This is a genomic window from Bacteroidota bacterium (assembly GCA_036522515.1).
In the GTDB taxonomy this organism is placed as follows: domain Bacteria; phylum Bacteroidota; class Ignavibacteria; order UBA10030; family SZUA-254; genus VBOC01.
In genome coordinates, this window is record DATDFQ010000056.1 from 288358 (window position 1) to 346028 (window position 57671).

Annotated in this window: 54 protein-coding genes and 1 pseudogene (2 of these 55 only partly in view); 34 read left to right on the forward strand and 21 right to left on the reverse strand. The window is 59.8% G+C overall.

The annotated features are described in order from the left end of the window. The 14 genes from atpE to cysS form a co-directional block, all read left to right on the forward strand. Positions 1 to 164: the 3' portion of an ATP synthase F0 subunit C gene (gene atpE / locus VI215_11785; GenBank protein HEY6192993.1), read on the forward strand. Its footprint begins 64 nt before the window's first position; only the last 164 of its 228 coding nucleotides appear in the window; its start codon lies off the left edge, out of view; the stop codon is at positions 162 to 164. Between the two features lie 45 nt (positions 165 to 209). After that, positions 210 to 695, forward strand: coding sequence for a F0F1 ATP synthase subunit B (gene atpF / locus VI215_11790; protein ID HEY6192994.1), 486 nt, complete (start codon positions 210 to 212; stop codon positions 693 to 695). A 5-nt stretch (positions 696 to 700) separates the two neighbouring features. Further along, a complete protein-coding gene (gene atpH / locus VI215_11795) occupies positions 701 to 1246 on the forward strand; it encodes an ATP synthase F1 subunit delta (GenBank protein HEY6192995.1) in 546 nt (181 codons plus the stop codon). 44 nt (positions 1247 to 1290) lie between these two features. After that, positions 1291 to 2838: a F0F1 ATP synthase subunit alpha gene (atpA, locus tag VI215_11800; protein ID HEY6192996.1), complete on the forward strand. Its 1548-nt coding sequence runs from the start codon at positions 1291 to 1293 to the stop codon at positions 2836 to 2838. Between the two features lie 21 nt (positions 2839 to 2859). Beyond that, positions 2860 to 3789, forward strand: a complete 930-nt coding sequence (gene atpG, locus VI215_11805) for an ATP synthase F1 subunit gamma (GenBank protein ID HEY6192997.1) — start codon at positions 2860 to 2862, stop codon at positions 3787 to 3789. Positions 3790 to 4018: 229 nt separating this feature from the next. Continuing rightward, entirely contained in the window at positions 4019 to 5350 is a 1332-nt protein-coding gene (ffh, locus tag VI215_11810) for a signal recognition particle protein (protein ID HEY6192998.1), read from the forward strand. 40 nt (positions 5351 to 5390) lie between these two features. Next, entirely contained in the window at positions 5391 to 5849 is a 459-nt protein-coding gene (gene rpsP, locus VI215_11815) for a 30S ribosomal protein S16 (GenBank protein ID HEY6192999.1), read from the forward strand. A 163-nt stretch (positions 5850 to 6012) separates the two neighbouring features. Next, the gene (locus VI215_11820; protein HEY6193000.1) at positions 6013 to 6243 is read left to right on the forward strand and encodes a KH domain-containing protein; all 231 of its coding nucleotides are present in this window, start codon (positions 6013 to 6015) and stop codon (positions 6241 to 6243) included. A gap of 19 nt (positions 6244 to 6262) precedes the next feature. Next, the gene (gene rimM, locus VI215_11825) at positions 6263 to 6793 is read left to right on the forward strand and encodes a ribosome maturation factor RimM (protein HEY6193001.1); all 531 of its coding nucleotides are present in this window, start codon (positions 6263 to 6265) and stop codon (positions 6791 to 6793) included. A gap of 3 nt (positions 6794 to 6796) precedes the next feature. After that, a complete protein-coding gene (gene trmD / locus VI215_11830; protein HEY6193002.1) occupies positions 6797 to 7483 on the forward strand; it encodes a tRNA (guanosine(37)-N1)-methyltransferase TrmD in 687 nt (228 codons plus the stop codon). 18 nt (positions 7484 to 7501) lie between these two features. After that, positions 7502 to 7846, forward strand: coding sequence for a 50S ribosomal protein L19 (rplS, locus tag VI215_11835; GenBank protein ID HEY6193003.1), 345 nt, complete (start codon positions 7502 to 7504; stop codon positions 7844 to 7846). Positions 7847 to 7861: 15 nt separating this feature from the next. Then, complete coding sequence (locus VI215_11840) at positions 7862 to 8656, forward strand: MqnA/MqnD/SBP family protein (GenBank protein HEY6193004.1); 795 nt, start codon at positions 7862 to 7864, stop codon at positions 8654 to 8656. Between the two features lie 9 nt (positions 8657 to 8665). After that, positions 8666 to 10375 carry a DNA repair protein RecN gene (gene recN / locus VI215_11845; protein ID HEY6193005.1) on the forward strand — a complete coding sequence of 570 codons (1710 nt, stop codon included), beginning with the start codon at positions 8666 to 8668 and terminating at the stop codon, positions 10373 to 10375. Continuing rightward, positions 10372 to 11835, forward strand: a complete 1464-nt coding sequence (gene cysS / locus VI215_11850; GenBank protein HEY6193006.1) for a cysteine--tRNA ligase — start codon at positions 10372 to 10374, stop codon at positions 11833 to 11835. The genes recN and cysS overlap by 4 nt, the downstream gene beginning before the upstream one ends. Here the strand turns inward: cysS and VI215_11855 are convergent, their stop codons facing one another. From VI215_11855 to VI215_11865, 3 genes are all read right to left on the reverse strand, one after another. Beyond that, positions 11836 to 12816 (reverse strand): guanylate cyclase, encoded by a 981-nt coding sequence (locus VI215_11855; GenBank protein HEY6193007.1) that lies wholly within the window; start codon positions 12814 to 12816, stop codon positions 11836 to 11838. Positions 12817 to 13040: 224 nt separating this feature from the next. Continuing rightward, positions 13041 to 13982 carry a histone deacetylase gene (locus tag VI215_11860; GenBank protein HEY6193008.1) on the reverse strand — a complete coding sequence of 314 codons (942 nt, stop codon included), beginning with the start codon at positions 13980 to 13982 and terminating at the stop codon, positions 13041 to 13043. Between the two features lie 25 nt (positions 13983 to 14007). After that, a complete protein-coding gene (locus tag VI215_11865; protein ID HEY6193009.1) occupies positions 14008 to 14433 on the reverse strand; it encodes a vitamin K epoxide reductase family protein in 426 nt (141 codons plus the stop codon). Between the two features lie 430 nt (positions 14434 to 14863). Between VI215_11865 and VI215_11870 the strand changes: the two genes are divergently transcribed. Then, positions 14864 to 15271 (forward strand): hypothetical protein, encoded by a 408-nt coding sequence (locus tag VI215_11870; GenBank protein HEY6193010.1) that lies wholly within the window; start codon positions 14864 to 14866, stop codon positions 15269 to 15271. Between the two features lie 19 nt (positions 15272 to 15290). Here VI215_11870 and VI215_11875 read toward each other — a convergent pair whose 3' ends face one another. After that, a complete protein-coding gene (locus VI215_11875) occupies positions 15291 to 15761 on the reverse strand; it encodes a DoxX family membrane protein (GenBank protein ID HEY6193011.1) in 471 nt (156 codons plus the stop codon). Positions 15762 to 15816: 55 nt separating this feature from the next. Here VI215_11875 and rho point away from each other — a divergent pair, with 55 nt between their 5' ends. The 5 genes from rho to VI215_11900 are packed head-to-tail and all read left to right on the forward strand — an operon-like array spanning position 15817 to position 20900. Next, positions 15817 to 16926, forward strand: coding sequence for a transcription termination factor Rho (gene rho / locus VI215_11880; protein HEY6193012.1), 1110 nt, complete (start codon positions 15817 to 15819; stop codon positions 16924 to 16926). Beyond that, positions 16923 to 17822 (forward strand): Fe-S cluster assembly protein HesB, encoded by a 900-nt coding sequence (locus tag VI215_11885; GenBank protein HEY6193013.1) that lies wholly within the window; start codon positions 16923 to 16925, stop codon positions 17820 to 17822. The genes rho and VI215_11885 overlap by 4 nt, the downstream gene beginning before the upstream one ends. A 41-nt stretch (positions 17823 to 17863) precedes the next feature. Next, positions 17864 to 19123: a PP2C family protein-serine/threonine phosphatase gene (locus VI215_11890; GenBank protein ID HEY6193014.1), complete on the forward strand. Its 1260-nt coding sequence runs from the start codon at positions 17864 to 17866 to the stop codon at positions 19121 to 19123. A 17-nt stretch (positions 19124 to 19140) separates the two neighbouring features. Continuing rightward, on the forward strand, positions 19141 to 20010 hold the full coding sequence (locus VI215_11895; protein HEY6193015.1) for a CDP-alcohol phosphatidyltransferase family protein: 870 nt from the start codon (positions 19141 to 19143) through the stop codon (positions 20008 to 20010). Positions 20011 to 20015: 5 nt separating this feature from the next. Next, positions 20016 to 20900, forward strand: coding sequence for a CDP-alcohol phosphatidyltransferase family protein (locus VI215_11900; GenBank protein HEY6193016.1), 885 nt, complete (start codon positions 20016 to 20018; stop codon positions 20898 to 20900). A gap of 65 nt (positions 20901 to 20965) precedes the next feature. Here the strand turns inward: VI215_11900 and VI215_11905 are convergent, their stop codons facing one another. Genes VI215_11905 through VI215_11915 form a run of 3 tightly spaced genes read right to left on the reverse strand, consistent with a single transcriptional unit; the run spans position 20966 to position 23276 of the window. Next, entirely contained in the window at positions 20966 to 21235 is a 270-nt protein-coding gene (locus VI215_11905) for a zinc ribbon domain-containing protein (GenBank protein HEY6193017.1), read from the reverse strand. Between the two features lie 33 nt (positions 21236 to 21268). Then, positions 21269 to 22285 (reverse strand): ATP-dependent helicase, encoded by a 1017-nt coding sequence (locus VI215_11910; protein ID HEY6193018.1) that lies wholly within the window; start codon positions 22283 to 22285, stop codon positions 21269 to 21271. 7 nt (positions 22286 to 22292) lie between these two features. Further along, complete coding sequence (locus VI215_11915) at positions 22293 to 23276, reverse strand: ATP-dependent helicase (GenBank protein HEY6193019.1); 984 nt, start codon at positions 23274 to 23276, stop codon at positions 22293 to 22295. Between the two features lie 86 nt (positions 23277 to 23362). Here VI215_11915 and VI215_11920 point away from each other — a divergent pair, with 86 nt between their 5' ends. Both VI215_11920 and sulP read left to right on the forward strand, forming a co-directional pair. After that, positions 23363 to 24526, forward strand: a complete 1164-nt coding sequence (locus VI215_11920) for an NAD(P)/FAD-dependent oxidoreductase (GenBank protein HEY6193020.1) — start codon at positions 23363 to 23365, stop codon at positions 24524 to 24526. A gap of 242 nt (positions 24527 to 24768) precedes the next feature. Next, a complete protein-coding gene (sulP, locus tag VI215_11925; GenBank protein ID HEY6193021.1) occupies positions 24769 to 26475 on the forward strand; it encodes a sulfate permease in 1707 nt (568 codons plus the stop codon). Positions 26476 to 26604: 129 nt separating this feature from the next. On the opposite strand, the gene VI215_11930 is transcribed toward sulP, so the two are convergent. Continuing rightward, the gene (locus VI215_11930) at positions 26605 to 27159 is read right to left on the reverse strand and encodes a lipid-binding SYLF domain-containing protein (protein ID HEY6193022.1); all 555 of its coding nucleotides are present in this window, start codon (positions 27157 to 27159) and stop codon (positions 26605 to 26607) included. 409 nt (positions 27160 to 27568) lie between these two features. Between VI215_11930 and VI215_11935 the strand changes: the two are divergent. Next, positions 27569 to 27673, forward strand: a pseudogene (locus VI215_11935) (NAD(P)/FAD-dependent oxidoreductase). Between the two features lie 85 nt (positions 27674 to 27758). Here the strand turns inward: VI215_11935 and VI215_11940 are convergent. The 7 genes from VI215_11940 to ispE form a co-directional block, all read right to left on the reverse strand. Continuing rightward, positions 27759 to 28304 (reverse strand): YSC84-related protein, encoded by a 546-nt coding sequence (locus VI215_11940; protein HEY6193023.1) that lies wholly within the window; start codon positions 28302 to 28304, stop codon positions 27759 to 27761. 12 nt (positions 28305 to 28316) lie between these two features. After that, positions 28317 to 30524, reverse strand: coding sequence for a bifunctional alpha,alpha-trehalose-phosphate synthase (UDP-forming)/trehalose-phosphatase (locus VI215_11945; protein ID HEY6193024.1), 2208 nt, complete (start codon positions 30522 to 30524; stop codon positions 28317 to 28319). A 60-nt stretch (positions 30525 to 30584) separates the two neighbouring features. Then, positions 30585 to 31805, reverse strand: a complete 1221-nt coding sequence (locus tag VI215_11950) for a glycosyltransferase (protein ID HEY6193025.1) — start codon at positions 31803 to 31805, stop codon at positions 30585 to 30587. Then, the gene (locus VI215_11955) at positions 31792 to 32445 is read right to left on the reverse strand and encodes a DUF5752 family protein (GenBank protein ID HEY6193026.1); all 654 of its coding nucleotides are present in this window, start codon (positions 32443 to 32445) and stop codon (positions 31792 to 31794) included. Before VI215_11955 ends, VI215_11950 begins: the two co-directional genes overlap by 14 nt. A 63-nt stretch (positions 32446 to 32508) precedes the next feature. Continuing rightward, entirely contained in the window at positions 32509 to 33027 is a 519-nt protein-coding gene (locus VI215_11960) for an RDD family protein (GenBank protein ID HEY6193027.1), read from the reverse strand. A 153-nt stretch (positions 33028 to 33180) separates the two neighbouring features. Further along, positions 33181 to 35247 carry a TonB-dependent receptor gene (locus VI215_11965; protein ID HEY6193028.1) on the reverse strand — a complete coding sequence of 689 codons (2067 nt, stop codon included), beginning with the start codon at positions 35245 to 35247 and terminating at the stop codon, positions 33181 to 33183. Between the two features lie 8 nt (positions 35248 to 35255). Further along, entirely contained in the window at positions 35256 to 36143 is an 888-nt protein-coding gene (ispE, locus tag VI215_11970; protein ID HEY6193029.1) for a 4-(cytidine 5'-diphospho)-2-C-methyl-D-erythritol kinase, read from the reverse strand. Between the two features lie 105 nt (positions 36144 to 36248). Between ispE and kdsA the strand changes: the two genes are divergently transcribed. Genes kdsA through lptB form a run of 7 tightly spaced genes read left to right on the forward strand, consistent with a single transcriptional unit; the run spans position 36249 to position 41916 of the window. Next, the gene (gene kdsA, locus VI215_11975) at positions 36249 to 37070 is read left to right on the forward strand and encodes a 3-deoxy-8-phosphooctulonate synthase (GenBank protein HEY6193030.1); all 822 of its coding nucleotides are present in this window, start codon (positions 36249 to 36251) and stop codon (positions 37068 to 37070) included. Beyond that, complete coding sequence (locus VI215_11980) at positions 37060 to 37578, forward strand: HAD hydrolase family protein (protein ID HEY6193031.1); 519 nt, start codon at positions 37060 to 37062, stop codon at positions 37576 to 37578. Before kdsA ends, VI215_11980 begins: the two co-directional genes overlap by 11 nt. Before the next feature lie 8 nt (positions 37579 to 37586). Continuing rightward, on the forward strand, positions 37587 to 38363 hold the full coding sequence (locus VI215_11985; protein ID HEY6193032.1) for a hypothetical protein: 777 nt from the start codon (positions 37587 to 37589) through the stop codon (positions 38361 to 38363). Beyond that, complete coding sequence (locus VI215_11990; GenBank protein HEY6193033.1) at positions 38360 to 39346, forward strand: KpsF/GutQ family sugar-phosphate isomerase; 987 nt, start codon at positions 38360 to 38362, stop codon at positions 39344 to 39346. The genes VI215_11985 and VI215_11990 overlap by 4 nt, the downstream gene beginning before the upstream one ends. Next, entirely contained in the window at positions 39343 to 39888 is a 546-nt protein-coding gene (lptC, locus tag VI215_11995) for an LPS export ABC transporter periplasmic protein LptC (GenBank protein ID HEY6193034.1), read from the forward strand. The genes VI215_11990 and lptC overlap by 4 nt, the downstream gene beginning before the upstream one ends. Beyond that, on the forward strand, positions 39881 to 41170 hold the full coding sequence (locus tag VI215_12000) for an OstA-like protein (protein ID HEY6193035.1): 1290 nt from the start codon (positions 39881 to 39883) through the stop codon (positions 41168 to 41170). The genes lptC and VI215_12000 overlap by 8 nt, the downstream gene beginning before the upstream one ends. Then, positions 41167 to 41916, forward strand: a complete 750-nt coding sequence (gene lptB / locus VI215_12005; protein ID HEY6193036.1) for an LPS export ABC transporter ATP-binding protein — start codon at positions 41167 to 41169, stop codon at positions 41914 to 41916. The genes VI215_12000 and lptB overlap by 4 nt, the downstream gene beginning before the upstream one ends. Positions 41917 to 42034: 118 nt before the next feature. On the opposite strand, the gene VI215_12010 is transcribed toward lptB, so the two are convergent. The 6 genes from VI215_12010 to VI215_12035 form a co-directional block, all read right to left on the reverse strand. Then, on the reverse strand, positions 42035 to 43132 hold the full coding sequence (locus tag VI215_12010) for a hypothetical protein (GenBank protein HEY6193037.1): 1098 nt from the start codon (positions 43130 to 43132) through the stop codon (positions 42035 to 42037). Continuing rightward, positions 43129 to 43647 (reverse strand): putative metal-dependent hydrolase, encoded by a 519-nt coding sequence (locus VI215_12015; protein ID HEY6193038.1) that lies wholly within the window; start codon positions 43645 to 43647, stop codon positions 43129 to 43131. The genes VI215_12010 and VI215_12015 overlap by 4 nt, the downstream gene beginning before the upstream one ends. Positions 43648 to 43671: 24 nt before the next feature. After that, positions 43672 to 44913 (reverse strand): ABC transporter permease, encoded by a 1242-nt coding sequence (locus VI215_12020; protein ID HEY6193039.1) that lies wholly within the window; start codon positions 44911 to 44913, stop codon positions 43672 to 43674. 51 nt (positions 44914 to 44964) lie between these two features. Beyond that, on the reverse strand, positions 44965 to 46197 hold the full coding sequence (locus tag VI215_12025; protein HEY6193040.1) for an ABC transporter permease: 1233 nt from the start codon (positions 46195 to 46197) through the stop codon (positions 44965 to 44967). 12 nt (positions 46198 to 46209) lie between these two features. After that, complete coding sequence (locus tag VI215_12030) at positions 46210 to 47301, reverse strand: efflux RND transporter periplasmic adaptor subunit (protein ID HEY6193041.1); 1092 nt, start codon at positions 47299 to 47301, stop codon at positions 46210 to 46212. A 223-nt stretch (positions 47302 to 47524) separates the two neighbouring features. Further along, positions 47525 to 51877, reverse strand: a complete 4353-nt coding sequence (locus VI215_12035; protein ID HEY6193042.1) for a YCF48-related protein — start codon at positions 51875 to 51877, stop codon at positions 47525 to 47527. A 332-nt stretch (positions 51878 to 52209) separates the two neighbouring features. On the opposite strand from VI215_12035, the gene VI215_12040 reads away from it, so the two are divergent. The 4 genes from VI215_12040 to VI215_12055 form a co-directional block, all read left to right on the forward strand. Continuing rightward, positions 52210 to 53079: an alpha/beta fold hydrolase gene (locus VI215_12040; GenBank protein HEY6193043.1), complete on the forward strand. Its 870-nt coding sequence runs from the start codon at positions 52210 to 52212 to the stop codon at positions 53077 to 53079. A gap of 8 nt (positions 53080 to 53087) precedes the next feature. Then, on the forward strand, positions 53088 to 53669 hold the full coding sequence (locus tag VI215_12045) for a biotin transporter BioY (protein HEY6193044.1): 582 nt from the start codon (positions 53088 to 53090) through the stop codon (positions 53667 to 53669). Positions 53670 to 53774: 105 nt separating this feature from the next. Next, on the forward strand, positions 53775 to 54401 hold the full coding sequence (locus VI215_12050; GenBank protein ID HEY6193045.1) for a response regulator transcription factor: 627 nt from the start codon (positions 53775 to 53777) through the stop codon (positions 54399 to 54401). A gap of 56 nt (positions 54402 to 54457) precedes the next feature. After that, on the forward strand, positions 54458 to 57671 hold the 5' portion of the coding sequence (locus VI215_12055; protein ID HEY6193046.1) for a PAS domain S-box protein. It continues 680 nt past the right edge of the window; the window shows 3214 of its 3894 coding nt (coding positions 1-3214); the start codon lies at positions 54458 to 54460; the stop codon falls past the right edge of the window.

Genomic DNA, 57671 nt, shown 5'->3' on the forward strand with positions numbered 1-57671 from the left:
CCGGCCTCGGCATCGGTAAACTCGCCGCCGCCGCCATGGAAGCAAGCGGACGGCAGCCGGAGGCCGCCGGGGCGGTCCGGACGTCGATGCTGATTGCAGCGGCGCTGATTGAAGGCGTGACGTTCTTCTCGCTGGTCATCTGCCTGATCCTTGCGTTGAAATAAGATCACTTCTTCCCATAACCGGCCACACCCTGGAGAATAGCAACGATGCTTGAAGTCAACACGGGATTGATATCCTGGACGATCGTCACTTTTGTTCTCCTGCTGATCGTCCTGCGCAAGTTTGCCTGGAAACCCCTTCTTGAAGGCCTTCAGCGGAGGGAAGAAAGGGTGCGCACCTCGATCGAACGAGCCGAGCAGGCGCAGAAGGACGCGGAGCGATTGATGGAGGAGAACCGCCAGCGGCTTGCCCAGGCGGATCAGGAGAGCCACCGCCTGCTGAGCGAAGGGCGCGTGCTCGCGGAAAAGTTGAAAGCCGACATCGTCGAACAGGCGAACAAGCAATCGCGGAAGATGATCGAGCAGGCGCATCAGGAGATCGAGCGGGAGAAGGAAGCGGCGCTGGCGCAGTTGCGCGACGAGGTCGCAACCCTCGCGATCAAGGCCGCGGAGAAGATCCTCGACGAAACGCTGGACGAAAAGCGGCAGCGCAAACTGCTCGATACCTACCTCGATTCCATCAAGGGGAACTGACCGGGATGGCTGAATACCGGGCCTCGCACCGATACGCGCTCGCCCTCATCGGTGTGGCCGAAGAGAGGAACAGCATCGACGAGATCGGCCGCGATTGCCAGATGCTCGAGCGGCTGGTTTCCGGCCACCGGGACGTCCGCTTGTTTCTCGAGAGCCCCGTCATCAATGCGCACAAGAAACGCCAGATCCTCGAGGAGCTCCTCCGGGGGCGGATCGGGGAGACGATGCTGACGTTTGTATTCTTCCTCGCTTCCAGAAACCGCGAGGGCCTTCTCCCCCAGATCATCGCCGAGTTTTTCCGTCTTCGGGACGACCGGATGGGAATCCTCAATGTGGCCGCCACGGTGGCGGTGGCGCTGACGCCCGCGCAGGAAACGCGCCTGGTCGCGCGTCTCGAAGCGGCGACGAAGAAAACGGTTCGTATGACATATACCCTGGATCCCTCCCTCAAGGCGGGGTTCACCGTCCGGCTCGAAGATACCGTCTGGGACGCGAGTGTCCGTCACGACCTCGAGAATCTTCGGCGGCGATTCCTCGAGGGGGCCGCATAATGGAGCGGAGCACGAGTACAACCAAGAGAAAAAAGGACTAAACCATGGCGGAAGTAAGACCTGATGAAGTATCGGCCATCCTGCGCAAGCAGCTGGCCGGATTTGAAAAAGAGATGGATGTCTACGACGTCGGCACCGTGCTGCAGGTCGGCGACGGGATTGCCCGCGTCTACGGGCTCTCGAAAGTGATGGCAAGCGAGCTGGTGGAGCTTCCGAACGACGTGTTCGGGATGGTCCTGAACCTCGAAGAAGACAACGTCGGCTGCGTGCTCTTCGGCGAGAGCGGGCTCATCAAAGAGGGGGACATCGTCAAACGAACGGGACGTCTCGCATCGATGCCTGTCGGGGAAGGGATGCTTGGCCGCGTGATCAACCCGCTGGGCCAGCCGATCGACGGGCGCGGGCCCATCAAGACCGACAAATTTCTCCCCCTGGAACGGAAAGCCCTCGGTGTCATTCAGCGACAGCCGGTCAAGGAGCCCCTTCAGACCGGGATCAAGGCGGTGGATGCGATGATCCCGATCGGCCGCGGACAACGCGAGTTGATTATCGGCGATCGCCAGACGGGAAAGACGGCCGTCGCCCTCGATACGATCGTCAATCAGAAATATACGCACACCGAGCAGGCGAAGCAGCGGGGAATCAAGCCGATGTATTGCATCTATGTCGCCATCGGGCAGAAGGGTTCGACGGTCGCCTCCGTCGTCGCCAAGCTCGAAGAGTCCGGCGCGATGGAATATACGACCGTCATTTGCGCCACGGCGAGCGATCCCGCCCCGATGCAGTTCATCGCACCCTACGCGGGGGCGACTCTCGGCGAGTTTTTCAGGGATAACGGCAGGCACGCCCTTGCGGTTTACGACGACCTCTCCAAGCACGCCCAGGCCTACAGGCAGGTTTCGCTCCTCCTCCGGCGTCCGCCGGGAAGGGAAGCGTACCCGGGCGATGTGTTCTACCTTCACTCACGCCTTCTGGAGCGTGCATCCAAACTCAACGAGGAGCTCGGCGGCGGCAGCCTGACGGCGTTGCCGATAATTGAAACCCAGGCGGGCGACGTCTCGGCCTATATCCCGACAAACGTCATCTCCATCACCGACGGGCAGATTTACCTCGAGCCGGGCCTCTTCAACTCCGGCGTTCGCCCGGCCATCAACGTCGGGATCTCGGTTTCCCGCGTGGGAGGGAATGCCCAGATCAAGGCCATGAAGCGGGTCGCCGGGCGCATGCGTCTCGACCTTGCCCAGTACCGCGAGCTCGAGGCCTTTGCAAAATTCGGATCCGACCTCGACAAGGCGACACAGGCGCAGCTCCGGCGCGGCGCGCACCTGGTCGAACTCCTCAAGCAGGGCCAGTATGTGCCGATGCCCGTCGAAGAGCAGGTGGTCAGCATGTTCGCCGGGACAAACGGCTACCTGGATGAGTTTCCGCTCGAACAGGTCGGCCGGTTTGAACGGGAATTCCTGGACGTGCTGCGGCTGAAACATGCGGCGCTGCTGGAGGAGATCCTCGTCAAACGGGATCTCTCCGACGAGCTGCAGAAAAAACTTCATACGGTCGTCAAGGAATTTGTCGAAGGGTTCAAGGTCTCCTGACGCACAACCCAGCCTAGAACCATGGCCACACTCAGGGAAATACGGCGCCGGATCGGCGGGGTCAAGAGCACCCAGAAGATCACGAAGGCGATGAAAATGGTGGCGGCGGCCAAGCTGCGGAGGGCGCAGGATGCCGTCATCGCCGCCCGCCCGTATGCGCGGAAGATGAAGGAGCTCCTTACCCATCTCGCTTCGGAAGTCGACCTGACCGCCAACCCCCATTTCGCCGCCAGAGCGGTGAAGAATGTGGCGGTGGTCGTGGTGACGGCCGACCGCGGCCTGTGCGGCGCGTTCAATTCTAACCTGGTCCGCGCCGCCGCGCAGCATTGCCGGGAGCAGTACGGAGCCCAGGCTGCGGCGGGAGGATTGAAGGTCATCTGCGTCGGAAGGAAGGGGTTTGAGTTTTTTGCAAAACATGACTACCGGGTCGCCGGCAAGTATATCGGTGTCTATGCAGGTCTGCAATTCAGCACCGCCCAGGAGATCGTTTCAACCCTCGTGAAATCATTCCTCGCCGGGGAGGTGGACCGGGTGGATATCGTATCGAATGAATTCAAATCCATCGTGCAGCACCGTATCGTCATCGATCAGTTTCTTCCGATACCTGCGGCAAAGATCGATGCTCCGGCCTCTGCAGGCGGACATGCGCCGGCTCCGGGTTCCCCCCGGCCCGCGCCACCCCGTCTCGACTACATTTACGAACCGTCAGGGGAGGCAATCATCTCCGCACTGGTGCCGAAACACCTCAATTTTCAGTTCTGGCGCATTCTCCTGGAGTCGAACGCGGCGGAGCAGGGCGCCCGGATGGCGGCAATGGACAACGCCACTACCAACGCGTCGGAGCTGATCCGCAGCCTTCAACTCTCCTATAACAAGGCCCGCCAGGCGTCGATCACCAAGGAATTACTCGAAATCGTCAGCGGCGCGGAGGCGCTTAAACAAAGCCTTTGAGGTCCGCCGAAATTTACCGGGAATCCTCCGGAATCGGTAGCCGCAAGCTTTAGCTTGCGCGCCCTCCAACCCCAAGGCATCGGTGCTACGACCTTTAGGTCGCGCGCTTGCTTCCCTTTTATTTTTTGAGTAAATTTAAGCCTATTTTGGCGAAGAACCGCCCGGAATATCATTCCGCCGGTGCGGATTGGGCACCAATCCATGGAGCTTATCAGGATCATCTCATCAAGTGTTTGAGGATCTCAGTCAAAAACTAGAACTTGTCTTCAAGAAACTCCGCGGCCAGGGAAAGATCACGGAGTCGAACATCGCGGAATCGATGCGGGAGGTTCGCCGGGTCCTTCTCGACGCCGACGTGAACTATAAGGTCGTCAAGACCTTTGTCGAAGATGTGCAGAAGCGGGCTCTCGGCCAGGAGGTTCTTCGAAGCATCACTCCCGGCCAGCTCATCGTCAAGATCATGTATGACGAGCTGGTAAAGATGATGGGGACGTCGACCGCGGAGCTTAATTTCTCGGCGATGCCGCCCACTGTGATCATGGTTGCCGGCCTGCAAGGCTCCGGGAAAACAACGTTTTGTGCGAAACTTTCGTTATATTTAAAGACGAAGGGGCGTTTTCCGCTGCTGGCAGCCGCGGACGTCCAGAGGCCCGCGGCGATCGACCAGCTTGAGATGCTCGCCGGCCAGATCCAGGTGCCGGTCCTCGCGGAACGGGGCGTGAGCGCGCTCGAGATCGCCCGCCGCTCCGTGGAGCACGCCCGAACGGGGGCGCGCGACGTCGTGATTCTCGATACCGCCGGGCGGCTGCATGTGGATGAAGAAATGATGCAGGAGCTCGAAGCCATCAAGGCGGCAGTCAAGCCGTCCGAAATTCTTTTCGTGGTCGATTCGATGACCGGCCAGGATGCGGTCAACACCGCAAAGGCGTTCCACGACCGGCTCGATTTCCACGGCGTCGTGCTGACGAAGCTCGACGGCGACACGCGGGGCGGAGCCGCTCTTTCGATCCGGGCCGTCGTCGACAGGCCGATCAAATTTGTCGGTGTGGGCGAGAAGCTCGACGCGCTCGAGGTGTTCCATCCGGACCGCATGGCGTCGAGAATCCTCGGGATGGGCGATATCGTCACGCTCGTCGAGAAGGCCCAGGAACGGTTCGACGAGCAGCAGGCGCAGAAGCTCGACGAGAAAATCCGAAAGGCGCAATTCACCTTCGACGATTTCCTCGACCAGCTGCACGAGATCAAGAAAATGGGGTCGCTCCAGCAGGTGTTGAGCATGATCCCCGGCATGAACCGGATCCCCGCCGGAGCCGCGCTCGACGAAAAGGGCCTGGTCTATGTGGAAGCGATCATACGCTCCATGACGAGGGAGGAACGCCACAAGCCGCACATCATCAACGGCGAGCGGCGAAGGCGGATCGCCTCCGGCAGCGGCACCTCGGTGCAGCAGGTCAACAAAGTCCTCAAGCAGTTCGCAGAGATGCAGAAAATGATGAAGACAATTTCGAAAGGCAAGATGCCCCGGATGCTCCAGGGGATGCAGACGCCCCGAATGGGTTGAGGATTACAGAAAGATTCATTAATCATAAGGAGTGCTGAGAGTGGTAAAAATACGTTTGCGCAGGACCGGCAAGAAGAAACAACCGTTCTACAAGATCATTGTGGCGGATTCCCGCGCGTCGCGGATGGGAAAATACATCGAAGCGATCGGGCACTATAACCCGCGCGCGAATCCGATGACCGTCGATGTCGACGAATCCCGTCTTTACCTCTGGCTGAAACAGGGAGCGCAGCCGACGGACACGCTCCGGAGCCTCCTGCAGCGGAAGGGACTCTGGCTGAAGTGGGGGTTGATGAAACGCGGCGCCGATGAGGCCAAGATCGCGTCCGAATTCGAGAAGTGGCAGGGACTGCAGTCCGAGAAACTGCAGAGAGACGAAGAGAGAAAGGCACGCAGGAAAGTGGCACGGAAGAAGAAAAACGCGGTAGAAGCACCTCCTGCTCCGGCGGCATCCGCGCCGGAAGCTGCGCCTGAACCGGCACCCGCACCCGCGGCCTAATTGTGATCTCCGGGGAACACCCGGGATGACTGAGGATTTCGTTGAGCCTCGATTCAATCATATGAGGTGCTTGTGAGCCCGAGAATGCCTGACGATCACTGGAAACTCCGTTCTCATCGAAGGGTATCCCGGGTGGGCACGCGTATAGATCGACGGAGGATCTATGAAAGAATTCGTGGAATATATCGCCAAGCAGCTCGTCGATCAACCGGATCTGGTAGCGATTGAAGAAGAGAGCCGCGAAGAAAGATTGATTCTGAAGGTGAAGGTTGCCCAGCCCGATATCGGCAAGATCATAGGGAAGAGAGGGAGGACCGCCTTCGCGCTTCGCACGCTGGTGGCCGCGGTCGGCAAGAAAGCCGGCAAGCGTGTTTCTGTCGAAGTGTTGGATTGAACGTCCTGACAGGCGCACCGTGAGCCGCCGGGAGAACCGGGGGTTGACTGCCCTGGCAAGAATAACGGGTTGTTTCGGTCTCAAGGGGCATCTGAAGCTTCGTTTGAGCACCGGATCGCCCGGCAGACTGAAAGGTTTGAAAGAGGTGTTCCTCGGGGAGTCCGCGGCGGATTGCGAACCGCTCGAAATCGAGGAAGTGACTGCGGGACTCCGCAACACGCTCGTGAAGTTTCGCGGTGTGAACGACCGGACCTCGGCCGAGCCGCTTGTCGGCCGCTACCTGTTCGTCGAAGAGAGCCGGACGGTAAAGCTGAAGAAGGGATCGTATTTTGTCCATGATATCATCGGATGTTCCGTCGTCACCGCAGACGGGACTCTCATCGGAGAGGTTGAGAACGTGTATAAGTTTCCCGGACAGGATGTGTGGGCGATTCGCAGGGGGGCCGCCTCGGACATGATCCCCGCCGTGAAGGAATTCATCAAGGAAGTCGATCTCGCCCACCGGAGGATCGTCGTGCAGCTCATCGATGGCTTGCTCGAGAGGCCGTGACGCATGGATCAACGGCTTCGCGTGGATATCGTCACCGGATTCCCGGCTCTCGCCGCAGGCCCTCTCCGGACCAGCATCATCCGCCGGGCGAGAATGAAAAAGCTCGCGCAGATCAGGGTGCACGATCTGCGGAAGTACACGCACGACCGGCATCGCACGATTGACGACACTCCCTACGGGGGCGGGGCCGGGATGGTTCTCAAACCCGGTCCGATTTTCGAATGCATCGAGAAGCTCCAGTCTGCCCGCAGCTACGACGAGGTGATCTATATGAGCGCCGACGGGGAGCCGTTCAACCAGAAGACGGCAAACGAGTTGTCGTTGAAGAAAAACATCATCCTGCTCTGCGGCCACTACAAGGGGATCGACGAACGTGTCCGCATGAAACTGGTCACCAGGGAGATTTCGATCGGCGACTACGTCCTGACGGGGGGCGAACTCGCAGCCCTGGTCGTCGTCGATGCCGTGGTCAGATTGATTCCGGGCGTGCTGGGGGACGGACAATCGATGCTCACGGATTCGTTCCAGGATCCCCTGCTCGACGGACCGGCCTATACCAGGCCCCCCGAATTCCGGGGGATGCCCGTGCCGGGCGTTCTTCTCTCGGGCGATCATGATGCCATTGGACGCTGGCGCCAGACGCAGCGTGTCGAACGGACGAAGATCCGTCGCAAAGACCTTTTATCATAACCTGAAGGAATAGCAGCCATGGAGAAACTCAAGCTTGTAGAAGCCACACAAATGAAGACCGACCTTCCGCCCTTCAAGCCCGGAGACACGGTGAACGTGCATGTCCGCGTCATCGAAGGAGACAAGGAGCGAATCCAGCAATTTCTCGGGGTCGTGATCGGAAGGCGCGGGGGCGGCCTCGGAACCACGTTTACCGTCCGGAAAGTCTCGAACGGAGTCGGCGTCGAGCGCATCTTCCTCCTTCATTCTCCGCGCATCGCCAAGATCGAGGTGACGAAGCAGGGGAACGTCCGCCGCGCAAAGATGTATTACCTGCGCGCGCTTGCGGCGAAGCAGATCCGGCAGAAAACCTCGCTCTCGTAGGTTCGCCGGGGCAGGATGAAACGGATCGGCGTCGTTCCTCATCTCTTCGCGCAGCCGCTCTTCTACGGCCTGAAAAGACAGGAAGATCCTCCGGCGTTTGAATTGGTCGAATCCCGTCAGGCCGGGACCGCCGAGCTGGCGATCAAGCTCCGTCAGGCGCAGCTCGACGGAGCTTTCTTGTCTCCGATCGATTATGCGCGGGAGTCCTCCCGTTACAGGATCCTTCCTTCCGTCGGCGCGCGCTCCGAAGGCGAAAGTTCCGCCGTCACGCTCCTCTTCCGTGAGAATCTCCGCCGCGTGGGTTCCATCGCCGTCGACCCGAGCGCCGGCTCGGAGGTCGTTCTCGCCCATCTTATTTTCGCGGAAAAGTATGACAACGTGCCGCGCATCATCCCGACCCCGGCCTCCGGCGAGGAGGCGTTGGCGGGAGCCGATGCGGTTCTGCTTCTCGGCGATTCCGCGCTCCGGGCCGAGGGAAGAAGAAACAAGCTCGACCTGGTCGCCGAGTGGGGCGACCTGACAGGACTCCCGTACATCCATGGCTTCTGGGCCGTTCCCGCCGGGGGGTTGTCGTCCCCCGAGGCGCGAACCGTCATCGAGAGCGGGAAGAAGGGAGCGTCCAACCTGGAGGCCTTCGGGCAGGACAGCGCGTACCTCCGCCGATTCTCCTACGACCTGGACGAGGAATCCCTCGCCGCCCTGGCGGAGTTTTTCAGGATGGCATTCTACCACGGAATCCTGAAGGAAATCCCCGAATTGAACCAGTTCGACCTCGATGGCGAGCCGTCGCCCTCTCTCCGGCTCAATTAGACTCCCCCGATGCTGAATACCCTCACGATCAAGAACTACGCGTTGATCGACGATTTGAATGTCGCCTTCGAGCCCGGCCTGAACATCATCACGGGCGAGACCGGCGCGGGCAAGTCGATCGTCATCGGCGCGCTCGGGCTTGTCCTCGGTGAGCGGGGGGACGCCGATGCGGTCCGCGGAGGCGCCGAGAAGGCGATCGTGGAAGCGTCGCTCTCGGTGGGAGGGAACAAGGGCCTCAAGGAACTCCTCGAGACGCATGAGATCGAGTTCTCGGGCGAACTGCTCCTCCGGCGGGAAATTTCCGTCAGGGGTCAGTCGCGCTCTTTTATGAACGACACGCCGGCCACGACGGGGCTTCTCAAGCAGGCCGGAGACCTTCTCGTCGATCTCCACGGGCAGCACGAGCATCAATCCCTGCTTCGTGCCGGGACCCACATCGGCCTTCTGGACGACTTCGGCGGGTTGGAGGGCCTGGCGGGCGAGTTCCGGGAAGCGTACGGGCACGCGCAAGAGATCCTGAAGAATCTCCGGGATCTTCGCGCGAAAGAACTGACGCTCAAGGACCGGCGGGTTCTGTACGACTTCCAGGTGAGGGAAATCGACGCGGTGGGCCCCCGGCCCGGCGAGGAGGGGGACCTCGAATCGGAGTTGAACATTCTTGAGCACGCCGAGCGGTTGTTCAGCGCGACGGAGCGCCTCTACCAGATGATCTACGAGGGCGACAATGCCGTGCACGACCAGCTCGTGCTCGCGCGGAACGAGCTGCAGAATCTCGCCTCCATCGACAAATCCCTGGAGGAACCCGCCAACGAGGCGGCCGCCGCCGCGGCGATCGTCGATGAGCTCGCGAAATTCATCCAGCGCTATACGTCGCGGATCGAATTCAACCCCGACCGGCTCGAGGAGATCCGAAACCGGCTCGGGCAGCTTGCCCTGTTAAAAAAGAAATATGGCGGATCGCTTGAGACGATCGTCGAGCACAGGGGGACGATCGGAAGAGAGCTCGAGCTGGCCGATAATTTCGAGGCGGAAATTGCGGCGCTCCGGAAACAGCTCGACCGGCAAAAAAACGCCTGCTCGGAAATCGCGCAGCGGCTCTCCCTGAAGCGCCACGAGCTGGCGAAGAAGCTCAACCGTTCGGTCCAGGCGGCTCTTGTCGCGCTCGGAATCCCGCACGCCTCGTTCGAGACCCGGATCGTGCACAGGCCTGCGCCCCCGGGCGACGAGGCGATCGTCACGCTGGGCCGCGAGTGCTTCGACGCGACCCCGAAGGGGATCGACGAGGTCGAATTCCATGTGTCGACCAATGCCGGCGAGGAACCCAAACCTCTGGCGAAGGTGGCCTCCGGCGGCGAGATCTCGCGCATCATGTTGGCCCTCAAGATGATCCTCGCGAAATCCGACCGGCTTCCCCTCCTGGTGTTCGACGAGATCGACGTGGGAGTGAGCGGCCGCATCGCGCAGGCGGTCGGCCGGAACCTGAAGAACCTCTCCCGGTTCCATCAGGTCATCGCGATTACCCATCTTCCCCAGATCGCCGGCTTCGCGGACACGCACTATGTGGTCGAGAAGGTTGAACTCGACGGGCGGTCGTCTTCCCGGATGCGCAAGCTGGAGCTCGGGGAACGGATCAACGAAGTCGCAAAATTGCTCAGCGGGTCGGAGGTCACCCAGAGCGGCCTGGAGAGCGCGCGGGAACTGATGGGGCTCCTGCCGTGACCCTCAGGATCACGAATACGCTCACGCGCCGGAAGGAAGAGTTTACCCCGCTCGTCAAGGGTCAGGTGGGCATGTATGTCTGCGGGCCGACGGTCTACGGGCATTCCCACATCGGTCACGCCAAGAGCTATGTGTCGTTCGACGTCATCCTCCGCTACCTCCGGTTCCTCGGGTACAAGGTCCTTTATGTCCAGAACATCACCGACGTCGGGCATTTAACCGACGACGCGGACGAGGGAGAGGATAAGATCGAGCGGCGCTCGAAGATCGACCGGATCCACCCGATGCAGCTTGTCGAGACGTACACCCGCAGCTATTTCGAGGATATGGATGCCTTGAATGTGCTGCGCCCCGACATCTCTCCCCGAGCCACCGGGCATATCATCGAACAAATCGAGCTCGTCAGGGAGCTGATAGCGAAGGGTTTTGCCTACGAGGTGAACGGCTCCGTCTACTTCGACGTCTCCCGTGACAAGGAGTACGGCAAACTTTCGGGCCGAAGGCTGGATGAACTCGAATCCGGCACCCGCGTCGAGGTGAGCCCGGAAAAGCGGCACCCGAACGACTTCGCCCTCTGGAAAAACGCCGGGACGGGCCATATCATGCAGTGGCCGAGCCCCTGGGGCTCCGGTTTCCCCGGATGGCACGCCGAGTGCTCCGCGATGGCGATGAAATACCTCGGCGAAACGTTCGATATTCACGGAGGCGGGCTGGACAATCAGTTTCCCCATCATGAGTGCGAGATCGCCCAGAGCGAGTGCGCCACCGGGAAGCCGTTCGTCCGGTACTGGATTCACAACAACCTGGTGACCGTCGGCGGGCAGAAGATGGGAAAGTCGCTGGGGAACGTCATCTCCCTCAAGGACGCCTTCCGGAGGCACTCGCCGTATGTCGTCAGGTTCTTCATCCTTCAGAGTCATTACAGAAGCACTCTCGATTTTTCGGATGAAGCCCTCGACGGCGCCGCGAGGGGCCTGGAAAAACTGGTGAACACGGTGCGAAACGTCCGCGCCGAACTCGGGAAGAATGGCTCGGGCGCTTCACAAGCGTCCGCAGCCACGGAAATCGATCCCGCGGGCGTCCGGACCAGGTTTCTCGAGGCGATGGACGACGATTTCAATGCACCGCAGGCGATCGCGGTGCTCTTTGACCTGAGCCGCCAGGTGAACAACGCCCTCTCGGGCGGGACGCTCCCGGCTCAGGCGCTCGAGGCGGTCCTCCGTTTGTACGAGGAACTGGGCGGAACGATCCTGGGGATTCTCCCGGGCGACGGCACCGCGGGCTCCCAGGGCGACCGCTCTCTCGAGCCGGAGCTGATTCAAGAGATGATCGATCTCCGCAAGGAGGTGCGGGCTCAGAGGCTCTTCCCCCTGTCAGACCGGATCAGAGACGGGCTCGCGCGCCTGGGGATCGTGCTGGAAGATAAAAAAGACGGGACGGTCTGGAAGCGTACGCCCTGACTAGGGCGTGCGCCACTCGTAGACCTCGTAGCCGTCGACGACCGTGCCCGCCGGCTCGAATCCGGAACGCTCGTTGAGAGGTTCGATCGCCGGCTTCGCGACGCTGACGGTGTTCGGTTTCGCTTTCTTCTGGATGTGAGCGGCGATATCGATCACGCGGTCGCTGACTTCCTCGAGAGGGAGGGTGTCGTCAAAGTAGACGAACCCCGCGTTCACTCCGCATCTTACCCTGAAATTTCCCCGGATCGTTTTGACGTTTCTGTTAAAGGGGTCGAGTCCGTTGATGACCTCCCGGGCCGCGCGTACGGCCGCATCGACCGTCGTAAAGCAGCTCATGACGCCGTCCGGCGTCCAGGTCGCCTTCAGGCATCCGGACTGCGAGAGCTTCCCCTCTACGAACCGTTTATATTCCTTGAAATCGTGCTCAACGGACGCCCGCTCTTCCGCCATCTTGAGGCCGGTGGAATCGACGACGTCGATCGAGAGGAACGCGAGATCTTTCCCCATCTCATCGAGCCGTTTCTTCGTCTCGGCGAAATCCCTCAGGAGCTCCTCCCGTTCCTTCCGCCGGGCGGTCTTGAGCGCCTCCAGCTTCCGGTTGAGCGGCGAGAGAATGATCGCATTGTCCGAAAGATTCATTTGCGTCTTCCAGACGTCCAGGTTCGCCTTATATTTGAGGTATTCGGCCTTGTTGTGAAGCCGTTCCCCCGCGCGGCTGATGGTGCCGCTCAGGATGAACATGCCGACCATGATGATCCAGCGCGTCATATCCTTCCCCGCGATCCTGGTCGGAATCCAGTTCTTCACGGCCCCCTCGATGATCCGCTCCGCCGCAAGCGCCGAACGAATATAGGAAAACGATTGGGCGTCCTCGAGGACCGGAACCACGAATGTGAGGATCACCAGCAGAATCACGGCGATCATCATCCCGCTCAGGACCCGCGCGCCGAGGGCTGTGAGACCGAGAACAAACGGTCTCACGGATCCGCCGGTCTCACCGTTGTTGAAGGGATTCGCCATGGCAATGTATGGTACTTAACCATCGTTTGAGAGTCAAGAAAGCGTCCGGATCGGTTGCGTCTTACCTTGCCATTGTCATCCTGAGCACATTCGCTTCGCTCAGTGTAAACTCCGCAAAGGATCTCTGTCCGCTCGGAACCCAAGAAGCTAGATCCTTCGGTCGCCACGCTCCCTCAGGATGACAACTAAGTGGAAACTGCGACCTTACCCCCGATCAGACTCCGGAGGTGCGCCTCGACGCTTTCTGAAAGAGCGGTGAGATGGTACCCGCCTTCGAGGACGGAGACGATTCTTCCGTTGCAGACCTTCTCTGCCGTCTCCATCACGAGCGAGGTGAGCCGTCCGAACGAGCCGGCCGAGAGATTCATGTTGGCGAGCGGGTCGTCGCGGTGCGCGTCGAAACCCGCGGAGATGACGATCAGGTCCGGACGGTACCGCTCGATGGCCGGGAGGATCTCCCCCCGGAATGCGGCGACATACTCCTTCTCCCCCGTGCCCGCCGGCATCGGAACGTTGAGCGTGAAGCCCGAACCCTCGCCCTCCCCGCGCTCCGGGCGGCTCCCGGTGCCGGGGTAAAATGGAAATTGGTGCGTGCTGATATAAAACACCGACGGGTCTTCATAAAAGATATTCTGCGTGCCGTTGCCGTGGTGCACGTCCCAGTCGATGACCGCCACGCGTCCGGCTCCATGCTTGTTCTGCGCATAGCGTGCGCCGATCGCCGCATTATTGAAGAGGCAGAACCCCATGACCTTGTCCCGCTCCGCATGGTGCCCCGGCGGCCTGACGGCGCAGAACACGTTCCGGAGAACCCCCTGCATGACGGCATCGATCCCGGCGATGACGCCCCCCGCGGCAAGGAGCGCGACGTCACACGACTCCTTTGAGACGTGGGTATCTCCCTCGTCGAGAACGGTCAATCCCTGTGCGCAGGATTCCCGAACGTACCGGATATGATCCGGCGTGTGGACTTCAGCAACCAGCTCTTCCGGCGCCCGGTCGATCGGGAGCGGATGGAGCGACGTCCAGAGAGAACTCGTCCGGAGGTGAGCCGAAAGGGAGCGGAGGCGTTCGGCGCGCTCGGGATGGCCCGGCCCGGTATCGTGGTCGAGAAAGCGGTCGTTCAAGACCAATCCGGTGCGCGAAGACATGTCAGTCAAAGAGCCGGGCAACGAGAAAGCCGAAAATGAGCGCGTTGAGGAGGTGGCTCGTCAGGCAGAGCACGCAAGACACCCTGAGAATGGAGATGAGCGAATAGACGAGGTAAATGCCCATGACGACCGTCAGGGCGGAGAGGGCGATCAACACCTCGTGGAAGAGCGTCGAAGACCCGGACGGGGCGACCGCGAAATAGAAGACTCCCGCATAGTAACCGAGGCCGAGGAGAGAGTTCGGCACTCCCAGCAGGCGTGCCTGCCGGGTGTCCACGATTGCGGCGCATTCATTGCCGGTCATACGACAGAATTTCGGTATGTACCGCTGGTCCGGACTGACCAGCCGGTAGGTCACCAGCGTAAAGTAGAGGGAAATGAGAAAGCCCGCGCCGGAGAACAGCAGCAATCCTGCCGGGATAAGCATTGCAACAAGATACCAATTGTTCGGATGGGCTTCAAGCCCGCGACCTAAAGGTCGCGCCTACCGATCGCTCGGGCTTGGTAGGCGCAGGCTTTAGCCTGCGTTAAACGGCACGCGACCTAAAGGTTGCGCCTACCGATCGCTCACTCGTTCCCACGCTCTGCGTGGGAACGCATACCGCGGCGCTCCGCGCCGCAACCCGGCGCCGACCCGAAACCGCCTTTGTAGGGGCGAGGCATGCCTCGCCCGTCCTGAAACGGCCGGCAAACTTGCAATTGAACGCGGAGATCGGTACGTTTAACCCTGAGGTGTGCAACAGAACCCATCCTCGGTCTTTCTCTTCCGTTGTGAATCCCACGATGGTCGGAACGGGGGCACCATCCCCCCAGCGCAGCATCTCGTCAAACCATGCGGGTGATCGTCTGATTGCCGCATGAGCCTTCCGCTCGAAGAGCGCTTGCGGGAAGCATTGAGCGAGGTCATCGACGGCCGGAGCGTCAAGCGCGGAAGGCACGAACTCGTCTATGAGGGGGAAGACCTTACACCCGTTTTTGTGAGCGAGCTCGTCCGGCACGGCTACGTGCCGGCAACGGTGGAAGCGGTGAAGGTGGAGCCGGGCGAACGCGTCCCTGCATTTTTCATCGACCGCCGCGTCGCTTATTTCGGATGGGTGTTCTGGGAGCAATTCACGAGCTGGAAACTCCGGAAGCTCTGGGGCTCGGTCATCAAGAACGAACTCGGGGATTGGGAGATTCAGATTCCGGCCACGCGCAGCACCGTCATCTACTCCAACGAATCGTTAAAGCTGGAAATGGACATCGATCACCCGCCCGAATTCTGAGCCCGGCGGCAAACCTCCGTTACCAGAGCAAGCCTTTCGGGTTCGAAGCCGCAAGCATCGCGTCGACGCCTCCCCAGCGGCCGCCGCGCGCCAGGAAGACAACCAGCAGGCCGGCGAGGAGCAGACACGCCCACGGAGAACCGAAGAAATTCAGGGAGAAGAGATTCCCGGTGGCAGCGTGGAAATTCAGCACCATGAAGATCGCAATCAGTGAGGAAAGTCTCGCGAGGAGCCCGAGAATGAGCGAGACCCCCACCGCCGTTTCCCCGACGGCCATGAGTGTCGACCAGATGCGCTCATACGGCATCGCGACATGTTCGAGATAATATAACTGGGGGCCGGTGGCGCGCTGGTGATAATTATTCAGCGAGGACGTCAAAGGCTCCGGATTGTTCAGCCAACCGTCGTGGACTTTCCCGAGGCCGAGGTTGAGAAACAACCCTCCGATCGCCAGCCGGAGGATGAAAATTTGGATCGTGTGCAATTTCACAAGCAGCTCCTGATGTGGGTGTAAAATATATGAAAATTTCGGGGTATAAAGAAGCATGATTGAAAGTACGTGTAGCGGCCTTTTGGAATTGGACGGCCGCAGGGGCGGCCACCTCCGCCGTCTCTCCATCGAACTCGACAGATCTCCCGCCGATCCCTATGTCTCCCCCTCCATGATCAGTCGATTCGTCCTGAGAAGCGCCTGTTTCATTGAATGTACGACCAAGCGCGGCGACCAGGGGAAACAGGACGTGGCCGGAATCAAGTCGATCAACGGCTTGGAGCCGGAAGAATGGAAATATGTCGAGGATTTTGCCCGGCGCACTGCGGTCGACCCGAGCGAGCGAATCAGGCTTACCACCACACCGGCCGGGGTCTCCATGCGGGTTGTCGATCTCCTCTGTCCCGTCGGTAAAGGACAGCGGGCGCTCATCGTGGCGCCGCCCCGGTCGGGGAAGACCGTCCTGATGCAGCAATTTGCGGCGTCGATTTCCTCGAATCATCCGGAAATCCATCTCATGGTGCTGCTCGTCGACGAACGGCCCGAAGAAGTGACTGATATGAGCCGCACCATCAAGGGGGAAGTGTTCGCCAGCTCCAGCGACAGCGACAAGGAAAGCCATGTCCGCATCGCCCAGCTCGTCCTCGAATACGCGAAGCGCTATGTCGAGACGGGGAAGGATGTCGTGTTGCTGCTCGATTCGCTGACGAAGATGGGACGGGCGTTCAACGCCGCTCAGCGGAGCAGCGGAAGGACGATGTCGGGCGGGGTCGACATCCGGGCCCTCGAAATTCCGAAGCGCATATTCGGTTCCGCCCGCGCCCTCGAGGGGGCGGGATCGCTGACGATCGTCGCCACGGCGCTCGTCGAGACCAACTCGCGTATGGATGAGTTGATCTTCCAGGAGTTCAAGGGGACCGGCAACATGGAACTCGTTCTCGACCGGGACCTCTCCAACGAACGGATCTATCCCGCCATCAACATACCGGAATCGGGGACGCGCAGGGAAGAGCTCCTCTTCGGAAACGACACCGGAAAGCATCATGCGCTCAGGCGGGCCCTGAACAGGATGAAACCGAAGGAAGCAATGCTCACGCTGCAAAAAGCGATCCAGCAGTATCCGACAAATGAAAAACTGCTCGACTACCTTGCAAAGAGCCTTTGAAACTTTCAATACACGTCGGTCCGGATTTTAACTTCTGGACGACCGTCTGCAGCCACGGTTGGTGCACCCTTCCCCCGTTCAACGCCGATAAAGAAGCGCGCGCGCTCGAACGGCCGTTCGAACTCTCCGGCGGCCGCGTGCTCAACGTCAGAATCAGGCACGCTTCGCGACGCCTCACCCTCGATCTTCCCTCGGTGCGAAGTCTTCCCCCCGGCGCGACGCGGGAACTCCTCTCCCAGGTCAAAAGCTGTTTGCGCATCGATGAGGATTACGCCGACTTTTACAGGATCGCGACGCATCACAAGGAATACCGGTGGGTCACCCGGGCCGGCGCCGGTCGATTGCTCCGGTCCCCGACTGTCTTTGAGGATCTGGTCAAGATGATCTGCACGACGAACTGCAGCTGGGCGCTGACCGAGATCATGGTCGGCAACCTCTGCCGGAAACTCGGGACGCCGGACGGAGACGGGTGGTTCACATTTCCGCGGCCGGAGGCTCTCGCCGGCTGCACGGAGAAGTACCTGAGATCACAAATCCGCGTGGGGTATCGCGCCCCCTACCTCCTGGAGGCTGCGCGGCGCGCGGCGTCGGGGGAACTCGATCTTGAATCCTGGCGCACGCCGGGCCTTCCGGCATCCGAGCTCTACGACCGGCTCCGAACGGTCAAGGGGGTCGGGCCCTACGCCGCCGGCAATATCCTCAAACTCCTGGGACACTACGACCATCTCGGCATCGACAGCTGGTGCAGGAAGAAGTTCTTCGAGATTCATCGAAAAGGGCGGAAGACGAGCGACAGGGTCATCGAACGGCACTACGAACCGCTCGGGAAATGGAAGGGGCTCTTTTTCTGGATGGACCTTACGAAACACTGGTACGAGAAAGAATTTCCGTTCTGACCGGCAAGTGTCAGTCCTCCCGAACAACATGAGAACCTCAGATGGCGCATAAGAAGGGACCCATCAACATTTGGAGGGAAATGAAGCCCGCCTCGCTGCGCAGATTCGGTCTCGCTGCGTTTCTCCTCTTTAGCGTGCTGGGATTGCTCTCCATTCTGATGGAGTCGGAGCTGCGGCCCCACCGGTGGGTCTTCGTAGTGGTCCAGTGCGCGGCGTACGGCGGTCTCGCTGCAAGTCTCGTCCTCTCTCCCATCAGGCGCTGGTGGATCACCGTGTTTCTCCTCGCTCTCTGGTCCGCGGTCCTTGTCTTGAATTCCGGCGGGATCTCGTTCGTGTTCAACGAACAGGGCTTCCGGGTCCATCTCGGGAGTGCAATCGGAAGCTCCGACATCAAGGCGGCGGTCAAACAACCCGGGGAACCTCTCGTGTTGACCCCCGAGGAACTCAGCGCGATCTACACGCAGCGAGCCATCATCGGAACCGCGGCGATCTTCCTCCTTGTCCTCGGATATGTGACGTTTATCCGGGTTGTCCGCCTGGAGGTCAGGGAGCGCGCCCGGCTCGAGACCGAAGTCACCATCGCCCGCGATATTCAGCAGTCGCTCTTGCCCCAGGCGCCGCTGAAGACTGCATGGTGCGAGATCGCCGGTCTTACCGTCCCGATGACCGAGGTGGGAGGAGACTACTTCGACTGCGTGGAGCTGCCGGGGGAGATGATCGCAATCGCGATCGCGGATGTGACGGGTCATGGGGTCGGTGCGGGGATTCTCTCCGCGATGACCAAGAGCGCATTCCATTCGGAGCTCGAGCACGACACATCTCCCGATCTGGTCCTGCGGAACGTGAACCGGACCGTGCGCACGTTGTCGGATGAGAAGACCTTCGTGACATTCGCGTACCTCCGGTTGGAGAGGAAAAACGGGAGAGGTCTCTTATCGACAGCCGGACATCCCCCCATATTCCACCGGGATGGACGGACCGGGACGATCACGCAGCTCCGCACGGCGGCGCTCGGGCTCGGCATGCGGGACGACGCCCGTTTCAGCAACCTCGAGCTCCCCTGCGCGCCGGGTGACCGCCTGCTGCTCTACACCGACGGGGCGCTCGAACTTACCAACCGCAAGGGAGAGCAGTTCGGAAGCGACCGGCTGGCGGAAACCTTCAGGGCGCAGGACGGAGGGCCGGAGAAGATCTGCGCGGGGATTGTTTCGGAACTCCGCTCGTTCTCAGGCGATGAAGAGTTTCGCGACGATGTCACTCTGGTTTGCATCGGGCTGTCTGCCGGGATGTCTGGCGCGTAGAGTGTCTGCCGATGGCGATGAGCGAGAGCGAATACAAACGGTCTTTAAAATTTCCCCCCTCGGAGGAGATTCTCGATCTTCTCTTCTACAGGCCTGTCGCCTTTGTGGTGGTCAAGGCGGTGGCGCGATTACCGGTCACGCCCAACCAGGTTACGCTCGCTTCGCTTGCGGCCGGGCTGGCGGCCGCAGCCGAATTTGCTTCGGGATCCCGCTCCGGCCTCATCGAGGGCGCCCTCCTCTACGCTTTAGCCAACGTGCTTGATTGTGCCGACGGGCAGCTTGCCAGACTCCAGAAAAGCGGCACGCTCCTCGGAAGGGTTGTGGACGGGGCGGCCGATTATCTTTCAGGTGTCGCCATCTTCCTCGGCCTGGGCATCGGGCTCGCATCGTCGGGTGCAGCGGCCTGGTGGTTGATCGCCATTGCGGGGGTGAGCAGCGCTCTCCAGGCAATGTTCTTCGACCGCCACCAGAGCGAGTTTATTTCCTTTGCAGCCGGGGAGCCGGATTTTGCCGCCCGGGAGATCACCCGGTTTCAAACGGAGCTTCGACGCATCCGGCTCGATGGGAAAGAGTTCTTCAGGCCCGTGTTATTGCAGCTCTACATCAGATATCTGGCGGTGCAACAGCGTTTTCGCGGGAAAGAAGGGGTGCAGAGACGATCCTCCGGCGGGGAGGGCCTTAACCGGACGCTTATGATCCGCCTCTGGAGCGTTCTCGGTCCGACGACCAACCGTACGTTACTCATCGTTTGCGCTCTGGCGGGACGAATCGACATCTATCTCTGGTCGATCGCCGTCGGCGGGAATGCATGGCTGCTCGCGATCTCCGCGCTGCAGGCACTTGGAGCGTCCGCCAACCCGCCAGCATCCGCACGGGGAACCCCGTAGCCGCCATGGCCCGCCCAGGTGCGTTCACGCTCTACCGCCGGACGCTCAAATCGGATGAGTTCTACGCCGACGAGCTGATCAATATTTTTCTCCTCCGGCCCCTCGCCGCACTGGTCGTCTGGCTCGTCTATCCGCTGCGGGTGACACCGAACGATGTGACGATCGCAGCGATCGCGGTTGGGTTCGCTTCGGCGTATGACTATTGGCTCGGCACTTCGGGCGCGATTGCCCTCGCCGGAGTACTTATCGTCCTGAAGGACATCCTGGACGACGCGGACGGACAGCTCGCGCGGGCGAAAGAGCTTTATTCCCGTCGGGGGAGATTCCTCGATTCGGTGGGCGACTTTGCGGTAAACCTGGCCCTGTTTGCCGGGATTACTTCTGCGGTCCACAGGGTCCATCCGAACGGTTTGACGCTCCTCCTCGGAGCGCTTTCGCTCCTCGGGATCACGCTCCGGGTTTCCTACCATGTGTTCTACCAGGTTTCATTCCTGCACCGGGAGAACCGGTACAAGCTGAACCGGATCAGCGAGGAAATAACGGACGAGGACCGCACAGGCGACCCCGTCGCCCTCCGGTTGCAACGGGCTTTCGTCCTGATCTACGGCTGGCAGGACCGGCTGATGGCGGGGATTGACCGGTGGAGCATGGGGGAGCGGTTCGACGAGACGCACACGGACCTCTGGTACTCCGACCGGTTCGGGCTCCGTCTCTCAGGGCTGATGGGATTCGGCACCGAGTATATCCTGCTCGCGGCGTTTTCGTGGTGGAACATGCTCGACGCGTACCTCCTGTTCAACGTGTTCATCCTGAACGGAGTCTGGCTTTCGAGCGTCCTCTACCGGAGGATTGTCCTTGCGAAGAACCTGGCGCAGGAATTGTCATCCTGAGCGAAGCGAAGGATCCCGTCCCACACTGGACGAGATCCTTCGGTCGCTACGCTCCCTCAGGATGACTATGCGTTCGTCTCCCACCGTTTGAGCGTGGGAATCTTCTTCACGAAGAAGTAGCCGAGGAAACCGGGAATCCGCATTTCCTTCATCTTGCCCCTCACCCGGTCCTGCATTTGCCCGAGGGTCATTTCCGGCATGGTGAACTTGCCCCCCTGATAACAATGGCTGCAATAGGTCGAACTCTTTGCCCCATTCGCTTCCGTTCCGCCCCCCTGTTCGTCCCTGGAGAGCGGCATTCCGCAACTTTGACAATTCTTGTACCGTTCCGACATTTCGTTCTCCTCTCTATGAGTGTAAAGGAATCCTCAGGCCGGTAACCCGCCGACAACCCACGGTTCGATCAGCTTTTCATCCAATCCTTCGAGAAATCTCGACGGTTTTGTCAGGATCATGCCGGTCTCCCTGTCGTAGATATTGATCGGGTAGGTGATAAACAGGTGTTCCTGCGCCCGCGTGCAGGCCACGTACATGAGCCGGCGTTCCTCCTCCATCTGTTCGATGTCGTCCACGGCCCGCGAGGTGGGGAACCGGCCGTCGAGCGCGTAGATGAGAAAGACGCTGTTCCATTCAAGCCCTTTCGCGCTGTGGATCGTCGAGAGGACCAGGTATTCCTGCTCTTTCCCCGGAGAAGTCACGTCGGCGATGCTCTCGGTCGGCGGCTCGAGGGCGAGGTCGGTCAGAAGCGAGCCGATATCGTCGTAGCGGGCGGCGATGTTCTCAAACGCTTCGAGGTCCTTTTTTCGTTTCGTGTGATCGTCGTACTGCTTCCTGAACATCGGATGATAGTAGGTGATGAGGCGCGAGACCTTGTCGGCGGGCGAGGACCGGTCCGCGCTCATCGAGCGCAAGAGCTCAAAGAGTTCTTTCACGCTCGCCGGATACGAGGTGTATTCGGCCCAGAAGGCCGACGACTGTCCGGAGCGCCGCTCGAGGATATCGTCGATGATCTTCTCCGCGCTCCTCGGACCGATCCCGTCGATCAGGAGCAGGATCCGGTTCCACGCGACGACGTCCCTCGGGTTCTCGATGACGCGAAGATACGCGATCATATCCTTCACGTGGGCGGTTTCGATGAACTTGTACCCCCCGAACTTCACGAACGGGATATTCGCCTTCGTGAGCTCGATCTCGAGATCGAAGGAATGGAAGGAGGAGCGGAAGAGCACCGCGATCTCCTCCAGCGGGACGCCCTCCTCGCGCAGGTCCAGGATCTTTTGGACGACGAATTTCGACTGGTTGTTTTCGTCTTCCGCCACCACCAGCTGCGGAAGCGAGCCGCCGGATTTGTTCGTGAAGAGTTTCTTGGTGTACTTGTGGCGCACGGGCATCCTAGTCGAGCGCCCGCCTTAAGATCTCGTTCGCAACATCGAGGATCGCCTGCGTGCTCCGGTAATTCTCCTCCAGCGTAATGACCTTGCACTCCGGGAAGTCTTCCGGAAACTCCAGGATGTTGCGGATCGTGGCGCCCCTGAAGGAATAGATCGACTGTGAGTCGTCCCCCACGACCATCAGGTTCTGGTGGCGGTAGGCGAGCAGTTTCACGATCTCCGACTGCAATTTGTTCGTATCCTGATACTCGTCCACCATGATATACCGGTACTTTCCGGAGATCTCGGCTCTGACCGGCTCATGTTCCTTCAAAAGCCGCACGAGGTTCAAAAGGAGATCGTCGTAATCCATCAGGTTGTGGGCCGACTTGTAATCGGCGTAGGAGTGAAAGACCGAGCAGATGTCGTCGAGCTGCTCGAGGTAATGCGGATAATCCGCCGCGAGGATGTTCTCGACGGGGGTGATGGTATTGATCGACCGGCTGTAGAGATCGTACAACGTCTCTTTCCGGGGAAACCTTCGCTCCTTGGTGTCGAGTTTGAGGCGCGTCCGGATCAGGCTGACGACATCCTCCGCGTCGCGCTGGTCGAGTATCGTAAAGGCCCGGTCGTAGCCGAGAAGGGATGCGTGCCTGCGCAGGACGTAATTTGCGAACGAATGGAACGTTCCTCCGGAGACCTTTTCACACCGGTGGTCGAGGAGGATGGATGCCCGCCGGAGCATCTCCTGGGCGGCTCTCCGGGTAAAGGTCAGGAGGAGAATGTGTTCGGGCCTGGCTCCGAGCTCGACGAGGTAGGCGACCCGGTAGACGATCGTCCGCGTCTTCCCGGTCCCCGCTCCGGCGATGATCAGATGGGGCCCGTCGATCGAGGTGACGGCGTCGTGCTGGGCGGAATTCAGCTGATTCTTGTAATCGATCAGAAAACGCTGCGGGTGAACGAGGTGAAGCTCATCCGGGCGCTTCTTCAGTTCGTATCGTTTCATTCAGAATAAATATATGAAAAAGGAAATGGGAATGCGAGAACTCTTGATTTGCAATTGATGGCCCGAATCGATATTTCTATACACCAATGACTGACGTGATCATACTCGGCGCAGGGGCGGCGGGCCTCATGTGCGCGATCGAGGCGGGCAAGAGGGGAAGATCGGTCCTCGTGCTCGAGCGGAATAAGAGGATCGGTGAGAAGATACGGATCTCGGGGGGCGGGAGGTGCAATTTTACCAACAGGGTGACCGAACACGAGCATTATATTTCGGAAAACCCCCATTTCTGCAAGTCGGCCCTTGCCCGGTTCACCCCCGATGATTTCATCTCCCTCGTCAACAAACACCGGATCGCGTATCACGAAAAGACTCTCGGCCAGCTCTTCTGCGACGGGTCGTCGCTCGAAATCATCAAAATGCTCGAAAAAGAATGCGGCGATTCAGGCGTTCGCATTGTTTCCGATTGCCGGATATCGGACGTGCGCAAGCGGGACCGGTTCGTGGTCACGACGGGCGCAGGGGAGTTCGAGTCCGGTTCGCTGGTCATCGCAACGGGCGGATTGTCCATCCCGAAGCTCGGAGCGACGGACTTCGGATACAGGATCGCCCGACAGTTCGGTTTGAAGACTACGCAAACGGCCCCGGGGCTCGTCCCGATCACGTTCGGCAAGGAAGATCTCCCGTTTTTCAAGTCGCTCAGCGGCGTCTCCCACGAAGCAGTCGTCCGCTCCGACGGGGAGGAGTTCCGGGAGAATATCCTCTTTACGCATCGCGGTCTCAGCGGCCCGGCGATACTTCAAATATCCTCGTACTGGAAGGGAGGGGATGCGATTACGATCGATCTGTCTCCGGATGCCGGAGTTCAGGAATTCCTTTCCGGGAAACGCAAAGCCGGAGGGGAGCTTTCGACGGCCCTCTCAGAAATACTCCCGAGACGACTGGCGAAACAGTTGTGCGAACTGTACGGATGGTCGAAGCCCGTTCAAGGATACACAAACGAGGAACTCCTGTCGATTGCAGCCCGGCTCCACGACTGGAAGCTGAAACCGGATGGCACCGAAGGCTATGGGAAGGCGGAAGTCACACGGGGCGGCGTCGACACGAACGAGCTCTCCTCCAAGACCATGGAAGCAAGAGAAGTCCCCGGGTTGTACGTAGTCGGGGAGGTGGTGGACGTTACCGGGCACCTGGGTGGGTACAATTTCCAGTGGGCGTGGGCATCGGGGTTTGTGGCAGGGCAGTATGCCTGATCTTTGAACCTGCAGAGCACCTGCTTCAAATTACCAGTAGTGCCTCAGTTTGGCCGTCTGACTCTCCAGCTCGTCATGCTGACATGCTTTAGGTCAGCATCTTCCAACTCTTTTGGTAAGATCCCGACCTGAAACATGTCGGGATGACGGCAAAAGATGAAAATGCGACACTACCAAATTGCCCGGTCCTGCTTACATTATGAAACTATTTTCTTATATTTCCAGACTTTGAATTCATACTCGTGCTGAAACCTAAACTCTTTACAACACTCGAGCACTACTCCCGGGAACAATTTGTCGCTGATCTCACGGCAGGGCTGATCGTCGGCATCGTCGCCTTGCCGCTTGCGATAGCGTTCGCAATCGCTTCCGGTGTTTCGCCGGAGAAAGGGCTCTTCACTGCCATTGTCGCCGGCTTCATTGTGTCCGCACTGGGAGGGAGCAAAGTCCAGATTGGCGGCCCAACCGGCGCCTTCGTTGTCATTGTCTATGGCGTTATTCAATCCTATGGGATGAACGGATTGATCATCGCCACAATCATGGCCGGCATCATCCTCATGATTATGGGTTTCGCCCGATTTGGCTCCGCAATCAAATTCATTCCATATCCCGTCATCGTCGGGTTCACAAGCGGTATAGCGCTCATCATTTTCTCGTCGCAGGTCAAGGACTTTCTCGGATTGCAGATGGGCGCGGTTCCGGCGGATTTTATCGAGAAGTGGGCCTCCTTTGGCCGGCATCTTGATCTGGTAAATCCGTTTTCTATCGCGATCGCAATCGGCTCCCTTTTGATCATCATGCTCTGGCCACATGTTTCACACAAAATCCCCGGACCTCTCGTCGCGCTCGTTCTTTCCACGCTTGTCGTGCAATTGTTCCATCTTCCCGTAGAGACAATCGGTACCCGGTTTGGCGAAATTCACTCGATGTTGCCGGCACCTTCGATCCCATCCGTGGATTTCGCCACTATGAAGCATCTCATCGCGCCCGCGACGACCATAGCGCTCCTTGCGGCGATCGAGTCGCTCCTCTCCGCCGTTGTCGCCGACGGGATGATCGGAAGCAAACATCGGTCAAATATGGAGCTAGTCGCGCAGGGCGTGGCGAATGTTGTCGCGCCGTTGTTCGGAGGTATCCCGGCTACCGGCGCAATCGCGCGCACGGCAACGAATATCAAAAATGGCGGGCGTACTCCGGTCGCCGGAATGACTCATGCGGTCGTTCTCCTTGTTATCATGGTGTTTTTCGGCCGGTGGGCGACTCTCATTCCGCTTTCGTGCCTGGCCGCGATTCTCGTTGTGGTCTCGTATAACATGAGTGAATGGCGCTCATTCAAAGCCCTCCTCAACAGCCCGCGCAGCGATGTTGTTGTCCTTCTCACGACGTTCGGCCTCACGGTGATCTTCGATCTGACTGTTGCAATCGAAATCGGCGTAGTGCTTTCGGTCTTCCTGTTTATGAGGAGGATGGCGCTGGTGACAAACGTGGGAGTTGTGACGCGCGAGTTACAGGATGAAGACGAGAGTGATGATCCAAATGCCATTGACAAGAGGATCATTCCCGACGGCGTCGAGGTCTACGAAATCAACGGTCCGTTCTTTTTCGGCGCAGCGTATAAATTTGAGGAAGCGATGAACCTCATTGAAAAAGCCCCCAAAGTCCGGATCATCCGCATGCGAAACGTCCCATCGATCGATTCAACCGGCATGAATACTCTGAGCAGAGTGCATCAGAATTGTGAAAAGCGCCACATCGCGTTTCTGATATCCGATATCCATACCCAGCCGCTCTACGCTCTGGAACAATCGAAATTGTTTGATAAAATCGGAGAGGATAATATATTCGGCAATATCGACGACGCCCTCAATCGCGCGCGGGAAATGCTCGGCGTCGCCAGGGTTGAAAGACCTTCCTCTGCCACGCCGACGGTTAAAAGAGAGATGAAGTAGAAGGCGTGACCGGGTTTGATAATGGAAAGCCCACATTTCCGGGAACTTCCCGGGCATGTGGGCTTTGTAGTTTGAAGTAATTCTCTTATTCGAACTTACCGGCCGAGCTTGAACTGACAACCAGTCCGATCACCGGGGCGACATGGCCTGGTAGCTGAACTTCTGCCCGCCGACCGAGGCTTCGTACATCAGGCCGGCTTCGTCGAGAGTGAACACGGCTACGCCGTTGGTATATTTGGCGTTGGCGCTGGCACCCGATTTGAGCGCCACAACCGTGACCTGGGCGTCAAAGGCAAAATTACCGGTCTTGAAGTTGTCGAAGGCTTCCTTGGTTGTGAAGGCGATAATCTCCGCATATTTCTGGCCGCCGAGCGACAAGCCGATCGAAGCCTGCGTCATCGCGCAATATCCTCTGGCTGTGCCCTTCCCATAGAGAACGCCCTTCCCATATGCCCCGCCGACTCCGATGGCGCCCTTGCCGATCGATGGGAACACAGCATATCCATAGGCGTCGTTTAAGACCTTGGTAAAAGTCGGGTCATTAGTTTGGGCCGTGGCCAGAACCGCGGCGGATTCATCCTGAATGGCGGACCTTCCTTCAGCGGACGTGGGGGCAGTCGAGCAGCCGTTGAGCGCCAGGAAGCATATGATCGACACCGCGAGGAAACAAATTGATCTTTTCATGGGGACTCTACCTTTTGTGGTAAGTGTGGTTGAGCAAATGAATTGGGTAAATATAGTGATGATTCTTTCAGGAGGACATAGCCCTTAGGAACGAAAGATGGGTTAATACCGGCGGCCAGATTTTTCGCCCATACTTCTTCTATTCGAAGAATTAGTATGAATCGCAGGAGAAAAGGGGGTTGAAGCGAGAGGGGGGCCTTATTACAGACGAGTTGTAAAACCGCTTGAGAAGAAGATTGCCGCGGTTACTAGGTTCCTTGTTCCCGGGCCAGCTGCCCAAGCAGATTGACAACGTCCTTCGGGGTGCGGAGGCTTGATCGGGCCTGTGTGCGGCCGATTCCCACCCGGATCGATAAGGCGTCAGGGGGCGTCGCGGCCTTTGCGGGCCGGCGATACTCCAAATGTCTCCGGGTTATATGTAATCGGGGAGGTTGTGAATGTCACCGGGCATTTGGCTGGCTACAATTTCCAATGGGCATGGTCATTAGGGTTTGTCACAGGACAATATGTGTGATTTCAGGATTCGACGAACTCCGTGAGAATGAAGAAAGCCCGCACGACCAGCAATTCACCGTCATGCGGGCTCTGCCATTTGCATGTCACTTGGCCTGGTAGCTGAACTTCTGCCCGCCGACTGAGGCCTCGTACATCAGGCCGGCTTCGTCCATGGTGAAGACGGCCACGCCGCTCGAATACTTAGCGTTGGCGCCGGCGCCCGATTTGAGCGCCACAGCCGTTGCTTGAGCGTCGAAGGCAAAATTACCGGTCTTGAAGTTGTCGATCGCTTCCTTTGTCGTGAACGCAATAATCTCCGCATACTTCTGCCCGCCGAGCTGCAACCCGATCGAAGCCTGTTTCATATCGCAGTATCCTATGGCAGTGCCGTTTTCATAGAGAACCCCTCTTCCATACGCCCCGCCGATCCCTATGGCGCCCTTGCCGATCGAGGGGAACACCGCATACCCACGAGCATCGTTCAAGACCCTGGTGAGGGTCTGGTCATTGGATTGAGCCTTCGCAAGGACCGAGGCGGATTCATTCTGGATCTCTGACCTTCCCTCTGATGATGTGGGTGCGGTCGCGCAGCCCGTCAATGCCGACAGGCAGATGGCAAGCACGGCGAGGAAACCTGATGAGCTCTTCATAGGTGATCTCCTTTATGTTATTTGTTCTTTGGCTAACTGCCCAAGCAGATTGACAACGTCCTTCGGGGTGCGGAGGCTCGAGCGGGCCTGTGTGCGGCCGATTCCCACGCGGATCGATACGGCGTCAGGGGGCATCGCGGCGAAGAGGTCCTCGTCCGTGGAGTCGTCTCCGATCGCCATGATGAATTCAAACGACCCTTTCGAGAACCAGTGGAGTGCCGCCAGCCCTTTGTTGATCCCGCTGTTCCGGACCTCGATAATCTTCTTTCCCTGAAGGACCTGGAGGTCGATGTTCGCCGTGAACCTGTGCAGATCGTCCATCAGTTCCATCGCCGTGAGCTTCCCCTGCTCGGGGTCGGTACCCCGGTAGTGCCAGACGAGCGAATAATCCTTCTCCTCCACGGTCGATCCCGGAAACCTGTCCGAGTAGGCCTCGAGGATCGGTATGATCTTTGGTTTCCAGTCGCTGGTGAGAGTTTTCAGCATGGTCCATTCGCCCCCCAGTTCCCTCATCCACGCGCCATGTTCGGCGACCAGACCGACGGGCAGTGAGCCGAGAAAATCCTGGAGGTCGGATTTTCTACGCCCGCTGACGATGACCACTTCGTTTCGGGGATCTTCGCCGAGCTTTCTCAGGATCGCAAGGACTTCGTCGCCGGGGCGCGCGAGTACCGGGCGCCTGGTAAAGCCGACCAGCGTCCCGTCATAGTCAAGGAAGAGCAGACGCCGGGAAGCCCGTCCGTACTTCCGGACGATCTCCGCCCGCCCGGGCGCGGTGATCTGGTTGGAAAAGAGCGTCTCTTCGCGCCTTCGGATACCCGTCAGCTCCTGGATGATGTCCTTCGCCCATCGCCCCACCGTATACCGCTGGAGCCGGCTTTGCATGATCTGGTTTCTCCGGACCTGCTCATCCAGAGGCATCTCCAGCGCCTCCTTCAGTGCCTGCACGATTTCCTCCCGGATATTCGGATTGACGAGGACGGCTTCGCCCAGCTCCTTTGCCGCTCCGGCCATTTCACTCAGGATCAGGACTCCGGTTTTATCGGGCCGGCTTGCGATGTATTCCTTCGCGATGAGGTTCATGCCGTCGCGCAGGGGGGTCACGAGCGCAATATGGCTCACGGTGTAAATCGAGACAAGCGAAGTGAACGGCAGCGACCTGAATTGATAGATGATCGGTGTCCACGACACCCCGCCGAACCTGCCGTTGATTCTTCCGACGACTTCCTCGATCTGCTTCTTCATCAGTTCGTAGTCTCCGACTCCGATCCGGGAGGGGACCACGATCACGAGGAGCGTCACATTCCCTCTCCATTCCTCGTGCTGTTCCAGAAGGGTCTCGAATCCCTGAAGGCGGTTCAGGATCCCCTTGGAATAATCGAGGCGGTCCACCGAGAGGATGATCCGCGATCCGCCGAGCGACTTGAGCAGTTCTTCCCGCTCGTGCGCGACCTCGGGGCTTGACGCGGCGCTCTCAAACCGCTGATAATCGATTCCCATGGGATACGACCCGACCCTGACCAGACGGTCGCTCAGGACGATCTCCCCCATGTTGTTTTCGGTCCCGAGGATCCGGAGCGTGCACCGGAGAAAGTCCTGCATGTAGTCGTAGGTGTGAAAACCGATCTGGTTTGCCCCGAGCATTCCTTCGAGGAGCTCCCGGCGCCAGGCACCGGGCAGCAGCCGGAAGAGTTCAAAGGTCGGAAAGGGGATATGGAGAAAGAATCCGATCGGGACGTCGGGGAAGTGGGCCCGCAGCAGCCCGGGGAGGAGCAGAAGGTGGTAATCGTGGATCCAGACGATATCGCCGGGTTGGATTAGTCCGGTGAGTGCTGCGCAAAACGCCTCGTTCACCTTCCGGTATTGTTCCCAGTATTCCGGGACATACTGAACGATTCCCGGGAAGTAATGGAAGAGAGGCCAGATTGTCTTGTTGCAGAAACCCTGGTAAAAGTTCTCGAAATCCTGTTCGGAGAAGAAGACCGGCAGACAGCGGTGTTCCGCAAGCGCTTTCGACCGGACCCCCTCCCTGAGCTCCTCTTCGATCGTGCTTCCCGGCCATCCGACCCAGACATACTCTTCGATCCCGGTCTGGGAATTCTGAAGCGAGGAAAGAAACGTCCGGAGTCCCGTGGCGAGGCCTCCCACGCTTTCGCTGAATTTCAGCTCGCCCCGCTCGTGTGTGATCGTAAAGGGAAGCCTGTTCGAAACAATGATCATCCTCCGGGCGGAGGGCTCCTGCGGGCTCACGGCGAGTCCACCCCCTCCCGGGTGATGATCTCAGAGATAGACAAGGTCGCCTTCGTGGAGGAGGGAGAGAAAGACGAGCAGATAATCCTTGATGTGCCGGGTGATCAGAAAATTGTTCTTGATATGCTCGCGGCCGTTTTTCCCGAGCGATTTGGCGTAGTGCGGCTCGTTGAGGAGCTGCTTAATCCAATACGCGGTCCCGTCGATGCTGTGGGTCAGGATCCCGGAATACTTGTGCGCGATCTGAAGTGGAATTCCCCCCACGGAGGATGCGATCACGGGTTTTGACTTCCAGAGGGCTTCAGAAACCGTCAGGCCGAACCCTTCCTTCAGCGACTTTTGCAAGACGACGGTCGAGCCGCGCTGAAGCGCGTTGATCTCGATATCGCTCGCCGGAGGGAGGAAGAGAATGAAGATGTCCTTGTCGGATGCCGCTTCGTTTTGCACCTCCTCCATGATCCTCGGCCCCTCCGGATCGTCGGTCGCGCCGCCCCCGGCGAGGACGAGTTGCAGATTGGCATACTTCTTCACTTTCTTGTACGCCTTGATAACCCCGACGGGATCTTTCAGATAGTCGAACCTCGAGATCTGCGTGACGATCGGCCTGGAACGGTCGATCTTGAATCTCCGGAACACCTCGTCGACGGTTTCCTCCGGAAGTTCCTTGTTCTTGTCTGCCAGCGGATCGATGGAGGGGGCGATCAACACCTGGCGGATCGCGAGTTCCCTGGCAAACGAGGGAGCCGAGAATACCGCCGTCTCATAGAGATTGACGTACTCCGCGAGGAAGTTCCACACGGAGGGATGCGGCTTCGAGAAATCGACATGGCCCCTCCAGACCCAGTGGTCGAGGTGGTTTTTGCGATGCTTGATGAGGCCGATCGGCTGGGGGTCGTGCACGAACACGAAGTCTCCCGACAGGTCCATCTGCTTGGCGTTGTTGTCGTTGATTTCCTGAAAGTAGCTCATATCGTCGGCCGAGAGGTCGATCGGGGCTCCGTGAAGAGCGTTATGGATCCCTTTCGTAATCGCGAAGAACCTCTCGTCCCCCTTGATCACGTCCCATCGGGTCTTCACGCCCAGCTGGTTGAGAAGCGGGACCATCCGCGTGAGGATTTCGGCGACGCCCCCGCCGACAGCCGTCGAGTTGATGGTCTGGATTGATCTCCCATCCATTTTTTGGGCGAGCAGGCGAAGTTCCTCCAGATCGCCCGCTCCGACGATGGGGGCGTAGTCTTCAATCTTTATCATGGCGCTTGACCAGTATGATGATTCGGTTCCGCAATCCCTCCAACGTGTGCGTATAGGGGTCGAGCCTCAGCATTTCATCGGCAAGCGTTTCCTTGCCGAGCTTTCTGAACCAGAGGGAAAAGTCGTTTTCCTCCCTCTCGAGCCTCAGGCGCGCGTCGAAGACATGGTAGTAAAGGGAATGGATGCTCACGGCTTTAAGGCCCTCCACGAATTCCCTGAGCGACGCCGCGCGGTGGGGGGTGGCGACCACAAACGTCCTCGAACCCATGAAATAGAATTCCTCGCCGGGCGGCGCCTCGGCGGTGCGGCCCGGTTGCTTCATCCGATCCTCCAGGATCCGGATGAATGCCGCCCGGAGGTCTGATATCTGTTTGAACTGAACGATATCGACGCTCGAGAGTATTTCCCCGAGAGCCTGCTCGTTCAGCACATTCGAGATCCAATACGCGAAATCGTTGGGGGGTTCGGGCGAGAGGTAGTGGTGTTGCTGAAGGAATTTGTGGGTGTGGAAATAGATGGAGGAGCCGGGCACTTCGCGGATCCCCTCCAGTAGCTCTTCCGCGCTCGCGGCTTTCCTGCCGAGAAGAATGGTCTGGTCGAATTTCGTGCTGAAGACGAAGGGCGAAATATCGGCGGACATAGTTCGTTCAAGACATTGTGATCGGCTCCGTGACGTTACTTCGTGCCCCGCTCGGGGCGGCGTTCAACGCTTGACGACAACCAGGCTCCCGGCAAGAATGTCGTGAAGAGCCTGCTTTTGCTGGGTCCAACCGGCCATCAGATACCCGACGCAGAGAATCAAACCTGAGAGTATTTTACCGAAATACCTCCCTGTCGCCCGCCCGAATGAAATGGGATTTCCCTGCAAATCGGTCACCCGGATGTTCATCGCCATCTTCCCCAGTGTGGCGCCCTTTTTTGATTCCATCAGGGAGAAATAGAGCCATTCCGAAACGACGAGGAGGAGGATCAGCATGAACCATGCGCCGATAAATGCCATCATGAGCGGCGCGAAGGACTCGGAGCCATTATCCTCGTAGGAATGTTCCCCCGCGGTGAATGCCCCAACGCCGATAATGAAGACGAACGGGAGGACCAGGATCAGGCTCAGAACCGAGAAGATAAACTTGTCGATCAGGTACGCCACAAACCGTTTCCAGAACCCGGCGTACTCCGCAATCTCCGGGTGGAGGGGCGGCGGTTGGACGATCATCTGTTCCATGGCATCCTTCTCTGAAGTGGTGTGTTCGGCTGCGAGATTCTCTCACGGCTTCAGCGGCCGGGAAACTCGCGGCGACCGGCGCTGCGTTCTCTCAAAGATTGTACGAAAAATTAGAGGGCATGTCAAGTTGGGGATCCGGATCTCGTTGAAGGCCTAGTTCATGAAATCCCAGCTCACGCCGAACCTGATGCTTCGATCGGGCATCGGGTAAAAGACCCGCATGATATACTGCCGGTTGGTCAGGTTTTCCCAGACAAAATGAACGTACGCGTTGCCGAGGTGTGCGATGAGGAAGAAGTCGCCCTTGCCGGATGGATCGATGGGAAACGGCGCGCCGGTGGGGACGTCCGTCATCGCCAGATCGTCGAAGCCTCTCCCTTCGTAGGCGCTGAAGAAACTGCCGCGCACCCCGACCTTCAGATTCAGATGGCCGCCGAAGAGCGTATCCCAAAAATAGATCCCGCCCGATCCTGTCCAAAGCGGAAACCCTGCGGTGCCATTTTCAGTCCCCGGTGTGTTGAGGTACTGAACGACTCCCTCCACAAAAAAACTCCCGAGACGGAGCGCGCCGGAGCCGTCGACCCCCCTCAGAACCAACGTGCCGGAGCGGCTGAAGGCATACGGGGTTGCCGGAAGGGGCAGGAGTTGCGGGACGATGGTGACCACATCTTCAATTGTTCGATGGAACGCCTTCAGTTCGAGTTTGGAGCCGCCCGAGGGATTCAAACGGATACCCGCCTCGACGAGCCGGTGCTCTTCCGCGTCATTCCCGGGGAGCGCCGCCAGAACGGGAGGTGTCCCCTCGATCTCCTGGATGGTCGGGAAACGAAAGGACCGTGAAACGCCTCCGAAGAGTTCGATCGAGCCTGGGAACGAGATCGCTCCGTCGGCCCCTGCGGCAAAACGCTCCTGGTCATCGGCGTGGTCGAACCGGCCGTACGCCGAAGCCGTTACAGCGCCCGGAAAACGGAACCCGGCTTTCCCGAAGAAATCATACCGGCTGGAGGCGAGTTCCTCTCCGTTCGTAAACGAACCCCCGTCTCCGGGCGGTCCCGCGCGGACCCGGCGGTGTTGAATTTCCCCCCCGAAGTCGAGCATCGAATTCCCGATTATGCGGTGCCCGGACGCCCGCATGCCATACCAGCGGGACTCCTGATTCTGCTGGAGAAAGGTCCCGTTCGCGCCAGGCCGGTTCTCCTCGTCGCGGAATTCCCGGAGGTTGTTCGAATAGTAGAGGGTCAGCGTATGAATCGCATTGGAATCAGAGGGAGGATTGAGCGCGAACCCGAGCCGGAGCTCGCTCCGTGTCCGCTTCTCGTAGGAGTCGGTGTTACGCACGCTCGCCTGAAAGCCCTCGGCCGGAATTTCGTTGAGCGTCGAGGCGTCGAGTCCTCCGTTCAGATCGAGGCGCGATTGGTCGTACATCCCGGAGCCGAAGAAGTTTAGACCGCTGGTCAGGTCGTACCGGAGCCTCAGCCGCCCGCTCCATGCGTCATAGTCGCTGTTCGGAAATCTTCCCCCGGTCGTCGTGTGGTTCACTCCCGCGGTCGTGTTGAGCCCGCGTATGATGTCCTCGCTGATCATTCCGTCGAGGAGGCTGTAACCGTATCCGTCATCGCTGTACCGGATATGGGAGAACGGATGAACGGCCCGCCGGCTCCTGTTTACGATGTTGATCGCGCCCCCGGCTGCATTGAATCCATAGAGAAAAGACCGGGTATCGGGGATGATCTCCACCCGGTCGGCATCTTCGAGCGGGTAGAGGTTCAGGTCATGAGTGCCGGAATAAGGTTCGTTGAGCAGGATTCCATCCGAAAGGATCGCGATCCCGCGGGCCCCGACTCCCTGCATGGTGAGACCCTGATACTCTCCCGGGGTTCCGAGCCCGAACGTGAAGACACCCGGTGTCATCGAAAGAAGATCGGCCAGATGTTCATACTCCATGAAGTTGCGCTCTGAATCATCGATCACCTGAGCCGGCTCGATCGACCGGTCGACGGACCCCAGGTAGGGAATTGAAATCAGCGGCTTTACGAGGGAGTCGGGCCGGAGCGCGGTTGCCCGCTCCGCTCTGCCTCTCTCAGCGGCGGAGGTATCGGTCCTGACCGTATCGGCCCGGGTCGTGTCGGAACGGACTGATTGCGAGGCTGCCGGGGGCGTACAGAAGATGCAAGGGAGGAGTATGAGAAGCGGTAACGCCGCGCCGGGGCGGAGATTCATGTGCACTCTCACAGCTCGACCGGCTGAAAGCTGGGCTCGAAGTGCGCCGGGGTAACCGAAACGAAGGAATCGCGTTCCAGTATGGCGGCGGCGGCCCGCGCCTCTTCTTCACCTGTGAAAAGTCCGTAGAGCGCGGAGCCGCTCCCGGACAAGTGTACGGCACCCGCACCGGCCTCATGGAGCGCACGCCTGGCCCGTTCGACACGTTCATGAGCTCCGAACACAAGGGGTTCAAAATCGTTCTTCAAATGACCGTTCAAATTTCGCAACTCATGCATATCGCGCCGCACCGCATCACCGAGAGAGGCGCGAGGAACCACTCCCGCCGGCGCAGCGGGCACGGAGGCGGACTTGAGATGCTTGTATGCCCAGGCTGTCGAGACCGGAATGCCCGGGTAGACGACGACGATCCAGTAGGGTACTTCAAGGTGAATATACTCCAGGATCTCTCCGCGTCCCGTCGCGCAGGCGGACCCCTCCCTCAAGAAGTAGGGAACATCCGAACCAAGCTTCAGCGCGAGACCGAGGATTTGCCGGAACGGAATGTCTGCGCGCCAGAGACGGACCAGACCGAGGAGCGTCGCCGCCGCGTCGGAGCTTCCTCCTCCCAGTCCTGCACCGGCGGGAATATTCTTACGCAGGAGTATCTTCACTCCATCTTCCCCCCGGAGGCATTCCCGAAGAAGGAGGGCCGCCCGAACGCACAGGTTCCTCTCATCGGTGGGTAATCCCTCCGGCACGCATTGCATCGAGATCCCGTCCGAGGGCTCGAGCTCCAGTTCGTCGAACAGGTCGATCCGGTGGAACACGGTTTCGAGATCGTGGTATCCGTCATCCCTCTCACCGAGGATGCGAAGGCCAAGGTTGATCTTCGCATAGGCCCTGAGTTTCAGCATGGCTCCAAAATACGCCGAAGCGGAGAGAGAAGCAATCTTTGAAATTCCTCCATTTTTTTGTACTTTGAGCACACATGGACGCTACGGCAACCCGAAAAACCGTGAATGGTACGAATCGATAAGATCAAAATCGGCGGAGGGAACCCGGTTGTCCTTATCGCCGGGCCGTGCATCATCGAGGGGCGCGAGATGACCTTGAGAATTGCCGCACGCATCCAGCAAATAGCCCGCAAACTACGCACTCCTTTTATCTTCAAGGCTTCCTACAAGAAAGCGAACCGCACGAGCGGGACCTCCTTCACCGGCCTGGAAATGGAAAAGGCGCTTTCGATTCTCGCGGAAGTAAAGAGAGAGTTTGGAGTGCCGGTCCTCACCGACATTCACTCTGCCGCCGAAGCATCCGCCGCCGGAGAGGTGGCGGACGTGATCCAGATCCCCGCATTTCTCTGCCGCCAGACGGAGATTCTCCGCGCGGCGGGGCGTACGGGGAAAACCGTGAACATCAAAAAGGGGCAGTTCATGGCGCCGGAAGATATGCGTCACCAGGCGCGCAAAGTCGCTTCAACCGGAAACAAACGCATACTTCTGACCGAGAGGGGTGTCACGTTCGGTTATCACAATCTGGTTGTCGATATGCGCTCGCTGAGCATCATGCGGGAGTCCGGATACCCCGTGATCCTGGACGCGACGCATTCGGTCCAGCTGCCCGCGAACGGCACGATCACGGGCGGCCAGCCCCAATTCATCTTCCCGCTCGCCCGGGCTGGAGCGGCTGTGGGGATCGACGGACTTTTCGTCGAAACCCACCCAAACCCTGCGCGCGCGCTTTCCGACGCGGCCAGCCAGTTGAAATTGGACCGCCTCGAAGACCTGCTCCGGCAGGTGGTGGCTCTCGACCGGATAGTCAAGGAGAAGTTTGCGGTCTAAAAACGGGCCGGCGGCCGACATACTGAAGAAGTGCAGGGGGATCAGGATGGTTGCCATGGATGTCGATGGAGTCCTCACCGACGGGCGCATCATCTACTCCGCGGACGGGATCGAATACAAATTATTCGATGCGCACGACGGCTACGGGATCGACAGGGGGGCGGGGAAGGGGCTGAAATTCGCCGTCGTTTCGGCGAGATCTTCGAAGGCCACGGCGAAGAGGGCGCGCGAACTGGGGGTGCTGGAAATCCACCAGGGGGTGAGTGAAAAGATGGCCGTCATCCGCCGGCTCCTCAAGAGATACGGTCTCAGGAACGAGGAACTCTGTTATATCGGGGACGATGAACTGGACCGTCCCGCCCTGGAGGCGGCCGGACTAAGCGCGGCGCCTGCCGATGCGATGCCGGAGATCCGGAGCCTTGTCGACTATGTTGCGAAGTCGGGAGGAGGGCGCGGAGCCGTTCGGGAAGTGGTGGATATGATCCTGCGGGCGAAAAAGTTGATTTAGGCCTGAGCATGACCGAAGCTCGAAACGATATGCAGTTTCCCAGACCGCTTCTGGTCCGCGAGCGCGAATGGATTGAGTGGGTTCTCCCGGCGGACCGGCCGGGCTACCGGGCGTACCGGGATCTCATCGGAGGGATGCTCGTCCTGGGCGAGGGAAGGCGGGGTGAGGGCGAACTCATACTCGGACATCCGGGGACGGCGCCCGATTTTTCAAGCCCGCTGGCGCCGCTCTTCGCGTACGGGGCAATCGACACCTCCGGCGGAATCGTTTCCATTTCGCTCCGTGAGATGATGGACGAGCAGATATCGATCGAGATCGTCGGGCACGGGACGGGCGAAATCCCTTCGCAGCTCGAAGAACGCGCGAGATGGACCTATTCCCTCTGGAACCCGGGGGATGCGTGCCCTCAATGCGGCCAGGGCCTTCGCGAGGTTCCGATGCACTCGACCGCCCCCGAAGCCGGCCGGCTTGTCCTTGCGCTGTGTGCGACCGACCGGCGCCTCTGGGTGTACGATCCAACGACGGGGGTGAACCGGCTCATTCCGGTAACCAATTTTTATAACGAGCTGATGCTCCATAAGAATATTCGGGAGCCGGAAATTGCGCTCAACTCGCGGCGGTTGTTCACCGACCTGCCCCGCTTCTCCGATTCCGATCTCGCGTACGCCTTCTTGACGTACAACAAGATCAGGACAAAGGTTCACGTTTCCGGGACGATCGAAGCGGACCGCAAGGAGAAGCGCGGTTTCGGCCATGGACTTCTCAAACTATTCACCGGAAAATGACAACCCAGAAAAAGATCATTAAGAAGGGGAGGGAGGTCGTCCGGATCGAGGCGGAGGCGGTCGCAGCGCTCGAGCGCCGGATCGACGCCTCATTCGCGCGCGCCGTCGAGCTTCTCTTCTCCTGCAAGGGGCGCGTGGTCGTCACCGGCATGGGAAAGTCGGGTAACGTCGCGCGCAAGATCGTGGCGACGTTCAACTCCACGGGCACACCCTCGCTCTTTTTGCACCCGTCCGACGCTCTGCACGGCGATCTGGGGATGGTCCGGAGGGAGGATGTGGTGCTTTGCATCTCCAAAAGCGGCGATACCGCCGAGCTCCAGAGTTTGCTGCCGATGTTCAAGCGCATCGGGGTGCCGATCATTTCGATGGTCGGGACGCGGAACTCCAAGGTCGCACAGCATTCGGACATCGTGCTGGATGCCGGCGTCAGGGAGGAGGCGTGTCCCTACGATCTTGCACCCACCTCCTCGAGCACCGCGGCGCTTGTCTTCGGCGACGCGCTCGCGATGGCCCTTCTGGACCAACGGAATTTTACGGTCGAGGACTTCGCCCGGTATCACCCGGGCGGTTCCCTCGGCCGGCGGCTCCTGCTCGAAATCGGCGAGCTCATGGTGAAGAACGACGCCGTGCCGAAAGTGCGGCGGGATATTCCGATCCGGGACGCAATCATCGAGATGACCTCCAAGCGGCTCGGGGCCACGTGCGTGGTGGGCGCGGACAGGAAACTCCTCGGCATCATCACCGACGGTGATCTCCGCCGCTTTCTCCAGAAAGCGGGCGACGTCACAGACATCACCGCCGAGATGGTCATGACGCGGCACCCGAAAACGATCACGGAGAACGTTCTCGCTGCGGTGGCGTTGCAGGAAATGGAGACGCACAATATTTCGCAGTTGATCGTGGTCGACGCGGCGAACCGGCCGGTGGGGATGGTTCATCTCCACGAGCTCGTGAAAGCAGGGTTGGGCGGGGAAACCCCTTGACGGGTTCGTCCACGTCGGCCGGGATTCTGACGCTGGCCGTTCTTCTCACCGGGTGCACGGAGGAGAGAGTGAAGCCCCCCGTCTCGTCGGTCGGCATGGGGCAGGACGTTCCCTCGCAGGAAAGCTGGAACGCGTCGATCACGTTCACCGACTCCGGCAGGACGACCGCCATCCTCCGCGCCGGGCATATCTCGATGTTCAACGACAAGCGGATGACGCGGCTCGATTCGGGCATCGTGGTCGATTTTTTCGACCGGGACGAGCGGCATACTTCCGTCCTGACCGCGCGATGGGGGAGGGTGAATGACGTGACGCACGATTTTGAGGCGCATGACAGCGTCGTCGTGGTGTCCGATAGCGGCAGGACGCTCCGGACCGAGGTGCTCTACTGGAGCAACGCCACTCAAAAGGTCACCACCCCGGCCTTTGTCGATATCACCTCACCGACGGAACATATCCAGGGTCACGGATTGGAATCAGACCAGGGATTGAAGCAGTACACGATCCTCAAAGTGACCGGACAAGCCAAGACGAATGAATGAGTTCCGCACGGTCCTTCTTCCGCATCTGCTCTTCCTTGCGGCCTGCCTCGCATCGAACGGGAGGGCGCAGGAGGCGGGAAAGGTCGTCGTGCTGAACCATGCAGACAGTCTCGTCGGCAGGGAAATCAACGGGGAGCAGGTGAAGGAGTTGATCGGAAACGTCCAGTTCACGCAGGGGTCCACCGTTGTGACATGCAGGAGGGCGATGCAGTATATCGCGGCGAACAAGATCTCCCTCGAAGGGGAAGTGGTGGTGGAAGACAGCAGCATGAGAATGCTGTGCACCCGGGGAATGTACTACGGCAACGACAGGAGTGCGGAAGCCTTCGACCATGTGGTGGTCGAGGACCGGAACACCTCCGTGACGGCGGAGTACGGAAAGTATTTCTCCAGGGAGAAAAAAACTTTTTTCCGGGGAAACGTGAGGGTCCAGGATACGGCCTCGATCATGACGGCGAACGAGCTCAGGTACGACCGTGCGGATGAGCACTCGGACGCAACCGGAAACGTGCGGATTATGAGCCCACGGAACCGGATGACGGTTTCCGGAAACCACTTCGAGGACTTCAAGCGGCAGCGCTTCAGCAGGATGACGGAGCACCCGAAGCTGCTACAGATCGACACACTTTCAGGGGGAGGCGGGGATACCATGGTCGTGACCGGGGGCGTCATGGAATCCTACCAGGACACGCTTGAACGCCTGGTGGCGCGGGACAGCGTGAACATCGTGCGGGGTACGCTCGCCGCGGAGTCGGGAGTCGCAATCTTTTATCCTCAGCGCGACAGCATCATCCTGCGAACGTCGCCGTTCGTCTGGTACGCGGCAGACCGCTCCCAGGACAATCAGATTTCTGGTGATTCCATCTTTATCCGGCTCAAAGAACGAAGACCGGAGACGATTACGGTTCGGGGTGACGCGTTCGCGGTCTCGAGGGCGGACTCGCTCTACCCGGCCCGCTTCAACCAGATGAGCGGACAGGAGATCATCCTGAGCTTCGCGGGGAAAGCGATCCAGCGGATCGATGTGGAGAAGACTGCGACGAGCCTCTACTATTTATTTGACGGGAAGAGCCCGAACGGGTTGAACAAGGCGTCGGGGGATCGCGTGACGATCCTCTTTAAGGAAGGACGGCTGGACGAGCTGAAAGTGATCGCCGGGCCGGAGGGGCAGTACCTGCCGGAGAAAATGGTCAGGCACAAGGAGGCCGAACAGAATCTGCCCGGCTTCAACTGGCGGGAGGCCGCAAAAAGACCCTCCCGCAAGCCCGAGGGGGCCCGGTGACGACTCCAGCCGTGCGTACGCTCCGGTCCGAAGGTTTGTGCAAGAGGTACAAGAAGCGTCTCGTCGTGGAAAACGTGAGTGTGGAGCTCAGACAGGGTGAGGTGGTGGGATTGCTTGGACCCAACGGTGCCGGCAAGACGACGACGTTTTACATGATCGTGGGGATGATCAAGCCCGCGCTCGGGCGGGTTTTCCTCGACGAACTGGAGATCACCCGCGAGCCGATGTATAAGCGGGCGAGGATGGGAATCGGGTATCTGTCCCAGGAGGCGTCGGTGTTCCGGAAACTGAGCGTGGAGGAGAATATCCTCGCGGTGCTCGAGCTCACCGAAACGCCCCGCTCGGCGCGCCGCGAACGCTGCGAACAGTTGATGGAGGACTTCGGCGTCACCCAGGTCGCAAAAAGCAAGGGATACATGCTCTCAGGTGGGGAGAGGCGCAGGACCGAAATCGCCCGCGCCCTCGCCACCGATCCGAAGTTCATTCTCCTGGATGAACCGTTCGCGGGAATAGACCCGATCGCGGTGGAGGATATCATGAAAATCGTGCATGACCTCAAGAACAGGGGTATCGGGGTCCTTGTCACGGACCACAACGTCCATGAAACGCTCTCGATTACGGACCGGTCGTACCTCCTCTTCGAGGGGAAGATCATCAAATCCGGATCTGCGGAGTTCCTTGCGAACGATCCCGATGCGAGGCGGCTCTACCTGGGGGAGAAGTTCAAGCTGGACAGGTATGATTGAGAGGCGGGTAGTGGGTTGGATTCGTTGCGCCGTCGATACGCGACCTGAAGGTCGCGCCTACCGATTCCTCGGGCCTGGTAGCCGCAGCCTTTAGGCTGCGTTTATTCGGTTCGGCAGATCAATTGCGCCCCATCCTCATCGCCTCTCCGAACTTCTCGAACAGAACCCTCCCCACCACAGCGTTTCCCTCCCTGTTCAGATGGCCGTTCAGGCGGAAAAAAAGGTCCGTATGCGCGGTCCGGTACCGTTCGCTAAGCGCGGGCAGGGCCGGAATCCATGCGAAGGAATGATCGTGCGCGAACGACGAAAACTCCCTGTCGACGAAATCGACGTCGATGCCCTCCGGCGCACTCCCCCCCGCCTTCACCAGCACCTGGATCTGCTGCGGAATCGACAACACGACGAAGGCCGTCTGGTTCGCCCGGCAGAAGGAGAGCGCCCTCGCGAGAAGTTGACGTGTGACTTCCATCTGCCCCCTGAGCCGGTCGTTCGCCGGGAGTGCGAAGTACTGTGAGCGGTCGGTGTTGAAGTAGAGTTTCGAATAGAAGGCGTCGTTCGAGAGGAGCAGTCGCTTCAGCAACGAGACGAGCTGCAGCCGGGAATCCTTGTCCCCCTGGTTCCTGACAAGGAGTGAATCCTGTTTAAGGGCCTGAAGCGTTTCGAGCGAATCGTTTCCGGCGACCGGCAGATTGGTCGCAAGATCGTTCGGCAAAAAGGCGAGGATGACCGCGTCGGGTTTGTAGACCGGGAGGAGGCGCTCCAGATAGAGGACTTCCTGCCTGGTGTCGTACCCGGAGACCCCCGCCTTTATGATATCGCAGCGCATCCCCGCCCCGGCGCACGCCCGCTCGAAGACCACCGGCCATATCCCCCCGTACTCCACCCCGGCCCCCCAGGCGAATGAATCTCCCAGGAGAAGGATCCGGAGAAGGCTGTCCGGTTTCACGGGAGTGTGAACGATGGTATCCCGGAACCCCTGATCTCCCACCCGGTAGTCGACGGAGAATTCGGGGCCCTCCAGAACGAGGTGCGCCCCGGGCCTGTTCAGATGCCCGAGCACGCTGTCGTCCATTCCGAGAGACAGACCGTTGACGGAAGTCGTACGGTAATCTTGCGGCAGAAAGAGGCGTACGAACAGTTCCGCCAGGAGCAACAGGGCGGCGCTGATCGCCAGGATGAGGAGGGTGTCTCGAAAAGCGCGGCGGGTTCCGGTCACCGCTTCCCGCGCAGTGATTCGATCTGCGCGACATGGTGGCGCCCGTGCCAGGCATAGAGGTCGACCAACCCGTCGAGCCGGTCGTCGCCATGTTCCGGATGGTGAAATGTGCGTGAGAAGTCGGCGGGTTCGAGAGACTCAAGGAACAGCACCCACCGGTTGTGCACCGCATCCAGCAGTCCGAGCGAGAGCTCGACCGGGGCTTTCCTGGCATCGTGAAGTTCCGCCCATACGCTCTGGTCGTACGGTTTGACGGTCGGCTCGCGCTCGGTCACGATAAACTTCGACCGGAGATACGCATGAAGATGGCTGTCGGCCAGGTGGTGGACGACCTGCCGGACCGTCCAACCGCCCGGGCGGTAGGGCGTTTCAAGCAGCTCTTCGGATGCGCCCCTGACCGCTTCCCGGAGTCTGGCAGGCGCCTCCCGGATCTGGCCGATCAATGTGCTCCGCAGACGTTCGTCGATGGATGAGTGCCTCTCAAATGGACCGATGGGATAGCGTGGGTCGGGCATGGGAAAACTCCTCTCGATAGTTCGTTATTCGTAACGCAGGGACTCCACAGGGTCGAGGCTGGCCGCCTTCCGCGCGGGGAAGAATCCCGCCAGAAGCCCGATGAGGGCCAGTATTGTCGTCGTCACGATCATCACAGCCGGGGAGAGGATCGGACGTCCGAGAAACTGCATGGGGCCGTCGTCGGCGGGAAAGAGCCATACCGCCGAAATCACCCCCCAGGAAAAAAGGATCCCGGCCGCGCCGCCGATGAAGGCGATCAGAAGCGACTCAAAGATGAATTGCGCGAGAATGTACTGCCGCCGGGCGCCCACGGCGAGCTTGATTCCGATTTCCCGGGTGCGTTCCTTCACGACGACGTACATGACGTTTGCCACGCCCACCCCGGCGATCAGGAGCGTGAGGGCTCCGACCGAACCCAAAAAGATCGACAGGCCGAGATTGATCTTGCGTCCGATTTTCTCGTCTTCGATGAAATCCCAGATTCCGAGCGCCCGTTCGTCGTCGGGAGCGAACTTATACTTTTTTCCCAGCACCTGGTACAACTGGGCCTTGATGAATTCCTGCTGTCCGGGATCGGAAGGGCGTATTACCAGGGAGTTGACGTTCGTCCTCCCGTATGCGCTCCGGAGGGTCGTATAGGGGATGATCGCCCTCCTCGAGTCGGGTCCGTTGTTCATGCTCGTCTGCAGCTTATTCTGGATGATGCCGACGACGGTGTACGGAGTGCCGTCGACGAGCACCGTCTTGCCGATCGGATCGGCGGTGTGAAAGACGTCCTTCGCGATTTCCGAGCCGAGGACAAGCGTTCGGCGCCTCTCCGCGACATCGACCTCGTTGAGGAACCGGCCCCCCAGCACGGGATACATCCGCCTCATTTCCTCGAAGGCAGAATTGACTCCCTCGCACTCGGTGGTGGTCGACGATTTCCCGTATGTCAGGGTGATCCCCGCGCGGTATTGCGGGCTTGCCATCTCGATTCCGGGGATCGATTGCCGCACCAGATCGACATCGTCTTCGGAGAGGCGTACCCGCCTCCCTTTCGCGAGCCCTTCAAAGGCGAGCCCCGTTTGACCGCCGTACACGATCATGATCCGGTTGCCGGCGTTCATTTCGCCGTTGAGCAGCCGGTTGCCGAGGCCTTCCCCGAACGAGAGGAGCAGGACGACCGAGATCGTCCCCCAGGCGATCGCCACGAGAGTGAGGGACGCCCGCACCCTGTGGATCTTCAAATCGTGAAAAAACTCCTTGAGTAATTCAGCCCACATGGCGGATCAGGGACGGATTGTCATACCGGTTCGGGAGCGCGTCCGCGAGGTTCATCGGAGGCATTCGACGACGTTGAGGTTCGCCGCGCGCTTCGCCGGCATCAGCCCCGCTGCGAGCCCGACGATCGACAGGACGAAGACGGTGGCGACCACCACCTCCCAGGAGAGCTCCGGCGTCCCGACGAACTCCTTGATCGGGATGTACTGAAGCAGCTTGAGGATCCCCAACGCGGTCGCGAATCCGATCAGCGAGCCCGATCCGATCAAAAAAAACGTCTCCAGAAAGAATTGGGTCAGAATATTCGACCGTTTCGCGCCCACGGCCCGCTTGACGCCGATCTCGCGAACCCGTTCCTGGACGACGATGTACATGATGTTTGCGACCCCGATGCCGGCGACCCCGAGCGTGAAGCTCCCGATCAACCCCATGAAGATATTGAATGCGAGGAAGAAATAAAAGAGAAATTTATCGAATTGCGTCGTATCCCATACCCAGATGGCGTCCTTGTCGGCCGGATCAAACTTGTACTTCTTGCCGAGGACCTCGCGGACGCCGGTAATCACGCTTTCCGCTTCCCTTGGATCCCGGGGCGTAAAGATGATGTTGTTGACATGGATGTCCCCGTAGATGCCTGAAAACGTGCTGGCGGGGATGAAGATCCGGTCCTGGTCGCGGGAGTTGTAGGAGGAGTTCTGGGTTTTCTTGATCATCACCCCCACGACGGTGAACGGGATCCCCCCCACGTCGATGAGCTTTCCGATCGCCTCCGACTCGCCGAAGAGAAATTCCTTGACCTTGTTGCCGATGAATGCCACTCGGCGCCGGCTCTGCATGTCCGGTTCGTCGATGAACCGGCCCCCGGCGGCGGGGATGATGTTCCGCATCTCGTGGTAGACAGGGTAGACGCCCGTGACGAGCGGAATCAGGATGTTTTTCCCGAGACGGACGGATATGTCGCGCTTGCTGTACTCGGGGCTGATCCGGTCGATCCCTTTCACTTCCGTCGCCAGCAGGTGCGCGTCCTCTTCAAGGAAGCTGATCGGCCTGCCGGTCCCGAACCCTTCGAAGACTTTCGTCGTCTTGCCCGGGAACATGATGGCGATCCGTTCACCGACGCCGTGCATGTTCTGGGCGACCTGTTTCTTAAACCCGACCCCGAACGAGATCAGCACCACGATGGCGACCGTCCCCCACACGATGCCGAAGGTCGTCAGAAACGCCCGCAGTTTCTGGGCCCGGAGGTCGACGAGAAACTCGGAGACGATTGTCAGCAGCCGATCCATGGCCGGATTCGCCTACTCGATCTTTTTCACGGGCTTTTCAAGCACCTCGTCGCCCGCCTTGAGACCCGAGAGCACCTCGACGCTGATCGCGTCGCTGAGCCCGGTCTTGATCTTTCGCTCCTCTTCCTTTCCGTCCGCAAGCGCAACTTTCACGAACGCGGAGTCGTTCCGGAATGTCACGGTCCGCTCCGGAACCGTCAGGACGCTATCCTTCCTCTGGATGATAATGCTGGCGCTCGCGGAATAACCGGCACGCAGCGTGATCTTGGAGCCGGCCGGTATCACGATTTCGATCGGAAAGACCGTCGCGTTTTCCTTTTTCTCCGCCTTCAGGGAAATCTTGCGAAGAAACCCCTTCACGGTGTCGTTGGGAAGCGCGCCGACTTTGATTTCGGCCACCATCCCTTCCTTCAGTTTGCCCACGTCGATCTCATCGACGCTTCCCTTGAAGAGCAATTGGTTCATGCTTGCCATCTTCATCAGGACGGTCCCTTCCTGGTAGGTGGTCAGGGGTGTCACAGGATCGCCCACCTCGACGGTCTTGCTCAACACATGCCCCTCGATGGGGGCCTTCACGATCGACTCGATCTCCGTCTCGTCGATCTTGACGCGCCCGCTTTCCAAAAGCGCGAGCTGCTCCTTGGCTATTTTTAACCTGAGCGCGGATCCCTGGAACTGCCGTTGAAACTCTTCATACTCCCTGGTGGAGATGAGTTGCTTCTTCACCAGCGACTCCTGCCGCACGTCGTCCTTGGTGAGGTTGTCCAGGTCGACCTGCGCGAGCTGGACCTGCCGCTTGGCGCCCGCAAGCTCCAACGGGGTGGGATCCGGGCGAACCTCGAGGAGAGGCTGCCCCTCCTTCACGTGCGCTCCGGCGTCGGCGAAGATATGCTTCACCACGCCCGACACCTTCGACTTGATGGAGATCTCGTTTTCCGGCTCGATCGTTCCGACCGCGAGGGCCTTGTCGACGATGTTGCCTTTCTGGACTTTCACTTTCGGGAGGAGGGTATCTGAGGAGTTTTTCGATCCCCCCAGCAGGAAAAAGGCGCCCGCCGCTATGACGACGAGGAATGCGGAGGAGATCAGGATTTTCTTTTTCATGGCGGTCTACTCGTGATGAGCGGAAACCCCTTATCGCCGGGGGGGGAGTGGCAGTTCATGGTACGATGTGGGGGGTGGAAATGTTGCGGGGAGGGGTGTCATCCTGGGCGTTTCTGTGTCATCCTGAGGGAGCGCAGCGACCGAAGGATCTCCCTGCCGGAAGCGTTGAGATCCTTCGCTACGCTCAGGATGACAGGACGGAAAGGGAGCCCCGGGTCGGGGATTATTTCAGAACGACCAGTTTCCTCACCTGCCGGAACACCGTCCGATCGTTGCCGGTCGCTTCCATCCTGTAAAAATAGACCCCGGACCCGAGCCCGGCCGCGTTCAGAATCGCCGTATGGCTCCCCGCGGAGAACTTCTGGTGATCGGTGAGCACCGCAACCTGTTGGCCGATCGGATTGTAGACTGTGAGCGAGACGCTCGCATCCACTGGCAGGTCGAATTCGATGAACGTGGTCGGGTTGAAGGGATTGGGATAATTCTGCCTGAGCGAGAAATGCGCCGGCAGGGGGGCCGAAAGTTGGAGATGGACGCCGACAACCCCCGCGGCGGGTTCGCCGATATCGATGCTTCCCTCCCGCTCCGTGCGGGCCGAGCCGGACAGTGAGCCCGGGTTGCCGTTTGCGAAGGAGATCGACCGGACTTCGTCCTGGCAGAGGCTCCAGGTGAGAGAAACCGGATAGGATTCGGATTGTATGCGAATCTCGAACGACCGGGCTGTATCGGACAGAAGTTTCACCATGCTTCCCGATGTGAACCGGGCGTCGAGGAGCTGACCCGGCGGAGGAGGCGGAAGTTCAAACCATGACATGGCGTCCGGGGAGGCCGTCGCTTTTCCAAAGTAGAGGGTTTGCCGGTGCCCGTGCCGGTCGTCGATCCTGAGCTGGTTCAGGTGGGAGAGCAGTTCCGATGCGGGTGGCTCCGCCGCCTGCTTGTCGGCGGGGCCCGGAGAGGAAAGGATGAGTTTTCCGCCACCCCGCACTTTGACCCAGTATCCCTTCGAGGGGCGGATGGAGTCGGCCACCGTGTAGGCGTTTGTGTATCCGAAATAGTTCGAGGTGACGATGCCCGGCGGGACCTGCACGATGCTCCCGCGCGCCACGGGACTGGAAATCGATCCGATCAGATTCCAGCCGTCCGCTACCGTGACGGTGTCGGCGGTGCGCGCCGACCCGTCGAACCCGGTAACTCCGCTCGCCGGGAGTTTGATCCAGTATCCGGGACCGTTGCGCATCGAGTCGGAGATGTAATAACTCCCGCTATAACCGAAGAGGGGGGAACTTGCGGAAGGAAAGAGCTTGATCCTTGTCGTGCTGCCCGTCCGCGTGAGCGGAAATGCGATCAGGTTCCACGATTGATTGAAGGAATAATAGATGGGGGGTTTCTGGACGATCTGAAGCGTCTTCACGGAGGAGTTCGACACAACGAGCGAGCCCTGAAGCTTCATGCTCACCGAATAGAGTCCTCCTTGCGTTGCCTGATCCTGAAGGAAGAAGGTACCGGATGCGAGGCGCGACCGGTTCCAGGTGATCGTAAACGGGTACCCGCCGGGTCCCGGTTGGATCGTGAACGAATAGACGCGTTGGGGGCCGGACGGCTCGAACAGGTTGCGTATGTCGACGCTCGTTCCCCGGGTGGGCGGAATAACCCACCGCGCGTCGAACGTTCCGGCCGGGGGGGTCGGGCCCAGCTCGAACTCTCCGAACGCATCGTCGATCCCATCCGTCGCGCCGGCTTCCGCGCCGATGAGGAGCTGGCCGCTCGCGTTGCCCTGATCGGTGATCGTCAGCGTGTCGAGGAACGCGAACGGATGGACCGGCACGTAATCGTACCGTCCGAGATACCACTTTGAGAAAGACCTGACAGAATCAAGGGAAACAGCCACCACATCGGAGTCGAGAAAGTCCGTGCTCCCCAGGTCGAAGATCACCCCGGCGGAGTCGCGGAACAGGGAAAGGTCGTTGATCGCCACCGGCGATTCGGCGCTGTCATACCGGAGAGAGATGCTTGCCTCATAATTGCTGCCCCCCACAAGGGTGGTTGTATAATACCGCTTCGCGAACATCGAATCGGGGAGCCCCGGGGGGAGGAGGTTCGGATAGGTCGTCATGAACACGGTATCCGGGGTGACCCCGACGGGATAGAATTGCAGATAGGTGACCGGGCTCTCGAAGCGGTAGGGGGCGGAGGATCCATGCCTGAGGGCGCGTTTGATCGTTCCGGCCGTGACGAATGCAGGCCCGTCGAGGGAGGCCGGGTCCGGGTTCAACATCGTCAGCGTGTCGATCGAGCGCTGATTCAAATTCGAAAGGAGTGTGACGCCGTCCCTGATGCTGATGTTCCCGAGTGTCGACATGCTGGCGTTCTCTCTCAGGACGATGCTGTTAAACGATCCCTTGATCTGCCCCCGGCCGGTGAAGATGATGGTCGAATTGCCGGGGATGAACGACCCTCCCACAAACGTGGAAAAGTTTCCTCCCACCGTGATCTTGGGGGAAGCGGCCGGGTCGATTTCGAGCGTCCCGAACATGCTGACGCTTCCCTTGACGAGAAGGTTGGCGAGCCCGCTTCTGATCGTGAGTTTCGCACCTGCCGCAATCGCCAATCCGCCGATGTCCACCTGCTGCAGGACCGATCGGAAGACGGGCTTGTTGACCGTGGAGGGAATGACGACGCTGTCCGCCTTATCGGGCACGCCGGGGGGACTCCAGTTCCCCGGACTCGACCAGAGCGAATCGAACGCGCCCGTCCATGTTCTGATCGGCAGGGGGGAAATTGCCGAACAGATGATCGTCCCGCCCAGGCCGGTGGCGAACACGACTCCCCCGGAAGATGTCTTCAGGACCTGCACCTCGAAGAGGGTATTGGTGGTCGGACTGTACGGAAGGTTCCAGCTTGCGCCTCCATCCGTCGTGCTCACGATCGTTCCGTCGTCTCCGACGCCCCACCCGACGGTGGGCGAAAAGAAGGAGAGCCCGTACAGGGTCGCGTCCGTGTTCGTCGGATGCGATACCCAGGTCGCACCGCCGTTCGTGGTCTTCACCAGCGCGCCAAAGTCGCCGCCGGCATAGACCGTGTTCGCGTCGATCACCTCCAGGGAATAGAGAGCCTGGGGGGTCCCGCTGTTTTGGTTGATCCAGGTCGTGCCGCCGTTCGTCGTCTTGATGATCGTTCCGCCGTAACCGACCGCCCAACCGGTGAGCGTGTTGGCGAACTTCACCCTGAGGAGCGATTGAAAGGTCTGCGCCGTCTCGGGCAGCCACGTCACGCCGGCGTTCTTGGTGGCGAGAATTGTGCCCAGGTCGCCCACGGTCCAACCGGTGGTGGAATTCACGAAATGCACGGAGTAGAGGGTGGGATCGGTGTGGCTGTGCTGAACGAGCCAGGTTGCGCCGCCATTCGTCGTCTTGAGAATATTGGCGCTGTCACCGACCGCAAAGCCGGTCGTATTGTTGAGGAAATAGACTCCGTAGAGATTCTGAAAGGTTCCGCTGCTCAGCAGGCTCCAGGTCATCCCCGCGTCTGTCGTGGTCACAATCGTCCCGACATCGCCCACGGCGAATCCGGTCGTCACCCCGGGGAACGAGACAGCGCTGATGAGTTCCTTCACCCCGTTCGACTGCGAAATCCATGTCGTGCCGCCGTCGGTGGTCTTGAGCATCGTTCCCAGATCCCCGACCACCCAGCCGGTGGTCTGCGAAACAAAGCGCGGCGAGAAGAGGTCGTTATAGGTCGGGGTCTGCTGGGTGAACCATGAGGCGCCTCCGTTTGTGGTCTTGATGATGCTCCCGAACTCGCCGCACGCCCACCCGTTTAACGACGAGGTAAATTGCAAGCCGTAGAGACTGAGGTTGGTGCCGCTGACCACCGGGCTCCAGGAAGTCCCTCCGTTGGTAGTCTTGTACATGAGACCGAACGCTCCGACAGCAAATCCGACAACGGGGGAGGTGAAGGTGACCGAGAAGAAGGGCTGATTCGAACCGATCGATTGATGGGTCCAGGTGGCCCCGCCGTCGGTGGTTTTCGCGATCGTGCCGTTCACCCCCGCGGCCCATCCGGCGGACGCGGATGAAAAAAAGAGCGAATAGAGCGTCGAGGTCGTGCTGCTGTTTTGCACGTTCCAGGTCGCCCCTCCGTCCGTCGTTTTCAGCATTGTCCCCTGAAACCCGGTGACCCATCCGGTGGTCGGGGAAATGAAATTGATCGCGTAGAGATCGTAGGGGGTGACCGTGTTCTGGATACTCCACGAGAGCCCCCCATTCGTGGTCTTCAGAATCCTGCCGGATTCGCCCACCACCCAGCCGACCGAGTCGGAGAGGAATTGGACAGCGAATAATTGCTCGACGATCCCCGCGGCGTTGAAATCGACATTCCAGGTGCTGCCGCCGTTTGTGGTCCGCAGGATTGTGCCGAGGTCGCCCACCGCGACAGCGGTGTTCGCGTTGATCCCCCAAACGCCGTTAAGGAGGTTCCCCTGCGGGAGCGGATTGATCCACTGCCATGGAGTCGATTGGGACGACGCCGGCCGGAAAGAGAGGATCACACACGAAAGTATCAGCAAAAACCGTTTCATAGTTCCCTTGCCCCTGCGATTTGGTTCAGAAAACCGTTGCCTCCCGATCTACCGCGCGGATCCCCGGAAGTTCGATACTTGGGCTTAAATGAAGGGAGTACACCTGTAAAACCAATATAGAGAATGCATTATTGAATCTCAAGACCGGAACATTAAAAATGTCCGGATTTTTGCCCGTTTCGGTAGGGGCGACGCATGCGTCGCCCGAAAGGATTCTGGAATCCGAAATGCCGGGCGGGGCATGCCCCGCCCCTACAACGTGTACCGGTTGAGGGAATTGGATGAAAGTGCATCACCCCCCATTCTTGACAAGGGGTGGACGATTTCGTATTATGGTCACGATGGTCGGGCCTCTCCTCGCTCACGAGTCATTCGAACTGCTGAATTCAGGCCAGGATCCGATTCGGGGCGATTTGCGATACTCCAGGGACGACTTCCCGCACAAGCCGGTCGTCATCGTTTGCCACAGTTTTATGGCCTTCAAGGATTGGGGCTTTTTCCCCCGCCTGGGCGAGCAGCTTGCGCGACGGGGTTTTGCGTCGATCACGTTCAACTTCTCAAAGAACGGCGTCAACGGGGACGGCGCGAGAATCACCCGGATGGACCGGTTTGCGGCCAACACGTTTTCGCAGGAACTCGCAGATCTCGGGACGGTGATCGAGGCCGTCGGGGAGAAGCGGCTGGGATCGGGTGTCATTGACAGTGATAAAATAGTTCTTCTCGGGCACTCGCGGGGCGGAGGCATTGCCATTGTCCGCGCCTCTTTCGATCGGAGGGTAGCCGCGCTCGTGAGCTGGTCCGCAGTCTCGACGTTCGATCGATGGACCGCCCACCAGAAGGAGAGATGGAGAGCCAACGGATATCTCCCGTTGTCGAGAGATACCACGGCGAGTCCCCTTCGGCTCGGCATCACCCTGTTGGAAGATCTCGAAGAGCACGGGAGCGCGCTGAGCGTCCTCGATGCGGCCTCCAGGGTCGCAGTTCCGTGGCTCATTCTCCACGGTGAAGCCGATGTGATGGTTCCGCACAGGGAGGCGGAAGCGTTGTATGCGGTCTCTGCCCGGGCCACTACCGAGTACCTGTTGCTTGAGAAGGTCGGGCACCTCTATAATGCGGCCTCGGAAACGGCGGATTCTTACAGGACATTGGACGGCATCATTGAACTCACGGCGGATTGGATACACCGCAATCTCACTACGTAGGAGCAGACATGCAACCTCATCATGACGGGACAGTCCTCGCAAATCCGCCGGGTACAATTGACAGCCGGTCCACGGCCATCCAGGCGGTACTGGTCTTCGCCTTTGCGGCGGGAACGGCGATCGGCGCTCAGATCGAGCTTCCGCACCAGCCGGTTCCTTATACGCTTCAGACGTTTTTCGTTCTCCTCTCCGCTGCGGTGCTCGGGGCCCGCAAGGGAGCGGTGAGCCAGCTCCTCTATTTGACGATGGGAGCGATCGGTCTTCCGGTCTTCGCGCACTGGGGAGCGGGATTCGCCGTCCTCGCGGGGCCGACCGGGGGATATCTCCTGAGTTTTCCTCTCGCAGCGCTCGTGGCCGGCTGGATAGTCCGCCGGAACGGAAGCATGTTCTCGACGGTTGCCGGGATGGTCTGCGGGCTCCTGGTTATCTTCAGTGTCGGGACCCTCCAGCTGGGACTTCTTTACTATCACGATGTTGCAGGTGCGATCGTCAACGGGTTCCTGATATTTTCATGGTGGGATCTCCTCAAGCTTGCCGCGGCCGTCCTCGTCGCCCGCCGCTGGAGCGGAGGATCATCGCGCCGGTCGTGACGCGACGCTGCGTCCGCGTAGAGGCAACCCAACTTATCGTAGCACAAAGGGAGACAGGGTATCCGAATCCTGCTTGTCGAGGACGAGAAGAAGCTCGCCCGTTCCATAAAGCAGCAGCTCGAGCGCGCCGGAAACACCGTGGAAATTGCGGGAGATGGCGTTGCGGCTGAAGAGAGAGCCCGGAGAGGGGAGTTCCATCTCATTGTTCTCGATCTCAATCTCCCGAGGAAGTCCGGCCTCGATGTCCTTCGCGATCTCCGGGCTGATTCTTACATGACGCCGGTTCTCATCCTCACGGCCGTGGATGGGGTGGAACACCGGATCGAAGGGTTGAAACTGGGAGCGGACGACTATCTCATCAAGCCCTTCGACTCAGGCGAACTCCAGGCCCGGATCGACGCCGTCGTGCGCCGCTCGGGCTCCTCGAAAACATCGATTCTGCAGGCTGCGGATCTGCTGATGGATGTCGTGAAGCGAACCGTGGAGCGGGCCGGGCAGAGGATATCGCTCAGCGACAAGGAGTTTGCATTGCTCGAATTCCTGTTGAGAAACAAGAATCAGATTCTGACACGCAAACGGCTCATCGAGCAGGTGTGGGGTTACCAGTTCGACACGGGAACCAACATCGTCGATGTGTATATCAGCTATTTGCGGCAGTCCGTCGACAAGGGATACCCGAAGAAACTCATCCACACCATGCACGGTGAAGGGTTTATCCTTGTCGACGACTGAGAGAGCACTCGCTGCCCCGCCGTGCCTGATCTCCCGGACGCCTCCCGTGGCGGACGGTGGGGCCCGGAACTGAACCCCCCTCCCTGATCAGCCTGAACATGCCTCTCTGGATCCGACGCATCTTCGAAATCCTTGGCTTCGCGGCCCTCTATTTCGGCCTGGGAAGGCTCGGGCTTACGATCGGCGCCGTCTCGGGCTTTGCCACGCTCGTCTGGCCGCCCACCGGAATTTCGCTTGCGCTTCTTCTCCTCGTCGGGTACCGCCTCTCGCCCGGAATCCTCCTGGGGGCGTTTCTGGTAAACGCTTCGGTCGGCGCACCGCTCCTTGCCGCACTCTCCATTGGAACGGGAAACATGCTGGAAGCGGTTGCCGCCGTGTACCTCCTCCGGGCATTCGGATTCCGGAACTCGTTCGAGCGGCTTCAGGACGTCCTGGGGTTTGTGATCTTCGGCGTCCTGGTAAGCACGATCGTGAGCGCGACCGCCGGTGTGGCGACCCTGTCGGCGGCGGGCCTTGTCCCGGCTTCCAATGCGGCGTACACCTGGATTGCCTGGTGGGTGGGGGATGCGTTGGGCGCCCTCGTCCTCTGCCCCCTGATTCTCGCCTGGTTTCCGGCACGCGGCCCGGTGTTGCCCTTTCCCCGTTTCCTCGAAGCCATCTTCCTCGTTGTCATTCTGATCGGAGCAGCCGCGTTCAATTTCGGCGATTGGTTCGGTCCCGCGCTCGGACGCTACTTCCGGCCGTACTGCATCTTCCCCGTCCTGATCTGGGCTTCTCTCCGCTTTGAGCAGCGCGGCGCCACCAGCTCGACCTTCCTGCTCTCGATCATCGCGGTCTGGTTCACCGCGGCGGGTGCGGGACCGTTTACGAGCGTGAGCCTCAGCGACCGCTTGATTTCGTTGCAGATGTTCATGGGCGTCCTGACGCTCACGACGCTCACCCTCGCCGCCGCGAGCGCCGAGCGGAGAGTCGCACTCGACTCCGTGCGAACCGGCCGGGATGAGCTCGAGGAGCGCGTCCGCCTGCGGACGCTCGAGTTGACGGAGGCCAACAAGATGCTGAGCGAAGCCCAGGCGCAGGCGCACATCGGAAGCTGGTCGTGGGACGTCCTCTACGACAAGATTACATGGTCGGATGAGCTCTATGCAATATTTGGACTCGACCCCCGCGGGTTCGCCGGAACGTACGAGTCGTTCCTTCGGTCCGTTCATCCGGACGACCGGCACATGATCAAGCAGGGGATCGAAGAATCCCTTCGCACGGGGGAGCCGTTCGCTCACGATCACCGCATCATCCGTCCGGACGGGACGGTCCGCGTCGTGCATGGGGAGGGGGCGGTGTTCAAATCGCCCGCCGGGGAAGTGCTGCGCCTGGCCGGCACGGCGCAGGATATCACCGAGCGGACCCTCCTCGAGGGGAAATTCCGCGAGTTGCTGGAATCGGCGCCCGACGCGATGCTGATCGTGGACAGGGCGGGACGCATCAGCCTGGTGAACTCCCAGACCGAGCGGCTCTTCGGGTTTGCGCGCGAGCAGCTGCTCGGGCGCGACTTCGAACTTCTCCTGCCGGAGCGGTTTCGGGCGAAACATGCGGAGCACCGCCGGGCCTATGTCTCCGATCCGCACGTCCGTCCGATGGGAGTGGGGATGGAATTGTTCGGTCTCCGGAAGGACGGCTCCGAGATTCCGGTCGAAATCAGCCTGAGCCCGAGCCAATCGGATAACGGCGTCCTCGTGATCGCCGCGATCCGGGATATCACGGAGCGAAAAAAGACGGAACTCGAGATCAAGCTCCTGAACGAACAACTTGAGCAACGGGTCCGGGAACGGACCGCCGAGCTGGAGGTGGTCAACAAGGCTTTCGCGGAGGAGATCCATGAGCGTATCGAGGCGCAGCAGCTTCTCCAGGGGATCATCGACAATTCCCCCGCCGTCGTCTATGTCAAGGACACCGACGGCCGGTATCTCCTGGTCAACAGGCGTTTCGGGGAGCTGTTCCATGTCTCGGGCAAAGCCGTCGTCGGAAAGACAGACCAGGATCTTTTCCCGGCTCCCATGGCGAGGCAGTTCCGGGTGAACGACCTGGAGGTTCTCCGGAGCGGAGGGGCCCTTGAGAAGGAGGAGACTGCCCCCCACGACGACGGGCCGCACACGTACATATCGCTGAAGGTTCCGCTGTATAACGAATCGGGGAGTCCGTTCGCAATCTGCGGCATCTCCACGGACATCACCGACCGGAAACACGCCGAGGAGGAGACGAGCCGGAGCCGGGAGCGATACCGGGGGTTCTTCGAAAACTCCCCCATCTCTCTCTGGGAGGAGGACTTTTCGGAAGTCAAAGCGGAGATCGACCGGTTAAGACAGGAGGGGGTCTCGGACTTCAGATCCTATTTCAGTTCTCATCCGGAGTCGGTGGCGGATTGCGCCGCGAAAGTCAGGGTGGTGGAGGTGAACAAGGCGACGCTCCGCATGTATGAGGCCGGGAGCACGTCCGATTTTTTTGCCGGCCTCCGGAAAGTCCTGAGCCGCGATTCCTACGACGTCTTCCGCGAGGAACTCGTGGCGATCGCCGGCGGGCTGACGGAGTTCGAAAGCGAGGACATCAATACCACCTCGCTCGGCAAGCGGATCGACATCTATCTGAAATGGTCGGTCGGTCCCGGGAACGAGAGAACCTACTCCAGGGTGCTCGTCTCGATCATCGATATCACGGAGAGAAAACGGATAGAAAAGCAGATCCGGTTGCTCGCGCAGGCGCTGGAGAGTACGACGGAGATGATCTGTATAACGAACCTTGAGAACCGGATCATCTTCGCCAACAAGGCATTCCTGGGCGCGTACGGCTATTCGGAGAAGGAGATCCTCGGGGCCGATCCGGCGATTCTCCGTTCTCCGAGGAACCCCGCGGAAATCTCGGCCCAGATTTTCGAGCACACACGGTCGGAAGGGTGGACCGGTGAGCTTCTCAACCGGAAGAAGGACGGAAAGGAGTTTCCGGTCTACCTGAACACTTCGCGCATTCTGGACACCGACGGCACCCTTCTCGGCCTGATCGGCGTGGCTCGTGATATCAGCGACATCCGGAAGGCGGAGGATGTTCTCTGGGAGGCGGCGAGCAAGATCGAACGGCTGTTTGAGGCCTCCGCGGAACTGCCGCCGGTCCCCGTCAAGAACCACGACCCGTACAGCACCGATCCGGCAAAAAGGAAGCACGACCTTGCGCGGGATATCAGCGAGGTCATCGGCATGCTGCGGACCCGGGCGCAGCAGA

What these genes read in the sequence shown, in the direction of transcription:
- trmD (HEY6193002.1), top strand. Translation starts at nt 6,797, where the DNA reads ATGGATCAACGGCTTCGCGTGGATATCGTCACCGGATTCCCGGCTCTC.
- VI215_12045 (HEY6193044.1), top strand. Translation starts at nt 53,088, where the DNA reads ATGCAACCTCATCATGACGGGACAGTCCTCGCAAATCCGCCGGGTACA.
- rho (HEY6193012.1), top strand. Translation starts at nt 15,817, where the DNA reads ATGATTGAAAGTACGTGTAGCGGCCTTTTGGAATTGGACGGCCGCAGG.
- atpH (HEY6192995.1), top strand. Translation starts at nt 701, where the DNA reads ATGGCTGAATACCGGGCCTCGCACCGATACGCGCTCGCCCTCATCGGT.
- VI215_12040 (HEY6193043.1), top strand. Translation starts at nt 52,210, where the DNA reads ATGGTCACGATGGTCGGGCCTCTCCTCGCTCACGAGTCATTCGAACTG.
- ispE (HEY6193029.1), bottom strand. Translation starts at nt 36,143, where the DNA reads ATGCTGAAACTCAGGGCCTATGCGAAGATCAACCTTGGCCTTCGCATC.
- atpF (HEY6192994.1), top strand. Translation starts at nt 210, where the DNA reads ATGCTTGAAGTCAACACGGGATTGATATCCTGGACGATCGTCACTTTT.
- VI215_11870 (HEY6193010.1), top strand. Translation starts at nt 14,864, where the DNA reads ATGAGCCTTCCGCTCGAAGAGCGCTTGCGGGAAGCATTGAGCGAGGTC.
- rplS (HEY6193003.1), top strand. Translation starts at nt 7,502, where the DNA reads ATGGAGAAACTCAAGCTTGTAGAAGCCACACAAATGAAGACCGACCTT.
- VI215_12030 (HEY6193041.1), bottom strand. Translation starts at nt 47,301, where the DNA reads ATGAAAAAGAAAATCCTGATCTCCTCCGCATTCCTCGTCGTCATAGCG.
- VI215_11920 (HEY6193020.1), top strand. Translation starts at nt 23,363, where the DNA reads ATGACTGACGTGATCATACTCGGCGCAGGGGCGGCGGGCCTCATGTGC.
- VI215_11940 (HEY6193023.1), bottom strand. Translation starts at nt 28,304, where the DNA reads ATGAAGAGCTCATCAGGTTTCCTCGCCGTGCTTGCCATCTGCCTGTCG.
- VI215_11945 (HEY6193024.1), bottom strand. Translation starts at nt 30,524, where the DNA reads ATGATCATTGTTTCGAACAGGCTTCCCTTTACGATCACACACGAGCGG.
- VI215_11895 (HEY6193015.1), top strand. Translation starts at nt 19,141, where the DNA reads ATGAGCGAGAGCGAATACAAACGGTCTTTAAAATTTCCCCCCTCGGAG.
- VI215_11955 (HEY6193026.1), bottom strand. Translation starts at nt 32,445, where the DNA reads ATGTCCGCCGATATTTCGCCCTTCGTCTTCAGCACGAAATTCGACCAG.
- VI215_11990 (HEY6193033.1), top strand. Translation starts at nt 38,360, where the DNA reads ATGACAACCCAGAAAAAGATCATTAAGAAGGGGAGGGAGGTCGTCCGG.
- VI215_11930 (HEY6193022.1), bottom strand. Translation starts at nt 27,159, where the DNA reads ATGAAAAGATCAATTTGTTTCCTCGCGGTGTCGATCATATGCTTCCTG.
- VI215_11950 (HEY6193025.1), bottom strand. Translation starts at nt 31,805, where the DNA reads ATGATAAAGATTGAAGACTACGCCCCCATCGTCGGAGCGGGCGATCTG.
- atpG (HEY6192997.1), top strand. Translation starts at nt 2,860, where the DNA reads ATGGCCACACTCAGGGAAATACGGCGCCGGATCGGCGGGGTCAAGAGC.
- VI215_12025 (HEY6193040.1), bottom strand. Translation starts at nt 46,197, where the DNA reads ATGGATCGGCTGCTGACAATCGTCTCCGAGTTTCTCGTCGACCTCCGG.
- VI215_12035 (HEY6193042.1), bottom strand. Translation starts at nt 51,877, where the DNA reads ATGAAACGGTTTTTGCTGATACTTTCGTGTGTGATCCTCTCTTTCCGG.
- VI215_11985 (HEY6193032.1), top strand. Translation starts at nt 37,587, where the DNA reads ATGACCGAAGCTCGAAACGATATGCAGTTTCCCAGACCGCTTCTGGTC.
- VI215_11900 (HEY6193016.1), top strand. Translation starts at nt 20,016, where the DNA reads ATGGCCCGCCCAGGTGCGTTCACGCTCTACCGCCGGACGCTCAAATCG.
- VI215_11820 (HEY6193000.1), top strand. Translation starts at nt 6,013, where the DNA reads ATGAAAGAATTCGTGGAATATATCGCCAAGCAGCTCGTCGATCAACCG.
- VI215_12000 (HEY6193035.1), top strand. Translation starts at nt 39,881, where the DNA reads ATGAATGAGTTCCGCACGGTCCTTCTTCCGCATCTGCTCTTCCTTGCG.
- VI215_11960 (HEY6193027.1), bottom strand. Translation starts at nt 33,027, where the DNA reads ATGGAACAGATGATCGTCCAACCGCCGCCCCTCCACCCGGAGATTGCG.
- recN (HEY6193005.1), top strand. Translation starts at nt 8,666, where the DNA reads ATGCTGAATACCCTCACGATCAAGAACTACGCGTTGATCGACGATTTG.
- VI215_12020 (HEY6193039.1), bottom strand. Translation starts at nt 44,913, where the DNA reads ATGTGGGCTGAATTACTCAAGGAGTTTTTTCACGATTTGAAGATCCAC.
- VI215_11915 (HEY6193019.1), bottom strand. Translation starts at nt 23,276, where the DNA reads ATGAAACGATACGAACTGAAGAAGCGCCCGGATGAGCTTCACCTCGTT.
- atpA (HEY6192996.1), top strand. Translation starts at nt 1,291, where the DNA reads ATGGCGGAAGTAAGACCTGATGAAGTATCGGCCATCCTGCGCAAGCAG.
- VI215_11965 (HEY6193028.1), bottom strand. Translation starts at nt 35,247, where the DNA reads ATGAATCTCCGCCCCGGCGCGGCGTTACCGCTTCTCATACTCCTCCCT.
- kdsA (HEY6193030.1), top strand. Translation starts at nt 36,249, where the DNA reads ATGGTACGAATCGATAAGATCAAAATCGGCGGAGGGAACCCGGTTGTC.
- VI215_11865 (HEY6193009.1), bottom strand. Translation starts at nt 14,433, where the DNA reads ATGCTTATCCCGGCAGGATTGCTGCTGTTCTCCGGCGCGGGCTTTCTC.
- VI215_12015 (HEY6193038.1), bottom strand. Translation starts at nt 43,647, where the DNA reads ATGCCCGACCCACGCTATCCCATCGGTCCATTTGAGAGGCACTCATCC.
- VI215_11890 (HEY6193014.1), top strand. Translation starts at nt 17,864, where the DNA reads ATGGCGCATAAGAAGGGACCCATCAACATTTGGAGGGAAATGAAGCCC.
- VI215_11905 (HEY6193017.1), bottom strand. Translation starts at nt 21,235, where the DNA reads ATGTCGGAACGGTACAAGAATTGTCAAAGTTGCGGAATGCCGCTCTCC.
- VI215_11840 (HEY6193004.1), top strand. Translation starts at nt 7,862, where the DNA reads ATGAAACGGATCGGCGTCGTTCCTCATCTCTTCGCGCAGCCGCTCTTC.